Genomic DNA, 49526 nt, shown 5'->3' with positions numbered 1-49526 from the left:
CCGAGTTCCGAGTTCCGAGTGGGAAAAGAGTGCTTGAGTAGAGAATTGCTGTTGCTTTAGCTTCTGCGTTAGCAGTTGTGCTGAGTGGGTTCAATAGTGCTGAGAGATATGTAGAACAATAGATTTACTCTCCTTCCCAATTCTCCTTCTTCCCTCTTCCCCAACTCCTAACTCCCACTCCCAATTCCCCTCTTCCCCAACTCCCAACTCCCAACTCCCAATTCCCCTCTTCCCCTATGCTCTGCTGCATCAATCCTGAGTGTCCAAATCCTGTTAATCCAGAGGTGAATGCGGTGTGTCAGGCTTGCGGGACGCCGATGGGGTTGTTGCGGGGGCATTATCGGGTGAAGCAACTGCTGTCGAATCAAGGGGGATTTGGACGGACTTATTTAGCTGAAGATATTGACAAATTAAATGAATTATGCGTTATTAAGCAGTTAGCGCCAAAGGTTCAGGGAACATGGGCGTTACAGAAAGCGAAAGAACTGTTTGAACTTGAAGCGCGGCAGTTACAGCAGCTTGGCGAACATCCGCAAATTCCCACGCTGTACGCCTACTTTGAAGAACAAAAACAGCTTTACCTCGTTCAGCAGTTTATCCCAGGTCAGACGTTAGATAAAGTCCAAACTCAGGCTTGGAGCGATCGCCAAATCTACGATCTCTTGGTCAGTTTACTCCCGGTTTTGCAATTTATCCACGATCGCCAAGTCATCCATCGCGACTTAAAACCCGCCAATATTATGCAACGGACTGCAATAGAGGCGCAGTATGTCTTAATTGACTTTGGGGCTTCTAAGCAGTTAGCGTTTACGACTGGGGGAACGCAGATCGGGACGTTGGGTTATGCACCCCTCGAACAAATGCAACAAGGAGAAGCTTATCCCGCCAGCGACTTGTATAGTTTAGGGGTGACTTGTTTTCGCCTGCTGACACAGGTCGATCCGCACCATCTGTTTTTAGATCAAGGCTACGAATGGGTGAAAACCTGGAAAAATCACCTCCGCCAGCCGATCGGTTCTGAGATCGTGCAGGTTTTAGACCGCCTGTTGCAAAAGGATCGCGATCGCCGTTATGCTTCCGCTGAGGCGGTGTTAAAAGATTTGTCGTCTCCTCCCCTTACGCCGGTAGTCTCCACGCTTGGCGTTACCCAGAGGCTTCCGAGTGCTAAACCTCGCCGCTTTCCCATCTGGATCGCAAGCACTATTTTGGTACTGAGTATTGTGGGGGGCTATTCTATCAGTCGGCGGTCAATTCCTACCCTTAGCGAAGGCAATCTGAGTTTAGCAACAACGATCGATCGGTATTTAACAGGAACCATTATTGCTTTAGCGATCGCGCCGGATGGACAAACCCTAGTCAGTGCTACCCAAGATAAAACTATCAAAATCTGGGATTGGCAAGCCCAAGCTTTAAAAGCAAATTTGGTGGATGATGTTTTAGCGATCGCGCTGACTCCCGATGGACAAACGCTTGCTAGCGGGAATACTTACCGGACGGTTAAGCTCTGGGATCTCAGGACAGGTCAACCCAAACGTACCCTAACCGGACATCAAGGAAATGTGTTTGCGGTGGCGTTTAGTCCCGATGGACAAACGCTAGCCAGCGGTAGCAGCGACCAAACCATTAAAATCTGGGATATCGCAACGGGTCAACTCAAAAATACCTTATCTGGACATACCGGATGGGTTCGCACGCTTGCCATTACTCCCGACGGACAAACCCTAGTCAGCGGTAGCGAAGACAGCACCATTAAACTCTGGGATATAGCAACCGGCCAGCTTAAAAATACCCTAACGGGACATCAAGGGGCAATTCGGGCATTGGCGATCGCACCCGATGGCGAAACCCTGCTGAGTGGGAGTAGCGATAACACGATCCGGATCTGGCATTTACCGACAGAACAACTCCAAGATATTTTAACGGCTCATGCCAATTACGTTCTCGCCCTCGCCCTCACGACAGACGGGCAAACCCTAGTCAGTGGCAGCAGCGATGGTACTATCAAACTGTGGGACCTTCCCACTCGTCAAATGAGAGATACGCTCGCCGAGCATAGAGGATCGGTTTGGGCTTTAGCCATCAGTCCCGATCGAAAAACGCTGGTTAGCGGGGGTGAGGATCGAACGATCCGAATTTGGCGCGGTCGCTAGATTACAGACAGACGCTAGTTGACATCCTCACCGACCTAAAGGTGCGGTGATTCCCAAACCTCACGATTTAGGTTTCTGCTTCTTAGCACCTGCCTTCCAAGATTTACTCTCTTCTGGTCTTACGGTCGCTCCACAGACTGACACTGTATGTCCTACAGCCACGGCAGTTGTTCTACTTGGGGAGACCCCAAGACCGCACTGCCTCAAGATATTACCAGCCGCATTTACATCTCGGTCGTGGTGAGTCCCGCACTTTGGACAATCCCACTCCCGGACACTCAACGGCAATCGTTCAACAACGTGACCGCAATTTCCGCAGCATTTAGAACTGGGGAACCATCAGTCAACTTTTACCAAGTCTCGACCATACCACTTGACTTTGTATTCCAGTTGACGAACCATCTCACCCCATCCCGCATCACTGATGGCACGGGCAAGCTTGTGATTCTTGACCAGGTTTTTCACCACCAACGACTCAATGGCAATCGTTTGATTTTCACGAATCAACCGAGTCGTCAGTTTGTGCAAATGGTCTTTTCTGGAATTAGCAATTCCAGCTTGAATCCGGGCAACTTTCAGCCGCGCTTTCTCTCGATTTCGAGAACCCTTCTGTTTGCGGCTCAACGCTTTTTGCGCCTGACGCAGTTGCTGGTAACGCTGATTAAAATGCTTGGGATTAGCAACCTTTTCACCTGTACTCAGCGTGACCAGACTGGTGATTCCAGCATCCAACCCAACTGCTTGATTGACAGGCTTCAACGTCAACTCTCTAGGGTCAACAAATCTCAAGCTGATGTACCACTGTTGGGCCGGATTCAATCTCACTGTAACCGTAGACGGTTCAACGCCTTTCGGCAACTGTCTAGACCATCGAATGTTCAAGGGTTCCAAGCACTTCGCCAAAAACACTTTACCGTTTTTCCACTTAAAAGCTGACTTGGTAAACTCTGCACTGCCCCCATTGCGCTTCTTTTTAAAGTTGGGATATTTTGCCCGACCTGAGAAAAAGTTGGTATAGGCGGTTTGCAGATGTCTCAAGCCTTGCTGCAATGGCACACAGCTCACCTCGTTCAAAAACTGGAGGTCATCTTGCTTTTTCCACCCCGTCAACATCGAAGAGGTTTGGGCGTATCCGATTCTCTCCTGCCTTTCGTACCATGCGGCTGTTCGTTCGGCTAAGGCACGATTGTAGACCAGCCTGACACATCCTAGAGTCTGCCGAAGTAGCGACTCTTGATTCTGTGTGGGGTAGAATCGATAGCTGTAAGCCTTTTCCATGCCTCGCATTCTACCACTTCCAATGTAAAGCCGTCCTAGAAGGACGGGGTTTCAGACCCAAATTTTCGATGAACCCCTAAAATGTAAATCGTCGGGGAATCAGCAAGGTCCTATGTTAAATCCTGCAAAAACTGTCGAAATTTATCAACGCTCTGAGCCGAAAACCTTCGCCGCCGGGGAAACCATTTTTGAGGTAGGTCGGCCAAAAGACTATATGTACGGCGTGCTAGAAGGAGAGGTAGAGTTATGGGTGAATGGGACTCCGATAGAAACGATCCAAGCAGGGGATGTGTTTGGAGAAGGGGCCTTAGTTCATCCTTCCGGTTCTAGAGCTTCAACGGCGATCGCTAAAACCGATTGTAAGTTAGCTTATTTGGATGAAGAACGGTTTCTGTTTGCCATTCAAGAAACTCCCGTGTTTGCGTTGCAAGTGATGCGGAGTTTTTCCGATCGGCTGCGACGCTTAAAAGGGGCCGTCTGAGAACGACAAGTCAGGGCGATCGCTTTTTTAGATGCCCACTTCCTGGTTAAATCGGATCATCTCTAAAGAGCGATCGCCATAAACGCCCTCAATTTGCTCGCGACAACAGTCGATGGCAAAATCATTTAATTCTTCGGGTTCAATGCCATAGAGATCGCCAAATACATCCTGTTGAACCCGACAAAAACGCGGTCTGTCCGCATAAATACTGCATTGGCGGGTATCGTGGTCAAAATGGATGCACCAGCCATCTTCACCCACCAAGCTGAGATAAACGCTCAGTTCCTCTGGATTTAAATAATCTTCTAGATCCGGTCGATCCGTCGGATCGAGATGACAGCAAGCTCCACATTTTTTTACACAGTGCCAATTGGCCATAGTTCTTCTCGAATGCCCCAATTCATTGTAGAGTTTTCCTAGGGCAATGGGATGGCGATCGCTTCTGTAACGGTTTGTAACTTAACTTTTGTTGAGTTTTATAAAAAACCTTAAAAATCAGACGCCCTTGCCCTCTAAAATAAAAAGTTGGATTTTTCCTTAAATCCTTGGGGATCATTTGGGAGGAAATATGGATTTTATTACGAACATCGTAGGCAGCGTTAACTGGGAAGTTATTGCTCAACTCACCATGCTAGCCTTGATCGTGATTGCTGGGCCTGTTGTGATTTTTCTGCTAGCAGCACGCGGCGGCGATCTTTAAGACAGGTTAAGCTTGCCATTTTAACATTGGGAGGAAGAGCCGTTCCGGGTTTGCGAATCGTTGGGTTTGCGATCGCGGGCGGCTTCTCTGCATTTAAGGGCGATCGCGCCGTTGCGAGACGATTTTGCCCAAATCCTTCAAAATCCGCAACACTCGATTAACTCATGACTTCAGGCAGACGAGCGCCCACTAACTCTAACTCCACATTCGTATTCCCATTCCAGGTATTCTCGCGCAGTCGGTAGGCGATATCTAAACGCGTTGGCAGGGGATAATATTGACCCCAGCGCCATGCGATCGCATTCAGTATTTTCAACTGTTCGCGCCGATCTTGGGCAAAAGTCACCTTCAGATGATTTTTACCCACCACCTTTTGCTCTAGGATACGCACATCCGGCGTCCAGAACGTGGGAGAATCGTTTTCAATCCCGCAGGGCTGAAGCTTCTCAATCTGCTGGTACAATTGGGCATCAATCGCCGCAAAATCGGCTAACGCATCCACTTTAACCAGCGGTTTCAGGTGTTGGGGTTGCAAGCATTGATGGGCGAACTGACTGAGACGGGTTTGCAAGGCTTCTAAGTTCTCCGCCGGGAGGGAAAAACCACCCGCCGCCTGATGTCCGCCAAATTTACCCAATAAATCGCTACAAAATTGTAACGCCTCGAATACATTAAACTCCGGGATGCTCCGAGCAGAACCGCGAATATGGGTGTCATCCTCGTAGGTACCAATAAACACCGGAACCCCGTAACGTTCCACCAAGCGAGACGCAACAATCCCAATGACTCCATGATGCCATCCCGGTTGCACTACTACTAACACCCGTTCGGCCTGCAAATCGAGTAAACTTTCTTCAACCCAGGCGATCGCGTGTTGTTCGATTTCCTCGCACAGTTGCTGGCGATGTTTATTAATTTGTTCGCACTGCATCGCCCGTTCTAACGCCACTCCGGGGTTATCCGTCGTTAGCAATTCTATGACAATTTGCGGATCGGCCAGTCTCCCCACCGCATTGATCCGAGGCCCCAAGCGGAAGCCAATATCGTCCGGTTTCAGCGCTTTTTGGGTATCGCTTACCCCCGACACCTGAATTAATGCCTGTATTCCTGCTAGTTGAGATTGGGGTAATTTAGCTAAACCGCGTTTTAACCAGCGTCGGTTCACCCCTTTCAACGGTGCAAGATCGGCAATCGTTCCCAGGGTAAACAGTTCCAAGCACGATCGCAAGATTAACCCATCCTTGCGGAGTTGTTGGGCTAGCGTCACCGCCAGTACATAAGCCATCCCCACCCCGGCTAACCCCCAGTAGGGAGAAGATTGAGGAAGAAGTTTGGGGTTTAAAATGGCATTGGCGGGCGGTAGGTTCGGTGGTAAATCGTGGTGATCGGTAACAATGACCTTTAAGCCCAATTCCCTCGCCCTTGCAATTGGTTCGTAAGCCGCAATCCCATTATCCACCGTCAGGATCAGCTTCACCCCTTCAGCGTGGAACTCTTCGACGATCCGCACGTTAATTCCATAGCCCTCATGCATTCGGCTAGGGATAGCATAATTAATGTTTGCCCCTAATGCCCCTAATGCCCGCCAAAGTAGGGCGGTACTCGTCATTCCGTCGGCGTCATAGTCGCCACAAATGGCAATTTTTTCGCCGGATGCGATCGCGCTCTCTAATAACTCTATACTGAACGCTAGATCTAGAAATTCCTCCAACGGATGCGGCAAATCTAGCAATTCCGGGTTGAGATAATCTCGCGCCTTAGCTAAACTATCTGCCCCGCGATTAATGGCAACTTGGGCAATCAAAGGCGAAAGTTGATGAGTGTTAGCAATAGATTGGGCGAGGGTTGGGTTAGCCGAATACATTTGCCAGCGTTGGTTGGGAAGACGCGGTTCAGTATAGCGGCGAGCATCAGCATACATGGGCAATGGCAGATAATTTAGAACACGCGGACTCGACCATCATTTTCAATGTAAAGCGTGCGATCGCCTGGAGGAGGCCCCCCCGGACGCAATTCCACTCGCAGGGTATTATCATCCAACTTCAGGATATCCGCCTTTAAAGACAGAGCGGTTTCATCCCAGAAGACGATAGATAAATTTGGCGTTGTCCCACTCCATCCTCTCACCTCTAGGAGTTGTCCGGGTCGCAAAGGCACGGTACCCGTTTCCTGGGGGCGTTGGATTAATACTAAACTGGCAGTCCGGTTAATCACCTGAAAATTAATAACCTGTCCGGGGATAAACTGAATTGGACGCGGCCCGCAATTGGAGGCGCAGGTTTGAGCCATACTGCTAACAGGCGCGATCGGAATTCCCAGAATACACAACAGGCTGCCGAATGTCACCCACCCAAGTTTGTTCATTTCTCACCTAAAGTAAGCGAAGTTGAGTTGCTTCATCCTCTAAACTATCCTCTAGATCCGCCTCCGTCGATTGCCAAGATTCCCCCATTAACAGACCTTCCGCCGCGTCTAGGAGTTCGGTGCGAATATCGGTTAAATCTTCGCGATTTTCTAAATAGGTTTTGAGGGCTTCTAGCGGATCGATTCCTTGTCCAACTCCCAATTCCGGTAAGCGGGGACGGGCGAGTTGGCTGACTAACTCAGCTTGAATGGTATAGCTATGGGCAAGGTTTAAAGATTGATGCAAGGCTGCGGTATCGATCAGATCGAGTTGATCGGATCGCAGTTGATATATCACGCGCACAACGGCTTCGGTTAAGTCTTTTTTGGCTAAGGCTGCGAGTAGGGTAGCTTGCGGATCGTCTGATTGGGATAGATCCACTTGTAGCGTATAAAAGTTGCGAACGGGTAAGGGGCAAAATTCAAACTGGGTTTGCCCTTTTGCTAGATGCACTAAGATATAGCCTTTGGCTTCCTTCTCTTCGCTAAAATCGACCCGTTCGATACTACCGGGATAGACGACTGGCGGGTTCTCGCACAATACCTGATGCTTGTGAACGTGGCCCAAGGCGACATAATCAAAGCAGGGACGCGCCAATAAAGACAAGGGGAGGGTAAAGCCTTTCCCCACTGCCAGAAACCGTTCTGCCCCATAGCGGGCGTTATCTGCCATCAGATGGGCGAGGAGGATGGTGGGGACTTGCGGATCGAGGCGGCGAACTTCGCTTTCGAGAACGACCTTTAAGCGGTCAATTAACAGGTGATTGACTTCGGCGAGGGAAAGGTTCTCGGTTTCGGGACGCGACAATAGGGCGGATCGGGTTAACCAGGGGAGGGTCATCACCTGAACGGGGCCGTTATGGGTTTGGAAGCGGTGGGTTTCAATGCGATCGCCCACAACAAATCCCGGTACCCCTAAAGTCCGATAGATACATAATGAGGCCCCGCCTTGTCCTTGGGCGTGTTGATCGTGATTTCCAACGAGTAAAACGGTGGGAATTTCGGCATCGACGAGGCGGCGAAACTGGCTGGCGAAGGCTTCTTGAACGTAGGGCGGTGGCGTGGCGTCAGGGAAAGCATCGCCCCCAAATAACACCAGATCCACGGGTTCTTCAATAGCGCGATCGATACAGCGCGATAGGGTTTGAATAAAGTCTTCTAAGCGCGTATTTAACCCGGTTTCGGGATTAATGCGACCGTGGGAAAACCCACTGCCCATGTGAATATCGGAGAGGTGAAGAATCTTCAACATGGCAAAATAGCTAAAAAACCAGGAAAAAAGGCGGACAATGACGCAACAGTGGGGAAAGGTTTATCTCGTCGGGGCAGGGTTGGGTAAGGTTGATTATCTCACCCTGCGAGCTTCTCAATTATTAGCGCAGGCGGAGGTTTTAGTCTACGATGCGCTAGTGGATTCCCAATTGTTGCAGCTTGTCCCTCCCTCTTGTCTGAAGTTTGATGTGGGGAAACGCGGGGGAAAACCCAGTACGCCGCAAGCGGAAATTAATCGGCTGTTGGTGGAATATGGCCAACTGGGGAAACAGGTGGTGCGCTTAAAAAGTGGCGATCCGCTGATTTTTGGTCGGACTCATGCCGAGATTTCTTCCCTGGTGGCGGCGGGATGTCCCTATGAGATTGTACCGGGAATTTCTTCAGCCCTGGCAGCCCCGTTACTGGCGGGAATTCCCCTAACCGATCCGGTGTATAGCCGCTGCTTTGCGGTGGTGACGGGACACGATCTAGAGGCGTTAGATTGGCCGACGCTGGCGCGGTTGGATACGCTGGCGATCTTAATGGCGGGTTCTCAGCTATCGGGGGTGGTGAGTTCGCTGATGCAGGCAGGGCGATCGCCTTCAACGCCCATTGCCATTATCCGCTGGGCTGGAACGCCCAAACAACAAATCTGGACGGCCGAGTTAGATAATATTGTGGAGCAAACGCGGCAGTTCTCGGAAGATTCGCTTTCGCCTGCGGTGATGGTGATTGGGGATGTGGTACGGCGTCGAGGAGAATGGGGAATGAGTCAGCAAAATTTAGGGATTGAAACGCACAACCCCACGTTACCGCTAGCTGGTAAAACGATACTGATTACGCGGGCGTCGGGACAACAGGGGGAGTTTGCCCAATTGCTGCAAACTCAAGGTGCAACAACGTTAGAAATGCCGACGTTAGAAATAGGGCCGCCTTCGAGTTGGGAAGCGCTAGATTTGGCGATCGCTCAAATCGATCGGTTTGATTGGTTAATCTTAACTTCTAGTAATGGTGTGGATGCTTTCTTTGAACGTCTTGCCAAGCATCACCTCGATTTTCAGGCAATATTGGGGTTAAAAATTGCGGTGGTGGGTCAAAAAACAGCCGCTAGCCTAAGTCAGCGAGGCATCCAAGCCGATTTTATCCCGCCTGATTTTGTTGCTGATTCCCTAGTCGCCCATTTTCCAGAGTCGTTAAGCGGCTTGCAGGTGTTGTTTCCCCGCGTTGAAACGGGGGGACGAGAGGTGTTAGTCCAAGAATTTACGCAGCAAGGGGCGATGGTGACAGAAGTCCCCGCCTATGAGTCGCGCTGTCCGGATCGGATCTCCGGGGAAGTTCTAGGGGCGTTGCAAGACCAAGCCATTGATATCATTACGTTTGCTAGTTCCAAAACGGTGAGAAATTTTTGCCAGTTAATCCAAAATCAGGATAATATCTCCCTAGAAAAGGTCTGTTTTGCCTCCATTGGGCCGCAAACCTCCAAAACCTGCCATCAATTACTAGGGCGGGTGGAGATTGAAGCCCAAGAATATACGCTTTTGGGATTAACTCAAGCATTGGTAGCTTGGATTAAGGTGGGTAAACGCGAATGAATCCCGCGCCCTAAAAACTCTACCGTGCATACATCAGTCTTCTAGTATTGTTCTCCAAGGTTTTGATCCCCCCCTTACCAAAGGGGGGAACCGGAGTTAAAGTCCCCCTTTTTAAGGGCGCAGCGGCGCGTCAGCGCGGGGATTTAGGGGGATCTCTGCTAGATTTGGGATTCTTACACTAGATGTGTATGCACGGTAGCCTTACAAAGGGGGGAACCCGAACTAAAGTCCTTCAATATAGCGGGAACTAGAGGTATAGCTGTACTCAGTAAGGTTAAGACAGATTGAACCGTTTAGACTCACTCGGTTTTAACACCGCTGCGCGGAAGCAAGCTACAGCACTCAGCACTTTGCTATAGCTGAATTGCGCTTCAATTCCTTCAATAGACCGATGCTGTTATCAATCGACTTTGGTCACGCTTGAAAAGCAGGATCAAAACGAGAAACTTTAAGTTTGATATGAAGGAATTTGATTACTCTTTAGATTACAAAGCAATTGACTTTCGACAACACCCAGAACTTTATTGTATTGGTCGGGGCGAGCAGGGCGTTTTGCTGGTTGAACCTTATAAAAGTGAAATTTTGCCCTACTGGAAATTTAAAACCCCAGAGATTGCCCGTCACTCTGCTGACCAGATTTATAGCTTATTTCTGACCTATAAGGCAGAAGGCGACTTTGTGGGTATGGATATGGCGCGAAAATTTTTGCAAATGGGTTATACTCGCTCTCGCCGCTATGCCAATCACAAATCAGGGCGAAAATATCAACCCGGTTCTAAGACTGTGTTGCCGATTGAAGAAGACCCCATCAAAGCGGAATCTGCCAAAATTTTCTATCAAAAGTGGCAATTCGCTAAGGCTGACCCAGATTATATCAAATTAGCCGCTCGCCACCGCCAGCAATACGAGCAAAGTCCGGAAAAGCACGCTTCTCACCGATCGTAACCTCATAGGGCGTTTTTTGATTGGATGAGAAACGGCACGATCCCCCTTAGTAAGGGGGACTTTGAAGAAAGTGTACTTCACGAACCTGAAAAATGCTGTATTACTGACTCCGACTACCCAATCCGATAGAACGGTTTTGGTTTACAGGGGAGGCTTAACGGGAACCTGGGAAAGGGGGGTCAGCTATTAACGCGAGGTTAATGTAACAATAAATACTCATTAATCTGAATTTTGAGGGGGGTATCGCTGCTGAGAACTAGCAAGTTCAAAGAGATTTGAACAATTTAACCAACTGGAGAATCTTCGCTTACCTTTAGAAGAAGTGGACTAGCAAGCCAATTGGGAGCAATGCAGCTCAGAATACAATGGATTGTTGAAATTTTCTGCTTCTCGTCAAGGGCAATTTGACCTATGAACAGCGATCGCCTGTTGTCACAGCGACTCATCGGAAATGTCATTTTGGTCTATGCCCTGGCTAGTAGCTTTTGGATTGCTGCGACCGATCGCTTGCTAGAGTGGACAGTACAAGATATGCAGGTCTTGCTCCAGTTCCAAACGATTAAAGGCTGGGTCTTTGTTTTCGTGAGCTGCCTTTTATTTTATTACCTGCTCAACTACAGTTTCCGAAAGCTGAAGTCTCAATCGGATCTCCTCGAAACCTTGCTGGAAGGCACCAGCGACTTAATTTTTATTAAAGATTCTCAAGGGCGTTATCTTCTCGTCAACTCTGCTCTGGCAAAGCGCCTCAACCTCAGTCCTGAAGAAATAATCGGCAAACGCGATACTGATTTATTTTCCCCAGAAGTAGTTCAAGCCTTAAGAGAAAATGATTTACAAGTCATTGATACGGGTCAAGCAATTTGCTATGAAGAAGAAATTTATATTGCAGGGAAGCGATACTTTGACCTCGCTACCAAATCAGCCTATCGCAACCTGAAAGGGCAAGTTATCGGAGTCATTGGCATTGTCCACGATATTACCGAACGCCAGCAAATTAAGCAAACCCTAATTGAACGAGAGCGATTTTTATCAACTTTAGTGAATAACTTTCCGGGCATGGTTTATCGCTGCCAGTCGGAGAGCAACTTAACCTTAGAATTTGCCAGTATTGGCTGTTACGAACTTACGGGTTATTCCCCAGAAGATTTTGCACTCCTAGGAGCGATCGCCTTACTCGATATTATCCATCCCGACGATCGCGTTTTCCGCCAAGCTGCGGTTGCAGCCGCCATCCAAACGCGATCGCCCTTTACCCTCACCTATCGGATCGTCACCGCCCAAGGTGAAGAAAAGTGGGTCTGGGATCGCGGCGTTGGCGTCTATAACTCGGATGAACTTGCGGGTATCGAAGGCTTTATGACCGATATTAGCGATCGCCATCACTTGCTAGAAGCCCTCACTCGCGAAAAAGAAGACCTCGCCGCCCTCAGCCACGTCACCGCCAACACGATTGGCATCCTGGATCTTGAAGAACTCCTAAGAACCTTACTCGAACGCACCCTTGAAGTGATGAAGGCCGATCGTGCTGTCATTTTACTCAAAGAAGGAGACGAATTATCGATCCGAGACAGCGTAGGTTTTACCGAAGAAATGCCTAAAAGCTTCCGCTTGCCCATCGGACAAGGCTTTTCGGGAACCATTGCGGCGACAGGACAACCCCTATATCTGGCAGATGCTCAAGCCTCATCTTTAGTGCAAAGTCCCTTCATTAAACGCAGCGGGATTCGGACGATGCTTGGCGTTCCCCTGCAACAACACGATTCGCGAAGCGATCCCTGCGGGAATCGCTTAGTGGGCGTCTTGCATGTGGACTGGTTCAGCCTCCATCCCCAGAGCGATCGCGAATTGCACCTGTTGCAAGTCACCGCCGAACGCTGCACCACCGCCATCCTCAACGCCCAACTTTACGAACAAACCAAACACCTGCAAGAACTGTTCCAACTGCAATTTAACTGTATGCCAGCAATGTGCGTTCTCCGCAACGAGCAAATGCAAGTGATTGATTGGAACCCCACCGCCGCCCAAGTCTTTGGTTACTCTAAAGAAGAAGTGATGGGGCGTACCTCAGACTTTTATATCTTTCCCGATGCGCGCGATCGCGTCAACAACCTCTTGCAGCGCGTCATCGAACAAGGCGAAACCCTCCACAGCATTAATCAAAACCTGACCAAAAGCGGTCAAACCATCATTGCGAGTGGATCAACACCCCTCTGAAAACCCCCGATGGTCGAGTTATGGGTATGGTTTCGATGGGACAAGATATTACCCAGCGCGTGCAAACCGAAGCCCTACTGCGCGAGAGTGAAGAACGACTGCGAACCGTCTTGCAGAATATGCCCGTGATGATGAGTGCCTTTGACAATCAAGGTACGCTCATTGTCTGGAACCGAGAATGCGAGCGAGTCACCGGATACTTAGCTTCAGAGATTGTGGGCAACCCCAACGCCTTAGAATTGCTCTATCCCAATCCAGAGTATCGCGCCGAAATTGTAGCGCAATGGCAAAACAGCAACCATCATTACCGCGATTGGGAATGCCAAATTACCTGTAAAGATGGCAACCTGAAGATTGTCGCTTGGTCAAGTATTGCTAGCGATTTTCCCATCCCCAATTGGGCGTTTTGGGATATTGGCGTTGATGTCACCCATCGCAAGCAGATAGAAGATCAACTGCGTTACTCAGCTTACTACGATGCACTGACGGGTTTACCCAACCGCACCTTTTTCCTCGAACAACTCCAACACGCCATTAACAAGCAACAGACTGAAGAGCGGGAGTTGTTTGCAGTGCTATTTTTAGATTTAGACCGCTTTGAGATGGTGAAGTATACCTTTGGTCATGCGATCGCCAATCAACTGTTACGCCTCGCCACCGAACGCTTAAGAGAGTGTCTATCGCCAACCGATATCTTAAGCCGCGTGGGAACCGATCAGTTTGCTATCCTGTTGAACCCCGTTGAAAATACGGCTGAAGTTACCCACAGAACAGAATGCATTCATCAAGCCATTTCTTTACCCTTCCATCTCAATAATCAAGATATTTTTTCGTCGGTGAGTATTGGCATTGCTTTAAGTTCTACAGGTTATACGCATCCAGAAGACTATTTACAAGCAGCAGATTCTGCGATGCACCAAGCCAAAACCTCTTACTCCACTCGTCATGTCCTCTTCGATCCTAAGATTCACGAAATATTACTCGCCCGCTTGCAGATGGAAACTGAATTGCGGCGTGCTATCGAACAGGATGCCTTTGAAGTGTATTATCAGCCCATCGTTTGCTTGCAAGCGGGTATTATTAGCGGTTTTGAAGCCTTAGTCCGCTGGAACCATCCGACGTGGGGAAGGGTGTCTCCTGTTGAGTTTATCCCGGTTGCAGAGGAGGCTCGGTTAATCAGTTTAATCGATCGTTGGGTGTTGCAAGCCGCCTGTCACCAACTCCGAAAATGGCAGCAGGACTTTCCGCACCTCGATTATTTAACTATGAGCGTGAATATTTCCGGCCAGCAACTGATGCAACTGGGACTTTTAGAACGACTCGACGGGGTTTTGCAAGAAACGGGAATTTCGGGAAATCAACTGAAATTAGAGATTACAGAAAGCGTAATTATGGAGAATACGGCTTCAGAAACCGTTTTACTCAATCAGTTGCGGACGTTAGGCATTCAGCTATCGATTGATGATTTTGGGACGGGATACTCTTCGTTAGGACGCCTGCATCAGTTACCCATTGATACGCTAAAAATTGACCGCTCGTTTGTCAATCGTATGGAAACCGATAGTGAGGGTTATGAGATTGTTCGAGCTATTTTAACGCTTGCTCATAGCTTGGAAATGGATGCGATCGCAGAAGGGATAGAAACCTCTCAACAGCTAGTCCAATTGCGCGAACTCGGCTGTAATTACGGTCAGGGCTATTTCTTCTCTCCTCCCATGAATAGCACGGAAGCGGCCGCTTTACTTGCAGCTAATCGCCGATGGTAATCTCCTGCTGTAGGATGCTCCTAATTGGGGAAAATTGCACCATAATGCCTTGAGGCTAGCCGTGTTGATTGCGTTGCGAGGATTGTTCTGCCGATGGATCGATTGAATTTTAGCGGATTCCAGCAGTTTTGGACAATTGCCAAATCCTACTGGTTGGGGGATGAGAAATGGCAAGCTAGGGGGTTGCTACTGGGGGTTGTCCTCTGTTTGCTTGCCTATACGGGGTTGAGTGTTGTCCTCAATAATAAGCGCGGCGTGTTGATTTCATCGCTTTCGGCGCAGGATGAACCGCGTTTTTGGCAAACCGTGATTATTTTTATCAGCGTGCTAGTGGTGTATGCGCCCCTGTTGGCGGGGTATACTTATTTGCGCGATCGCCTCAGCTTGCAATGGCGGAAATGGCTAACGCATCGGTTTGTCGATAACTATTTTGCCAACCGCGCTTACTATAATCTGCAAATCTCCGGGACTGAGATTGATAACCCAGATCAACGCATAGCCGAGGATGTTCGCAGTTTTACCCAAGAATCTCTCACCTTTTTGCTGGTTTCGGTAGAGTCTGTCCTCTCAGTGATTGCATTTAGCAGCGTTCTGTGGGGAATTTCTCGGCCGCTTGTGTTCTTTTTGGTGCTGTATGCGCTAGTCGGAACGCTGGTAACAGCCGTTATCTTTGGGAAACCCTTAGTACGGTTGAATTTTGAACAACTCAAACGCGAGGCGAACCTGCGGTTTAGCTTAGTGCGAATTCGGGAAAACGCAGAGGCGATCGCATTCTATCGCGGCGAAGACCGGGAATCTAACCAAGTCAAGCATCGGTTTGGGGATGTGTTTGAAAACGTCAAGCGCCTGCTGGTGTGGGAGTTGAACTTAAATATTCTCACCAACGCCTACGAGTTTATCCCGTTTATTTTGCCTGCTTTAGTGGTTGCGCCTGCCATTTTCGCCGGAGAGATGGAAGTCGGGAAGGTATCAGAAGCGCAAGGTGCATTTGTGAGAGTGTTTTTCTCGTTGAATGTTGTGGTGGCGCGGTTCCAGCAGTTAACCACCTTTGGCGCGGGAATTAACCGTCTCTATACCTTTGCAGCGTTTTTAGAACAATCTTCTACCGACGACGCGCAGCCAAAAATTCAAACCGTGGTAGCAGAACGCCTCGCAGTGGAACAGCTTAACCTGCAAACTCCCAACCATCAGCGCACCTTAATTGCAGATTTATCAGTCGAGTTACCCCCAGGAGAAAGTCTACTGGTAATGGGGCCTAGCGGTTGCGGGAAGAGTTCCCTGTTGAGAGCGATCGCGGGTTTATGGGATTCTGGTACAGGAACCATCCACCGCCCTGCATCCGAACAAGTCCTATTTTTACCCCAACGTCCCTACATGGTACTGGGAACCCTGCGCGATCAGTTACTCTATCCCAACACGCACTTAGAGGTAGATGACGAACGCCTAAACCAAGTCTTGGAACAGGTGAATTTAGCCGGGTTAGCCGAACGCTTTGACGGTTTTGACGCCGAGGAAGATTGGGCGGATGTCCTCTCTTTGGGCGAACAGCAGCGGTTAACCTTCGCCCGGTTGTTGTTGAACCAACCCCCCTACGCCATCCTCGATGAAGCCACCAGCGCCTTAGATACAAGCAATGAGGAACGCTTGTATCAACATTGCAAGCAATGGGAACCACTTTCTTAAGCGTAGGACATCGGGCAACGTTAGCCAATTATCACCACTCTTTGTTAGAACTCTCCCAAGATCAAACCTGGAAAATCAAACAACCCCTAACGCTGAAAGAGAAGGAACCCGATTTATTTGAGCTTCCCTCAACCCCATAAATCTTTTCATTTAATTCAGGACGAGCCATGCAAGACATTCAACCTGTGAAAACGCAAATTCCCGTTGATTACGAAAAAATCATTGAGTTTTGTCAGCGTTGGCAGATCGCAGAGTTGGCTTTATTTGGCTCTGTCCTCAGAGAGGATTTTCAACCCGATAGTAGTGATATTGATGTGCTGGTTGTTTTTGCTGATGAGGTGAAAAATACAATTGAAGATTTATTAGATATGGAAGATGAATTAAAAACAATATTTGGTCGAGATGTGGATTTAGTTGAGCGCCGAGTCATCGAGCAAAGTCGCAATTATCTACGCCGTCAAGCAATTTTAAACTCAGCAAAAGCGATCTATGCAACTCAAGAACTGGCGATCGCTCGCCTAAGTCGGGTTGAAGTTTTGCCACTAGAAGTTGCTCTCAAACAGCCTGTACAAGAAAATCCGTGGACAGCGTTTATTGGAATGTTTGAGGGGGATGCTGAGTTTGCCCAGATGGCAGCACAGTGGCAGGCGGAACGCAATCAGGATGCAGATGATGCGATATGAATCTAAAAATGCGATCGCTCACGCCTCAATTTCCTAGTCCTCAATCTGCAACCCCTCAACCCGCTCAAACTCTCGTGTATTATGTGTCACCAGCGTCAGATTATTGGTCAAGGCGGTAGATCAAGCATTCCTAGTCGAAGGCTCCAGTAAGGTCATCATCAAGAGCTTCTGAAATTCCTTCATCGTCAAGAATAATCGGATCGTCCGCACAGATACCATAGAGAGATTCTAAGGGTTCAATGGTCGTTAACGAGGGAACAGACTGATAAATCACCATAACTTCCACATCCTGCTCTCTTAGCCCGACGGGAATCTCAAGATGGAGAATCCCATCTTGTCCAATATGTTGCCGTACCTTAATGCTCTCCATCGTTGTTGGCTCCATGCCGATCCGATCGAACCTAATACACCGAAACATAGGGATAATCCCTTACCTTCATCTACTATTACACCAAATGCAACTGCTATCGTCTGAAGCAACTACTGCCTTAACAGTGACAGTCTTGGCGATCGCCTCCACGCAATTGAGTAAAATGTCTGTCAGGATTCTAACGCTTCAATGTCTTGAACTCAGACCCTCTCCCTCAAAATTAGTCCAGTAATTGACGAGCCAGTTGATTGTGTTTTTCTACCAAGGTTTCTAACTCAATTGTTGTCAAACGTCCCTTATCAACGACCTTGCGACCGTTAATAAAGCTATAATCAACCCGATTCACCTGACAGAAAATTAGAGCAGCAACTGGATCGTGTTGCGCCCCGGCAAATTCAGGGCGATCTAAATTAATTGCAATCAAATCTGCCGACATTCCCGGCGCTAAATAACCAATATCATCTCGCCCCAACACCTGCGCCCCGCCTCGCGTTCCCAACTCCAACGCCTCCCGCGCCGTCATCGCTTCTGCATCGAGTTCTCGCACCCGCGCCATCAAAAATGCAGTGCGTGCCTCATTCAACAGATTAGAGGTATCGTTGGAAGCCGAACCATCCACCCCCAAACCGACGGGCACCCGATGCTTGAGCATCTTGCGGATGGGAGCCATACCGCTAGCTAAACGCATATTACTACAAGGGCAATGCGCCACCCCCGTACCCGTTTTACCAAAATTTTGAATCGCGCGATCGTCCAACTGCACGCAATGGGCGTGCCAGACATCATTTCCCACCCAACCCACAGACTCTGCATAATCTCCCGGCGTCATGCCAAACGTGGCAAGGCTATACTCAATATCCGATTTGTTCTCCGCCAGATGGGTATGCAACCGAATACCGGGATGCGATCGCGCTAAGGCAGCAGATTCCCGCATCAAATCCTGGGAAACTGAAAAGGGGGAACAGGGCGCTAAGGTAATTCGTAACATCGCGTGGCGGCTGTTGTCATGATATTGTTCAATTAAGCGCTGGCTATCTTTTAAGATATCGGCTTCCTTTTCCACTACTGCATCGGGTGGCAAACCGCCCTGGCTTTCCCCAACGCTCATGCTACCGCGACTGGCATGAAACCGCAGCCCAATTGCCTGAATCGCCTGAATTTCATCATCCAGGGTGCTACCGTTGGGATAGATATATAGATGATCGCTCGCCGTGGTGCAACCCGACAGCATTAACTCCGCCGCTGCCATTTGAGCGCTAATGAACACGGCTTCTGGAGTCAGGTTTGCCCAAATTGGATAGAGCGTTTGCAACCAATTGAACAGATCGCAGTTTTGCGCCGCCGGAATTACTCGCGTTAGGGTTTGGTAGAAGTGGTGGTGGGTATTCACCAAACCGGGCAGCACGACATAGCGGTTCTGTAAATCTAGCACTTCATCGGCAGTTTCCGGTAAGGTGGCTGTTGGGCCAACTTGTTCGATAGTGCGATCGCGTACAAATATCGCACCATCCTGGATTTCCCGTCGGGCACCATCCATCGTCACCAAAGTATGAATATGCTTAATCAGGAGAGTCGCCATTGGATTTTCAACCTCAAGAGATGCTTTGGATGTACAGCAACTCGCTCCCTTCCTGATGTAGTAAAAATCACCGTTCAATGGCAAGCTTTCTCAGAATTTCCGCCCCATCCCTACCAAGGCAAAACTTCCCCGTTGGCGTGCCAAAACGTGCCTGTATTTTTCAGGGTTAACTCATCAATGCGCTGCAATAACCCCTTCACCGATTCCTCTGGCGTGATGCCACCTGCTGTAAAATCGGTCATGCGCGTTTGCACCAAACCCGGATGCAGGATCGCCACCGCAATACCGCGCGATTTGAGATCGAGGGAAAGCGATTTTCCTGCCATTGACAGCGCCACCTTTGACATTCGGTAGCCGTAGGAACTGCCCGACGTATTATCCTCAATCGAACCCATGCGACTCGTCATTAGCACAATCTTAGAGCCATTGTTCAACAGAGGTAAGAGGGCATGAGTCACCCGTAAAGGTCCTAGCGCATTCACCTCAAACTGCTCTCGAATGCGATCAAAATCTAAATCTGCCAGTGTCACCCGCTCAAGGATACCCGCATTATTAATCAACACATCAATCGGTGTATCGCCCAAACGTGCCTTTAACTCTGCAACCGAAGCATCCGAAGTAATATCAATTCCTGCTTCGACTTGCACCCCCAGTTGCTGCAAATCTTCCGAAGCCGTGCGACAAACGGCAATCACTCGCTCTCCCCGCGCTTGCAGTTGGCGACAATATTCGTAACCAATGCCTCGATTTGTTCCTGTAATCAGATAGGTTGCCATAGCCATTTTTCGGTAAAATCCCTTCTAATCTAGCGCCCTCTCTAACCACTCCCGTGCCTTCTGGCTATCCACGGGGCGCGAAAACCAGTAACCTTGACCAAACTCGCATCCTAATTCCCGGAGTCTGTGCAAATCTGCATCGGTTTCTATGCCTTCGGCTACCACATCCATTTCTAAGCTATGCGCCAAGGTAATAATCATCCGCACCGTTTCGCTCTGATGGGTTCTTAAATGTTGGACAAAAGAGCGGTCTACCTTTAGGGTGTCAATGGGAAATTCGTGCAAGCGACTTAGAGAAGAATAGCCAATTCCAAAATCATCAATACATAAGCGTATCCCCAAATCCTTAAGCTGCTTCAGGCGTTGAGCCTCGGAGGTAAAGGTTTCTAAAATGCAACTTTCAGTAATTTCTAACTTTAGGCCATGCCTGGGAATTCCTGTGGCTTGCAAAATGGTTTCTAACTGGTCTAGCAATTCGACTTGTTTAAGCTGAATCACCGAAAGATTGACATTCATCACCAAAGAAGAAAGCTGAGGAAACTCGCGCAACCACTGGCTGAGTTGTTGACAGGCTTCTTGCAGCACCCACGCACCGAGGGGAATAATTAATCGGGTTTCTTCTGCGACGGGAATAAACTCAATGGGCGAAATCATGCCCCGCTGCGGATGATTCCAACGCACGAGGGCTTCAAACCCCCGCAAACGTCCGGTTGATAGGGAAATAATCGGTTGATAGTGCAGGCAAAACTCTTGAGCATCAAGGGCGCGGCGCAAGTCTCCTTCTAGCTGAAGCCTAGCCGTTACCTGGGTTTGCATGACTGGGTTGAAGACGGCGTAGCAGTTTCTCCCCTGAGATTTGGCGGAATACATGGCTGTATCGGCATCCCTCAAAACATGGGAGGCTTGTTGATAGGGGATGGCACTCCAAGCAATGCCAATGCTGACGGCGGTGAAGATTTCGTAACCTTCCACCTGAAAGGGTAAGGTGAATTGAGCGTGGATGCGCCTAGCTACCTCAATGGCTTCTTCGACTTGTTGCAATTCTTCGAGCAGAATGGCAAATTCGTCTCCTCCAAAGCGGGCGAGGGTATCGGAGGCGCGCACGCATTCTTGCAGCCGTTGAGCCACGCATTTGAGCAATTCATCCCCTAGGGAATGCCCTAAACCATCATTGATCATTTTGAAGCGATCGAGGTCGATAAAGAAGACAGCGTAGAAGCTATTGGGATGGCGTTGATTTAACTGAATGGTATGTTCGAGAAGCTGGATGAATAGGGCGCGGTTGGGCAAGTTTGTCAGCGCATCGTGAAAGGCGTCGTGCTGAAGTTTCTCGGTAGCTTGCATTAGTTTGGTTTGGGTTTGTTGCAAGGCTTCGAGAGATTGCTGCAAAGATTGATTGGATGCTTGCAGGTTATTGTATAGCGTGGCGTTTTCAAAGGAAATGGCGGCTTGAGCGCACAGCACGTTTAAAACGCGGATGCGATTGCTTGTAAAGGCTCCCGTTGTGAGATTATTTTCGAGATAGAGGACGCCAATGGGTTGTTTGGTCTTAATCAGCGGCAAGCATAAGACGGAGGTGGGTTGGTGTTGAATAATGTAAGGATCGGCTGCAAATTGCGTTTCGGCTTTGAGGTCGTCGATTGCCAAGCTCTCTGCTGTACGGAAAACGTAGCGTACAATTGAGATGGGTAAGTTTGTACTCTCTTCTAGGGGTACAGATTCTAGCTGGCAGGTTTGACCGCTCGCGCAATGGGCAACCCGGACTAAGCGATCGCCCTTGAGTAAGATTAAACAGCCGCAGTCTGCACCGGCATTCTCTAGCACCACCTGCATTAGGGTGACGATCAGTTGCTCCGGTAGCAGTTCTCCGGATATGGCTTGGGAAGCTTTAATGACTGCGGCTAAGTCTAGGGATTCGCTGGAACCGCTGGAACTGCTGGTAATGTGCGCTCTAGAGATGCTGTTTTGCGGGGTGCGTTCTGGCGCGAGAATGGGTTGAAGCAATTGAGGATAGCGCTGTTCTAATTCGGCGATTTTCGCTTTGGCACCCCAACGGGCATAGCCATAATAGGCTTCTTGGAGATAACCGGCAGCAACTTTTTGTTTTCCCCACTGGAGGTAAAACTGGGCGGCGAGTTGGTAGGCGAGGGCGGCTTCTTGGAAATAGCGATCGCTCCGAGCGTTTTCAAGGGCAAGATCGTACAATTCAATGGCGTCTTTGTATTCTCCCAACACTCGATACCGTTCTGCTTCTACCAATTGCCACTTGTGCAAATGATTCATGGGGGCGCAGGTTGCCCAATGCTGTAATTGGGTTTGGTTGGCTGTCACCTGCTGCCATTGCAATGCCTCGCTGTTGGGATCGCTTAAGCTTGCTAGGATAGCCAGGGAATCGTAAAAATAAAACGCAGGCTCAACAACAGTACCCACGCAGGCGCTTAAATGCTGTCGAGTTGTCGCCGCATTCTGTTGCGCTTGGGCAATTTCTCCCAACCAGAAATGCAAGATAAAACGGTGCAGGTAGAAGATACACAGCCGAAACCCATCGTTAGACGCTTGCACCTCTGCGAGTAAGGTTTCCTCGTAACTGGGTTGGCGCAAGTCAATTTCTGCTTCAGATTCGCCCAGCAGTAGCCGCGCGGTTTCCCAGTAAATGTGGTAGTGTTTGCCTTGAGTGTCTCGGTTGAGTTCTTCTAACTGCTGATGATAGGCCCGAATTTGCGGTTCGAGTTCGTTGAGGGGTAAACCCGACCAAAAGGCGTTTAAGGAAAAAACTTGCACCACATAAACAATAAACTGCAAGTCCCCTGTTTCCAAGGCCGCTTGATAGGCTTCGTGAAAAATCGGTAAGGTTTCCCGCAGGTGGGCGGTGCAGTGATAGATATAGCCTGCAAAGACATTAAAGGTGGCAGCGCGGATATTTTTGGCTTCCGGTTCCCGCGCCAGTTGATAGGCGAGTTGTCCAAATTGTTGGGCGAGGGTTAATTCTTGCCAAAGGACGTGCAATTGAAAGGCGTAGCTGACATAGCCGACGGGAGAAAATAGGCTATTGCCAAATTGAATGGAAAGTTTCACCTCCAACATGACGACAAACGGATATAGGGGCGATCCGCTCATGTAGCAGGCAGGCATAATACTATCGGCAATCTGCATAATGGCGATCGCGTGCGGGTCGCTCATTTTGGGCAAATCGACTAAGCTGGCAATGGAGCGATCGCCAATCGCAGAGCTAATCTCCTGACGGGCTTGTTGAATGTCTTCTGGGGTGGGAGTTTGGGGAAAATCGACGCCAAGCTGTTGCAACACCTGCGTGCCGATCGCGATCGCCTCCACAAATTGATTGCGGGCATTAAGCGATTGAAGTTGTACCTGATACACTTGCATCCGATCGAGGGGCGTTTGTGCCTGCTCGATAACCGTTGCAATCCATCGATCCATTTGGGTAAAATCGCCGCACAGCCAAGCCACTTCTGCGGCTAAGTTATGCAACTCTAGGGCGATCGCATAATCGGTTTGCCAACAGGTTTCGCCCAATAAAATTAACCCCGATGCGGCATAGTCGCGGGCGGCTTGATAGGCAGTGGCGGATCTAGCTTTGCGGGCTGCACTGAGGTTGAGTTGAGCGAGTTCGTAGCGCTTGGCTGGCTCTGCAATTAGGTCAATTCCGGCATTTAACTGATTGACTAACTCAAAAATGCGCTCTTCTCTAGCTGCCGGGGAGAGGCGTTCTAGCAGGAGTTGTCCGATCTGGTAATGGGCGATCGCGCGATCGCTTTGGGGAATCAGCGAATAAGCCGCTTGCTGAACGCGATCGTGCAAAAAGCGATACGTCACCGCCTGCATCGCCGCTTGAGTCAACCCCTCTGTGGCTCCCAAATAGAACTTATAAACCTGGGTTTGGGGTAAAATTAATCCCTCCTGCAAGGCTTCCCAGAGGGCTGCGGCTGCTGTTGCTTCGGATTCCTCCGAAATCATCGTCAGCGTGGCTAAATCGAACGGGTCGCCCACACAGGCCGCTAATTTCAATAGGGTTTGGGTGGCAATCGGCAATTTCTGTAACTGTTGTGCCATCAACTCCACCACATCTTCAGTCAAGGCAGCCTCGCGCACGGGGGTAATGTCGCATTGCCAATAACCCACTTGGCGATCGAAGGTAATAAAACCCTCTTGATACAAGGTTTTAAGAAATTGAGTGGTAAAAAAAGGGTTGCCTTGGGTTTTCTGATACACCAACTCCGTTAGGGGTTGGGCGGCGGCGGGCGAACAGGTGAGGGTATCGGCTACCAGTTGATTGATACTGGCGCGATCGAGGGGAGCCAGCGAAATGGTACTGTAGCTAGGGATGTCCGCCAGCATCCGCATTAACGGGTGAGTGGGCGAGACTTCGTTATCTCGGTAGGCTCCCAAAATTAATAAATAGCCTTGCTGAGATTCCGCCATCAGAAACCCAATCAGCTTTAACGAGGCGGAGTCTGCCCACTGCAAATCATCTAAAAAGAGGACGAGGGGATGGTTGGCGGTGGTGAAAACTTGGATAAATTTCCGAAATAAGAGATTAAATCGATTTTGCGCCGCACTTCCCGCGAGTTCCAAAACGGGGGGCTGTTTGCCAATAATCCGTTCGAGATCGGGAATGGCTTCAATCATCACCTGAGCGTTTTCTCCCAGGGCTTGCAAAATCTTGGTTCGCCATTGCGCCAGTTGGGTATCGGGTTCGCCTAGAAGTTGTCCCATGAGTTCGCGAAAGGCTTGGACAAAAGCCCAAAAGGGAATATTACGATTGAATTGGTTGAATTTCCCTTTGATGAAGTAACCGCGCTGGCGGACAATAGGTTTATGGACTTCGTTGATAACGGCAGTTTTGCCAATTCCCGAAAATCCTTTGACCAGGAGTAGTTCCGATTGACCTTGGGCGGTGCGTTCAAAGGCGTCTAGGAGGGTTTGGACTTCGGCGGTGCGACCATAGAGTTTTTCGGGGATGAGAAAGCGATCGCTCACATCTTGTCTAGCAATCTCAAACTCTTCGATGCGTCCCGTTTCCCGCAGTTGCAAGCGACAGGTTTCTAAATCGCGAATTAGCCCTAACGCGCTCTGATAGCGGTCTTCAGCATTCTTCGCCATCAGTTTACTGACGATGGCGGACAAAACGGTAGGGACTTCGGGGTTAACTTGATGGGCGAGGGGTGCAGCTTTGGCGAGGTGAGCGTGAACTAATTCGATCGGATCGTCTAATTCAAAGGGTAATTGTCCGGTGAGCAGTTCGTAAAAGGTTGCCCCTAGCGAGTAAAAGTCCGTGCGATAGTCAATTCCTCGATTCATCCGTCCGGTTTGCTCTGGGGAGATATAGGCGAGGGTTCCTTCTAAGATGTTGAGGTTCTGAATGGTTTGGGTTTCGCGCGGAAGCAGGGAGGCGAGGCTAAAATCAATCAGCTTGACTTGCTGGGTTTGGGGGTTAATCAGGATATTGGTGGGTTTAATATCTTTGTGAATTACCCGATGCTGATAGAGTTGTTCCAGCACTTGCGCCAGTTGAATGGCAATATTGAGAAAGTCGGCGATGGAACGGGCGCTTTGAGCGTCAATCCATTGTTTGAGAGAAATTCCGCCAAAGTCCTCCATCACTAGGGCATAGCCGTTCCGGTAGGGTTCTAGGCGATAGAGTTGAATAATATTGGGAAGGTTCAGCGATGACGCGATCGCATATTGGTTGCGAAACTGCACTAACTCGCTGAAACTGGGATATTCATCCTGTAACAGTTTGATGATAACGGGTTGAGCGTCTGATGCTCCCTGGCAACGATAAACCAATGTTTTAGTGCTGGCATAGAGTTGTTCCAGGATTTGATATCCGATCGGTTCCACCATAGAGGTACTCTGCTCGCACATTAACGATTCATGAGATTATTATTGCCTTTCTCAAGAGGCTTGTTTATTGAGCGATCCATCGATTCCATTGATATAGCTTAGTCTTGAATTTGTTTAGGAGGTTGATGGCTCGTAAATGCAGTAACGATTGCGCCCTAATGATTTAGCTTGGTATAGCGCGCGATCGGCTTGAGTAATTAGCATCTCCCAAGACGTATCCGAGCGAGGAATCAGACTGGAAATCCCAATACTCAAGGTAATATAAGGAACCAGGCGCGATCGCTCGTAGGGCAGTTGCCGATCTTGCGTGAGATTCCCAACGCGTTTAGCCACTTGAACGGCTCCCCGCACGTCTGTATTGGGTAAAATGATGGCAAACTCTTCGCCGCCATATCGCGCCAGCAAATCGTCTAAGCGTTGGATCGCTTGGCTTAAAAGTTGGGCAACTTGCTTTAAGCATTCATCTCCGGCTTGGTGTCCGTAGTAATCGTTATAGCCTTTAAAGTAATCGATATCGCATAAGAGCAGCCCTAGGGGAAGTTGAGCCAACAGCAGCCGCTGCCATTGCTCTTTTAAATAGGTATCAAAATGCCGCCGATTGGACACTAACGTTAAACCATCTAACGTTACCATTCGATAGAGTTCGCGGTTAACTGCTTCTAATTCGTTGGTGCGTTCGGCTACCTTCATTTCCAATTGATAGGAATAATTTCGCAACTGTTCGTAGAGGCGAGCGTTTTCTAAGGAAATGGCCGCTTGGCAGCAAAGAAAGTTAAGAATTTCGATGCGATCTGTGGTAAAGGCAGCCGCCATCCGATGATTTTCTAAATATAAAATGCCAATCAGCTTTCCCTGATTCAAAATTGGGGTACATAACAAACTTTTGGGTTGCTGTCGTCCGATATAGGCATCCGCTAGTAAGGTAGCTTCTTGCGCGACGCGATCCACGACGAAGGTTTTTAAGTTCCGCTTGACTTTGTAAATGAGGCTAATCGGAACTTCTGTACTTTCATCAACGGGGATGGCTTGCAAAATCTTCGGTTCTTGTCCGAGTTGAGTGACGGCTTCAACGCGCAGACTATCCTCCCAATGTAAGAGCAACACGCATTTGGTAGCCCCGGCTGTGGCGATCGCAATATTGAGTAAGTTCGTCAGTAATTGATTGAGGTGAATTTCGCTAGAAAGAGTTTGCAAGGTTTTGAAAATTGCCCCGCAATCTAAGGCAGCTAAGGCGGGAAGCCCTGGCGAAGCGAGGGGTTGGGTGGTGGGGTGCAAAGGACAAATGGGTTTAGCCAAAAAGTTCGCCGCCCCCGCATTGAGTTGTCTGTGTTGCAGGATGGGTAAAAGGTATTGCGGATATTGACGTTCTAAGCAGTCGGTTTTGGCTTTTGCCCCCCAACGGGCATAGGTGTAATAGGCATCGAGGAGATAATTTTGAGCAATTCTGGGTTTATGCCACTGAAGATAAAATTGGGCGGCGAGTTCGTTGGCGAGGGCGGCTTCTTGAATATAACCGTTGGCGATCGCATTTTGAATGGCGCGATCGTAAGCCTCAATTGCTGCGGTAACTTCTCCTAAAACCCGATGGCGTTCGGCAGCTACCAAGTCATATTTATGCTGAAAGTTCATGGGGGCATGGTGCGCCCAATGGTGGAGTTTAGTTTGGTTGGCGGCAACTTTTTCGAGAATTGACGCTTGGCGATCGCCATTGGCATCAACCGCCAGTTGCACGAGGGAATCGTAGAAATAAAATAACGCGCCAATATACTGACCATTGCTACCATCTAGACAAGGTTCGGTTAATTGGGCATAGCGCAGCGCTTGGGAAGAGTCGCCGAACAGATAGGCAAGCAGCAGTTTATTGAAATAGAGATAGTACAGGGCGGTACGGGCATTTTTTTCCAGAAACAGGGGCAGCATCTGCTGTTCGTTGCAGGCTCTCCCCGTTAACTCGCAGGGGTTTTGGGTTTCGCCCAATAAGTTTAAAACGCCTTGCCAATGAATTTGGTGAGTGCAGAGGGCAACATCTTGGTTAAGGTGTCGCATCTGTTCGGCATAAAATTCCATCTCTTCGGCGAGTTGCACCAACCCCTCACCCGCATAATAGGCGTGATAGCAGTATTTTTCCGCTGCAAGCGCCCCGTGCAACAAATCCCCCGTTTCTAGCCCGATCCCATAGGCTTCCTGAAGCGATTTTAAGGTGTGCCGCAGGGGTTCTTGCCAATGGCGAATCATGAAATTGACTAAAAAAGAAGTCCGTGCGTAAAGCTCTTGGGCAGATAACCTCTCTAAAACGCTGAGGGCTAATTGTCCAAATTCATATCCTGTATTTAAATCTCCCAACCCAGAACATAAAATTAAGCCATAGTTGGCGTAGGCTTTTGCCGATCCGGGTAGATTGCCATAAACCAGGGAGAGATTCACTTCCTTGCAGATGGTTAAAGGCAGCAATTCCGGAAAACAGAGATAGGTGGGTGCATCGATGCTGAGGAGGATGCGGAGGGCAGCTTGGCTGTGGGGATCTTGCATTAACGGCAGATCGATGGCGCTGGCGACGCGGGTTTCGCCTAAATTCTGCGTCACTTCTGCGATCGCGCTTTCCCAGTCTGCGGGGGTGGGAGATTCGGGAAAATCAATCCCCAACTGGTGGAGAACCGATAAAGCAATGGCGATCGCATCTTGCAATTGGTTTTGCGCCACGCACGCCATTATCTGCACTTCATAGGTTTTTACCCGATCGAGAATATCAACGCTTTGAGAGAGCAGCGTTTCTCGCCAAGCATCCATCTGCTGAAAGTTGCCGCACAGATAAGCCGCTTCAATGGCTTCTTCATAAAAAGCGAGGGTTAAACGATAGTGAGTTTGCCAAGCGCGATCGCCGAGCAAGCTCATCCCCACCCTAAAATACTCTAACGCGGCTGCATAGGCGGTTGTTGCCTTGGCTTTGCGTCCCGCCATCAGATTCAGTTGCATTAACTGTTCTCGCTGTTCGGGTTGCGTCAGCAGTTCAACGCCGTAGTTCAAACGGGTGACAATATCAAAAATTTTCTCATCTCGTTCGCCTTCAGCCAGCTTGTCTAAAAGCAGTTGGCTAATTTTCAGGTGATTTTCCTGTCTTTCGCCTTCGGGAATCAGGGCGTAAACGGCTTGTTGCACCCGGTCGTGCAAAAATCGGTAATGGGAAGATAAAGCGGGTTGGGCTAACTCGCTAGAGTCAAGCGCTTCTGGGGAAGCATCCCGACGGGCATCAAACTGATAAACTTCATCGAGGGGAAGAATTAACTCTTCTTGCAAGGCTTCCCGGAGGGCGGCGGAGATTGCGGGGGGTGAGTGTTGGGCAATTCCTGTTAGGGTTTCTAGATCGAACTGGTTCCCCACGCAGGCGGCGATCTTCAAGACTTCTTGGGTGGCGGCGGAGAGTTTCTGCAAGCGCCACCCCAGAAACTCCACAATATTATCGGTTAGGACTTTGGCTTTAATCTGCGTGACGTTACATTGCCAAGATCCGCGATCGCGATCGAAGGTAATAAACCCCTCTCGATGCAAAACTTTGAGAAATTGGATGCTAAAGAAGGGATTACCGTGGGTTTTTTGGTAAACCAGTTGAGTAAGGGGTAGCGCTGTCTCTAGCGAACAACTGAGGGTATCTGCAATCAGTTGATTGAGGTGGGTTGCGCCCAAGTCAGACAAAATCAGAGTATTGAAGTTTACTCCAGCGCTTTGCAAACCAGAGAGCGATCGCATTAACGGATGTGCCGGAAACACCTCGTTATCTCGATAGGCACCCATCAGAAATAAGTAGCGCGTTTCGCCACCCCCTAGCAAGATTTGCATAAGCTGAAGGGAGGCGGCATCCGCCCACTGTAAATCATCGACAAACACCGTTAAAGGATGTTCGGAAGTCGCAAAAACTTGAATAAATTTTTGGAAGAGTCGGTTAAATCGATTTTGGAGGGCACTCCCCGATAATTCAGGTGCGGGCGGTTGTACGCCAATAATTTGTTCGAGTTCTGGAATGATTTCAACCATGACTTGAGCATGTTCGCCCAAAGCAGCAAGCAGCTTATTTTTCCATTGGTTTAATTGAGTGTCGTTTTCGCCGAGTAATTGTCCGATCAAGTCTCGGAAAGCTTGTACAAATCCAGAAAAGGGAATATTACGGTGAAATTGGTCAAATTTGCCTTGAATAAAATAACCGTGCTGGCGGACAATGGGTTTATGAATTTCAGAGATAACGGCAGTTTTGCCAATGCCAGAATATCCCACGACGAGGATCATCTGGGTACTGCCAATGCTAACTAAATCAAAGGCGGTCATCAAGGCTTGAACTTCAACTTCTCGCCCATACAATTTTTCGGGAATGAGAAAGCGATCGCACCGATCTTGTTTTCCGAGTTCAAAGGGTTCAAGGGTTCCCGTTGTTCTGAGTTGCTCTAAGCATTGTTCTAAATCCTGTTTGAGTCCTAAAGCACTCTGATAGCGATCTTCGGCATTTTTTGCCATCAGTTTCAAGACAATTTCAGAGACAATGGGGGGAATTTGGGAGTTCGCGAGATGCGGTGCTGGTGGCTGTTGCGCGAGATGAGCGTGAACTAATTCCATTGGATCTTGCGATTGAAAGGGCAATCGATCCGTGAGGAGTTCGTAAAGCGTGACTCCCAAGGAATAGAGATCGGTGCGATAGTCAACTCCTCGGTTCATGCGCCCGGTTTGTTCTGGCGAAAGATACGCTAGGGTTTCTCCCCAAATATTGGGATTTTGAATTTCTTGAATTTCTTTAGGCAGTTGTGAAGCGATGGCAAAGTCAGTCAGTTTAATGTGGTGCGTTTCTGGATGAATTAAAATATTAGAAGGTTGAATATTTTTGTGAATGACGCGATATCGATAGAGGGCATTCAGAATTTCAGCAAGTTGAATGGCAATCTCCAATCCTGCGGCTACAGAAATGGAATTTGCTTGTCGATACTGCTGGAGCGAAATTCCTCCAAAGTCTTCCATACTTAGGACATATCCCTTTCGGTATGGCTCTAGGCGATAGACTTGTAAGATACCCGGATGATCTAAGGCTTTGGCGATCGCAAACTGGTTGCGGAACTGGAGCAAATCGCTAAACGTGCTGCATTCCCACTTGAGTAATTTAATAATGACCTGACATCCATCCGCCTCGCGCAAAGCACGGTAAACGCATGTTTTAGACGTAGAATGCAGTTGCTCTCGCAAACGGTATCCTGGAATTCGATCGCAAAGGTTTTCTAAAGCATTCGTAGAACCTGTCGATGCATCCATTGCAGTTGGGGCCGGTTATTGAGTTTGCATGAATAGGCACAATTGAAAAATCAAGATCTTCATCAATCTTGAAGGCCTACTGAAGACTTCTCTTTAGATTCCTCACTCACAGGGAACAGTTTATCGAAAAATACAAACTGTAATTCCTAGGATAACCGCCTGTAAAGATAGATACTAGCAATTATTAAGTTTTGTAGTAGATTAGGGAAGAAAAGATTAAGACAGACTGCGACGCCCCCATCTTTTCTTCCCAGAGAAGCCAGTTGATCGAGCGAAAGTGCGATAGTCTAACGCGAGATAGGTTCGCTTTCGCTCAAAGCCGTCCCGACCCAATCGAACAAAGTTGGAATATATTGATTAAACCGCTCTCCCTGCACGTACATCGCATCGATCGTGCAACTCCCGCAACTTTGCGCGGACATCATCGCGGAAATTCGCTGCCAGTCTACTCCCACCCACGGAAAGTGACCGACTGGAGCCTCCGGGGAAGAATTCAACTCGGTCTCAATTAACCAATCATGGGCGATAAAAGTAGGATCGGGTTGGTTTTGGGTTCTCGTCCAGCCCACGCGATCTCCAAAGGCTTTGACGGCGGCGGCTGAATCGGTAGGATGTTGAGAGCGAACCTCAGCCCAAATGCGTTGCTGTACGCTAAAACCAAACTGTCCGTTACTCGCCTCCACCCAGAGTCGATCGAGAGACTGCAAAACCGTGGGGGGAATGTTGGTGGGTGCGGGCGGACTTAAAAAGTCACCCTGTTGATGAATCCAAGGATCTAAAATGCGCCGAGTTTCTGCATCCGCAGCCTGCCAATTTTTGGCTTGCAGGTGCGATCTGAGGACGCTAAAATCTTCTTGGGTCTGCGTTGGGGGAGCGGGTTGGTTAAGAGAAACAACTCTCATGACGGCAACGGTTAGCGATCCGGTGACAATTGCGCTAACAATCAAACCCCATCCTAAAATCTTTAATCTGTGCATAGCGATCTAAGAGTCAAGATAAAAGTCAGCCTCTTCAAAGCGATTTCAGCGATCCCAGAGAGCGTTCTACCGGGTATTTCCGAAACTTTTTGAGGTTAAACCTATGCTGTCTGAGATTTAGGCAGAGTTGCGAAGAGTTTCAAGAACTGAAACGTCCTATCTTTTCCTCAAAGAACAATTTAAACTCCACAGAGGGTTGAAGCCGCGTCATCCTTGAGTTCTCTAGATCGGCGATCGCTCTATCCCTCAAACTTAACCTGAAATCCATGCAACAGATTTGTAGTTAAGCGCCAACTCTAAGGTTAATCTAGCATCCCAATGAACCCGCAATTCTCTCAAAAAATTCAGGCAGATTTTGACCAGATTGCCCAACTACAAACTCTTCGATGGGATCATAATAGTCACTATCACCCTTTTTTACTCAAACAGTTACCTGCTAACTGTCCAAACGTTTTAGAAGTGGGTTGTGGTGGGGGTGAGTTTTCACGCTTGTTGGCTCAACGTGCTGAATCTGTAACCGCAATCGATCTATCGCCTACAATGATAGAAAGAGCAAAACAGAATAGCCTCACCTATCCCCATCTTCACTTTCAGGTGGCTGATATTTTGGAGTGGGAAATACCTGACGAACAGTTTGATGCGATCGCATCCATCGCCACCGTTCACCATATCCCCCTAGAAACCCTTCTCCCCCGCCTGAAAGCTGCATTGAAACCCGGAGGGAAACTGTTAATTCTCGATCTGGTGGAAAACGCCCAATTACAAGACTTTTTACTCGATTTTGTAGCCGTTCCCCTCAACTGGATCTTACAGTTTTGGTACAACCGACGGTTTCGTCCGACTCCAGAGGCGATCGCGCTTTGGCGAGAACACATCCGCACCGATGAGTACCTCACCCTATCCCAAGCGAAACAACTTTACAGCCAATACTTAGAAGGTGCGATCGTTCGCAGACATCTATTTTGGCGCTATTCAATGGTTTGGCAAAAGCCATCTTAAGCCTTGAGCGATCGCGTTTTGGATGGCTTGGTCTAAAGCGGCTGTAGTTCCACTCATTTGCCAAATCCATTGAAGCCTGAGCTAGACTCAAGACGAATACTTAGATAATTTTGATACTATGGCAAACGAGCCGGATCGGACTCAATCTAATGCTGCGATCAATGCAGCAGCAACGACAAAGGTTCATCACGCTCAACTCAGCGATCTACCTCCAAATGTAGAGCGTAGATTATACCAAGGTGGACTTCGACCCGGTGACGCTACAAGGTCTGGAACCGAGGCCCAACAGATGTTAGATAAAATTCCCCCAGGTCAACGAGTGGGGACTAACAGCGAATCTGCGGGAGCAAATACTCAAAACTATCTCAAGGATAAACACGCTAGCCATATTCAACCCCACAGCAAGGGCGGAGCTAGCAGTCCTGATAATCTCAAATGGGAAGATGCTAAAGCTAATATGGCTCGTGGCGATCGCCCTATGAGCCTCCAAGAGCAAGCCCAATTAAATGCAAAGTGGCATTTTGACAATTTATCAGGGGCGTTTAAAGCAGGCTTGAAAGCGGCTCCTGTTGGGGCTGCAATTGGTGCTGTCACCACTGTACCCTTTTCAATGCTGGACAATGCTCTACGGGTAGTCCGGGGCGAAATATCCACAGAAGAAGCGATTTCTCAAACGCTGAAACAGACGACTATTGGGGGTGCCGTTGGGGGAACAACAGCCTTGACGGTCACGACTGTAGCGGCTGCTTGTCCGCCCATTGCGATCGCACTCACCGCCGCTGCTCCCTTGTTGGCTGTGGTGGGGGCGGCGGGAATGGTGGCTGAGTTTTTCAAAATTCTGGACAATCACAAACAAGCAGTTAGAGCCTATTATCAATCTTTAACCCAGCAGGAACTTAACCGCCTACAGGAGATTGAGGATCAACTAATCGACGATCACCACAAAAATCTAGCATTTCTTGCAAAAGCAAAAGAAGTAAATGAAATGCTGACAAATAGACCCCTTGAGCCAGGAACAGAAGGCACATTGAAGCACTACCTGGAGTCGATCGCGATCGCGCAATCATTAGGGCTAACTTCAGATGATAGCCCTTTGCTTCTCAGTTCCCAGCTACCCTTGCTTCCCTCGGAATAACCCTATGATTTTTATCATCCCTTTGATTTTTGGTGCAATTGGTGCAGCAGTTGGGGCTGTCGCTGGGGCGCTGACTACCCATGCGATAGGAGAGAGCGATCGCCAAAAAGCGAAACACCACCGAACGGTGGCGAATGAACTGACTAATAAGTATTCTGCCCTAGAAAAGCGTTATTACGAGCTAGCAGATGAAAGTAAAAAGCAGATTTTTGACCTCACCCGTCAACGCGCATTAGATGAGATTGAGAAAGGCGGCTTGCGTTTAGCTCTGAGGTTACAACATGATTTAATCGAGCTAATGTACGCGATCGATCGCGAACCCACTGAAGCAGCGCTTAAGCAATTTGTGGCAGCAGTCGAATTAACAAATACTGTATTGCGTCAGCTTCAAGCGGAATCAATCCAGATTCCAAGCGATTATTATGCCCGTGTTTTGATTGCTGCGGAAGTAAGAAGGCTTAAGGGCGATCGCCAAAATCAAGAACTGCTAGAAATAACTAACCTAAATTCAGAGGCTTTACCCGTGAAAAAAGTTTACAAGCAAATGTCGGCTCAAGAATTCCAAGCAACTTATACTCAAACACAAGAGCTAGGGAAACGGCTTTTGCAATACTTGCAAGAAATCAACAAAAGCAGCTTACAGGGTGTTGAAGAGGATTTAAAGAAAGCACTGAGCGCTTTAGAAAAGCAAAAATATCAGGTTGCGGTGATTGCAGCAATGAAAGCTGGTAAAAGTACCTTTCTTAATGCTTTGATTGGTGCTGATGTATTGGCGAGTGAAACCGAGTCTTGTACAGTTTGTCGCACTGAAGTCCGTCCAATTGATTCTAGTCAAAATCCTAAACTTCTAGAACATCAAAAAGGTGAACGCAAACCCGTTGTACTAGCTGAAGGAGAACCTGAAGCCATTCAGCAAGTTTTTCTGGAACGGACTCGCCAAATACGAGCAACTCAAAACCAGAATAATACAGAATACTTTGTTCTAGAGCATCCCATTGAAGCCATTAGCAAACTTTCCGCCTTATCTGGCTTTAGGCTCATCGATACGCCGGGGCCAAATGAATGGGAATCAGCTAATTTTAATACAGTGGCTCTCAAGCAGACAACGTTGGAAGTCTTGAGAACTTGCGATGCTATATTGTTTGTTCTGGATTATACCTCATTTAAGGATAATACGAACGAGGAGCTATTAAAGGTTATCAGCGAATCGGGTCGCGAATCTTTGTTAAAGAGTTCTAGCAAAATGTATTTTATTCTTAACAAGATAGACCGAAAATCTGAGCGCGATCGCCCAATTGAAGAGGTTATTCAAGAATTGAATAAAGCGCTGGTAGGCTTTGGAGTACAAGAGCCTAAAATTTATCCAGTCAGTTCCTTACAAGGATTATTAGCTAAACTCATTCAAGAGAAAAAAGCTAGCGATCAACATAAGTCAGATTTCAAGAAGTTTTTCTTGGGTCGATATATTCAAGAAGATGAGGATGGGGAACTGGTTGTTCCTAAAATGAAAGACATTGCTCCCCAAGCCTTATTAGATAGCGGAATTAAAACAATTGAAGATTCTGTCTTACAAACAATTGTCAAAAATTCAGGATGGAATTTACTTGACGATGTTTTAGCTCAATTCAATAAAGTAGCCCAATCTACTGAAGAAGCCATCGCTACTGAAATCAAAGGGTGGAAGATAGCTGTTGAGGAATTACAACAAAAAGAGCGAGATTATCAAATACGCTCTGAGGAATCACAAAAAAAAGTTAGAGATGTAAAAAAGTCCATCGAAAACCAAAAGGAAAAACTTATGAGTAAGTTCGGTGAAGGAATTAATCAATTTGCTGAAACTGCTAAAACTGAAATCAAACTAGAGATTGATAAAATAGAAAAACTCCAAGAAAATCAACCCAGAACTACTAAAAAAAATCAAAACCTACTTGAAAAATTTTTTGAAGTATTTACAAGTGTTCAAGACTTCCTCCAAAATCGTTTAGAAAGCGAGCCTTATAGAATTAGATTAAGTAATTTAGAAAAAGCTCAGGAAGTTAGTCAAATTATTAATCAATACTGTACTCCTTTAATTCAAGGTTTTTGGCTGAATACTCAAGACCAATTAGTTCAAGAGGGAACAGAAATCCGCGAAACATTAGTCAGAGAAATTCAGAGAGATATTCAAGCCGTTTCTAATGAAATTTCAAGTTATTTGGGCGATAGCCTAGAGGTAAATATACAACCCAGTCCGATCCTGTTTCCTAAATTTGAGTTTGCAGGTATAGATGCTAAGGTTCAGCATCAACAAGAAGTGTTTAGTAGATTTCGGAAAGAAACGAGAACCACAGGTTGCTGTTTGTCAGAAGAAGTGTATAAAGTTGAAGTCCCTTATCAAGAAACAATTTCTTATTATGAAATTGATTTAAGAGAAACTTATCAGGCAATTTGTCGAAAAATTGACGAGCAGGTAGTCAGGAATCGGAGACTTTTAGAGCGAATAGTGTTTAAACAAGTTGATGAAGATTTTAATACAGCAAGAAAGCAAATTGATGAGTATATTGGACGATTTCAACGTCTATTTGATGAGTTGTTGAAAGCACGAGCAAAACAGGAAGTAGAAGCAGAGGCGATCGCACTTTTGGAAAATCACCACCTCCAGTCCCAACAGTATCTGGCTGAAGTCACTGCGGCTCAAGAGCAGCTAGAAACTTATCGACCTGTGGGATAAAGATTGGTAGCGGGAATAGCTAGACTTTTCGAGCAATCTGAAACGCTGAAATATAAGATAGCTTCACTTTCTCGCCGCAAGTGTTTTCTAGTTCCTTTCCCAAGGCTTGAAATAACTCCTGTCGCTGCTGAGGTTCTAAGCCAATATAAGGCGAATAAGTCCCCAGCAGTGCCAGGTAATCCTCAATACTATAGGTGACTTCGCACGGCATTTGCTCCGAAACCAGATCGCCAAACTGACCGGAATTGAGGATAATTTGGGCAAACTTGTCTAAACTTTCCTGCTGCTTTTCCGGTGTTTCGTAACCTGCAAGAGAAGGCGCGTAAGTCTGATACACCGCATCCAACGCCTGATAAACTTCATAAGCAGGTTGCAGGCTCATATTCCACAGCAGAATTAGAAAACCCCGATCTCGCAGTGCAGAGGCTGCTTTAGCATAACCGACTTCTGGGGAAACCCAATGAAAAGAAGTCGCTGCAAGGATCGCATCAAAATACCCAGGTTCTAGCGTCCACTCTTCAAAGGTGGTATTGACAATTTCTACATTGGGATAAGGTTTGCAGTTCTCTCGCGCCAGTTGGTAAGCATCTGGACTGGGTTCCAAACAGACCATTGAAAACCCGAATTGAGCAAATGAGGGGGTAGCCGTTCCAGGACCGCAGCCAACCTCTAGAAGCCTTGCACGGTTCGGGAGTTGCGCTAACTCAATCGCACGCTCAACTAACCCTTGCGGATAACGCGGTCTAACGCGGTTATATGCCTGTGCAACCGCACTATACCAAGTTTTTCGCTCTTCAAGGGGTTGATGATTATACCAGCTTCTTTCGGCTTGGGATTGGCTCATGCGCGATCGCTATTCCTACAAACACAGAGTTTAGTTTTGGAGATTTCGGGGACATTAAACCCCATTGAAATCTTTAGAAAATCAGCGATCGCACTGCCAGATCCTTCAAGGTAATCGTAAAATGGCGTTGTTCGCCAGTGGCAATAAACGAGATCATTTCCTCGCTGGCGACGGCTACCGCTAACAGCACCAAATTCCGTGCTAGGGGATAGTCGCAGACATCATCATTGGCATCGGAAGGAACGCGATAAACGGAATTCCAGATAACTTCAGCATAGTCCGCCGATAAGCCAACATGAAGACAGGGAACGCCAGAACGTTCTGCATAATCTTTCAACACTTGGCGAGAGGGACTGTTATCAAATACATCGACAATAAGCTGACTGTTTTTCAACAGCTTCGCCGCATTGTCTGCGGTTAACTCTTGGGTTTCTGCTTCTACCTTTGTCCCAATGGCACGATAGAGTTGGTTTGCCAAAATCTTCGCTTTGAACGCCCCCACATCCGAGCGATAGTAGGGTTGAGTCGAGAGGTTACGTTCCTCAATGCGATCGCGATCGATAACCTTTAGCTTACCAAAACCCGCCCGCGCCAAGTTTTCCGCCAAATTTGCACCTAGCGCTCCCGCACCGCAAAGCGTTACCGGATAAGCTTTCAGCTTTGTCATCGCGGTATGGCTGCGGTAAAGTTGTTCGTGCAGAAACATACTCACCCCTCCTGTTGTTCCATTACCCCAACTAATGATTGCAGATCGAAATCGCGATCGCGCCCGCTTAAACAAATCCCAGAACTCACCACCGTCAAATCCCCTTTGGCGATCGCGCTGGTATGATGGACTCCATCTGTAGTCACCCAGTCAACTGTCCAGTAGTTGCCGCGATCCTGGAATTGCTGTAACTCTCCTCCCCCTCGCTTCAACGCTTGGCGCAAGCGCCGTTCATCTTGTTGGGGTTGAGCAAACCCTTCCGTTTGTTGCGCCACTAACTCGTAGAGCGATCGCATTTCCGGCGTTATCCCCTTAAACTGCAACTCTTCCACTCCCATTAGTTGCTTGAGCGCCGCCTGCAAGCCCTCTGCAATGCTGGGATCGTCGCGGCGGTCGATTTCGTCAAACCAGCAGAAAGCCCCATTCCAGCGCCCAATAACCTGCTCAAACGCGACCCCTTCCGTCACCAAATGCACCACCACAGGCTTCACCTGCTGAAACCGCTGGCGCATATCCGCCTCATTCACCGGATAGGCTAACCAAGTTTGCTCCTGCAAGCGATAACCTAAACGCAAGCGCAACTTTGGAAAATGTTGCAAATAAGCCGCAATTTGGGGTAACTCCGCCTCCTCGGTTAACTGAGCCAGACTTGAATTCACAGGCTGAAAAATTCCCCACCCCTGAAACTGTCGGGGTTGCGGTACAAACGTATGCACCATCCCTGCTACAGAAGTGCGAATTTTCCCCCCTTTAACGCAGGGTGCGAGAAATTGAGTTGATTGCAATTGTGCTTCAGCGCTGGCAATCTGATTTAAGAGTTGGCGGATATCGGTCATCTCTTTAAAGCCTGTCTTCCTAGGATAAATGGCAATAACTTAGCGATATTTCGAGCATCATCAATTCCCCGGTGGTGGGTTCCTTCCAGTTCAATTCCCGTCATTTCCAACGCTTGCGCCATTCCGTAACGTTTGGATAAACCTTGGGCGCTGCTAAACTGTTGCTTGAGATTCACATGGGGAAAAGCGATCGGAAACGGGAGTTGATGATATTTGCTATCCTGCTGAAGCTGCTTGCGATCGTAATCTCCCCAGGAACCAAAGACAGCATTAGGATAGTTTGAAAGCCATTGTTGCAAATGTGCGATCGCTTCCCCATAACTCCGCCCTCCGTCTACCTGTGCTTGGCTAATAGAAGTCAGAGATTGACAAAACTCTGTCAGCACGGGATAGCGTACAGGCTTAATAAAGGTCTGAAACTCGCTAACAACCTTTAAATCCTTGGCTTCCACCATCACCGCACCAATTTCAATCGTTTCCATCTCATGGCGCTTGATGCTGTCGTTGTTGCAGCAAGTCGCCTCCAGATCCAGCACTAAATAATAATCGTATTGGTTTAAGTTCGCCATCTCTCTCACGTCTTGGGAATAAACGCATAGTCGCGCCAGTCGCAGATGGGGCGGTAGCCAATTTGCTGATAAATATGATTAGAGGTTGGGTTGGCTAAGTCGGTAAACAAAAAACAACTGTGACAACCGCGATCTAAAAACTGCTGACTCAACGCTGCTACACAGGCGGTTGCATACCCCTTGCGCCGATACTCTGGCGGCGTATAAACTGGCCCAATACGCGCCGCCTTGGGTAAAGATTGGCTACCACTCGCCCAGGAAACAGGTTTACCATCTTCCCAAAGGTAAATGCTTTGTCGCTTTAAGCCAGAAGTGACGGAGGCTTCCGCATCTTGCAGGACAATTTCGCCAATTTCTGAGGCAAATGTGGTAAACCAATCTAAGAGCAAAGGGCGATCGCCTTCTGTCGCTAATCTCAGATAACCCCCAACCTTCGCCACAGGTTCCACTTGGGTTAGCTGATGAATCCGCAGATCCATTACCCGCCGAGAGGTTTGCTGAGTAAGAGTTTGCCAAATTTCCCGAAAGGCTTCCACCTCTGGAATTAAGCCGCCTGCGCCCGGAAGTTGCACCGGATCGCCCTGCAAATCTTCAGCAATCAGCCTTAAAGCCTCTAAATCTCGGACTTTGGATAGCACCAGCTTATAAGGAGCCGTGCGAATTGCCACCCCTAGAATATGGTTGTGGCGTTTTGCGATCGCCAAATAAGCTGGATCGGGATACCGTTCTGGATAGTGCAACAAGGCGTGCGATATCCCTAACAACAGGTTATGTTCTGCCTCATTCTCTAGCAAATATCCCTGCGCCTCCTGCCAAAATTCCCCAATATCCTCAAAGCGACATAACTTCATCATCTACTCCCCTGAGTACACTCCTTTCCCTCCATCTCCCCATCCTCTTCCCTACTCGGAACTAACTTCCCCCATCCTCTTCCCTACTCGGAACTCGGAACACCGCTACGCGGAAGCAAGCTACGGAACTTTGCACTCCTTCCCCCACTCAGCACTCAGCACTTTCTACTCAGCACTGTCTTCCCACTCAGCACCCTAAGATACTGGGGTGGAACCTCATCAACAAGCCAAACGCCATTATCCGAACGGTAGAACGAAAACCCAGCTTCCTGCATTGCAACCGTATCAATAGCCAAGATTACAGGCTTACCGTGGCGCATTCCCACCTTTTGGGCAGTTTCGACGTTTTCGGATAAATGGACGTGATGGCGGCTCATTTTCAGCAGTCCAGATTGCAAAATGGTGGGGACAGATTTCTCTCCCGTGCCGTGGTAAAGCAGCTCTGGAGGGGTTCGGGGTTCGAGTTGCAAATCTACAGCCACGCTATGCCCCTGGTTAGCGCGAATGCGGGTTTTGGTTTCGTTAAAGGCGAACCGTTGCTTGTCACTAGTCGTCACCACTGTCTCTAATTCGGCGCGAGAAATGGGGAATTGATGGCTAGCACAGGCGGAGAGTAGCGTCTCAACTTCTACCCAACCGCCAGGTGCTAAGGTGAGTCCTAAGCGTTCTGGCGTATGGCGCAGATGCTTGCTGAGGTATTTGCTGATTTTGACTAAATGCGCGTTTTTGCTTTCATTCATGGCGATCGCTTAAGGTTGCAAAGAGACTGGCGTTTTACGCCCTTTAGAAAGCCGATCCGCCTGACGCGTTGTTTCCGGGAGGCGATATTTCGGCGCGCATTTCAGGACAATCTCAATCGCAGTTTCTAAACTGATACGATGTCCAACTGAGACATACACGGGTTTAACGTTCGCCTGGGTGCGAACAACCGCCCCAACGATCTCCCCTGCATCATAAATCGGTTGCCATGCACCGCGTTCTGCCCCTAGCGGTTCGTGTTTTCCGATATAGGGAGTTTTGGCAACGCCAATAGCGGGTAAACCGCTGACAACCCCTAAATGACAGGCAAACCCGCAGCGACGAGGGTGGATGTAGCCATTCCCATCGCACAGCAGAAGATCCGGGGGGCTTTTCAGGCTAGCCAGTGCTTCTAGGATGATGGGGACTTCCCGAAACGCCAGCAACCCCGGAATATAGGAAAATGGCGTTGGGCGACGGATAACGAGGGATTCTTGCATTTGTAGGGAGGGATACCGCAAAACGGCGATCGCCCCACACGCAATGCGATCGCCTTCTTCAAACCCAACATCTACTCCAGCAACGGTTTGCAGTGGCTTAAAGTCGTCTGCCATTACCACCTGTTTGCGGAGTTCTTGTTGAATGGCGATCGCAGCTTCTGGTGTCGTTGGATTCATCAAAAACCTCTACCAACTCACAGGGGCTTAAGATTGGGGGGCGCTGTAGGAGTCAAACCTACTTCATCCAGATTAAAAGTCCGGTGCATCCTCGTTCTGCCAAACGCCCATCTTTCTTTAGGATAATGCATCGTACTACAAGTGTCAAAGATGTACTACAGAATCTAGCTAGAAAGGGGACGAAAACACCGTGCAAATCGAACAAACAGATATCCTGGTTTCCACACCCGATGGACAAATGCCAGCCTTCCTCTGTCGATCCTCTCAGCACAAACGCCAGCCTGCTGTTGTGTTGTTGATGGAAGCCTTTGGCTTAACCGCACATATCCGAGAAATCGCAACGCGAATAGCCAAACAGGGGTATGTGGTACTCTCGCCGGATCTGTATTACCGCGAATTACCTAACAACAAGTTTGGATATGCCGAAGTGGAGTCAGCAATGGCGACAATGTATCGTCTAGATTTCCACCAAGCCGTAGTCAACGATATTCGCGCCACCCTCGCCTATGTTAAATCGCTTCCCGATGTAGAACCCGATCGGATCGGCGTCACGGGTTTCTGTTTGGGAGGCGGATTAACATTTATGTGCGCTTGCCAGTTTTCCAATGAAATTGCTGCGGCTGCACCTTTTTATGGGATGGTTTTGGATGAGTGGATCGAGGCAATGACGGAGATTCAAGTCCCAATGCATTTGTTCTTTGGCGGACGCGATCCGTTTATTCCTCGCGAACGAGTTGAACAAATTGAATCTCGCCTAAAAGCTCTCAATAAAGAATACACCTTGCAGTTTTATCCCGATGCCGATCATGGCTTCTTCTGTCACGAACGCTCCTCTTATAATCCTTCCGCCGCTGAAGATGCGTGGCTAAAGCTGATGCAGTTTTTCCAGCAGCATTTAAAGGAAAAAGGCGATCGCGAAACCTCGGCTTAACCCTTAACAAAGGTAAACGAGCGCTTCACCTGTTCAAATGCCTTTTGATAGGTTGCGTCGTGATTGCCATAATCAATCTTAGAAAACGTTACCGTAACGATCTCAGACCGATCGGGATTAGCAAAGACAAGATGATCATTTTCGTATAAGCCGCTTGATTGAAACGCGATCGCACTTTGTCCAGCCACGGTTGTATCCTGAAAATCGCGAGTAATCGAAAACTGATTGCTCTGTTCTACCCAAGCTCGTAAGGATAAGTTTTGAGGATTCTCAGAAACCGTGATGCTAACATTGGCTGGGTATTCTGCCCCTCCTTCATAAGCACCCGATTTAATTTTTTGGGCATGTTCTTTCGTCCAAATATCCACCGTTGCGAGGGAAGAAGCCGCGCCATTATTAGGTGCAGTCAGCGTCTCATCAATGGTAAATTCATCACTGGGATAACTAAACTGAAAATCAAAGCGATCGCTCTGATAAATCCCGCGTCCATCTGAGATCGAGTTACCGGGAGAATGAACTGGGGGAGTATTAGCAATTGGTTCCTCTGGCTGACAGGCGATCGCACTCGCTGCCACTAAACTGAATAAAAGAAAACGGACTAAACTTTGAGTTTGAGTATTCATTTTAAGATCGAGTCCTCAATCAATGACGATACTGCCGCAATTCTAAATAGCTCAGTTCAGCTCTGGCGTGCTGTTGCGATTTTGGAAACTCAAGATTGAGGAAGAGTTCCAATCCATTGAAACCCACCCTAAAATTCCCGCCTTAACTGTTAGCTTAGAAAAAAGCGTGTATGTTCGTGAATTCAGGATCGTTTGGGGGACCCGATCGCGATCGCAGACTGCTACACTAAACTGTGCAGCAGCATATCTACTCCCTAAACGACGATGCCGCAGACTTACACTGTCCAGATACACGATCGCACCAACGATACTTTCTACACCGTTCAGGTTCCCGAAGACCGCTACATTCTTCATAGCGCCGAAAACCAAGGCGTTGAATTACCCTTCTCTTGTCGTAATGGTGCTTGTACCGCCTGCGCCGTGCGCGTTCTCTCCGGAAAACTCTACCAGCCAGAAGCAATGGGTTTATCGCCCAAACTCCAAGAACAAGGTTACGCCTTACTGTGTGTGAGCTATCCTCGTTCCGACTTAGAAGTTGAAACCCAAGACGAAGACGAAGTTTACGAACTCCAATTTGGTCGTTATTTTGGCAAAGGTAAAGTCAAAGTCGGCTTACCCCTAGATGAAGATTAAACCGATCGGCCATCAGGTGTTCTCCCAGTTACTTGCCTTAATCATCCTCTGCATCGGGTTAGTGGCATGTCAAACCGTAACGCCAGTAGCGGGAACGCCTGTACTGGTTAAACAAGTGGTAAGCGCTCAAACCTTAGAAGTCGTTGATACCAGCCAACCCAACGCCACCCCCAGGCGCGTCAGATTAATTGGCATTGATGCACCTGACTTGCAGCAACTCCCCTGGGGAATAGAGGCACAGAACCAACTGAAAACTTGGATTGGATCTCAACCCATTTTATTAGAATTTGACCAACAAACCCACGATGCCTATCAGCGTCAGTTGGTCTATGTGTGGCAAGATGGAAAATTGCTGAACGAGGAACTGGTGAAAGCGGGATTGGCGATCGCCATTTCGCGTTCTCCCAATACTCAGTATGACCAGCGTCTCGCCGATGCACAAGAATGGGCAAGACTCATGGGTGTAGGAATTTGGAACCCCGAAAACCCCCTACGCTTTACACCTGCTGAATTTCGCCAACGCAACCAATAGAAAACGCTCATCCCGATTTATGGATCGAAATCAATTATTGCAACTTCTGGACATTGCCACCGAAGCCGCCTTAGCCGGAGGAGCCGTTTTACAAAATCATTTGGGAAAATTAGAAGACATTACCGAAAAAGGTCGCCCCGGCGATTTAGTCACCGAAGCAGATAAAGCCGCAGAAGCAACCATCTTAGAAGTGCTGAAGCGTCACGTTCCAGAACACGCCATTCTTGCCGAAGAATCTGGGCAACTGGGCGACTTACACAGCAACCCCTTTCTCTGGGCAATCGATCCCCTCGATGGCACCACCAACTACGCCCATCAATACCCCTTCTTTTCCTGCTCTGTAGGGCTGTTAATTGACGGCGTACCGCAAGTTGGCGTCGTTTTCGATCCCTTCCATAACGAACTCTTTAGAGCCGCTCAGGGCTGCGGTACAACGCGCAATCGCCGTCCCATCAGCGTTTCTCAAACCTCAGAACTCAGTAAAAGCTTATTAGTCACGGGCTTTGCCTACGACCGCCGCGAAACGGCCGATAATAATTACGCCGAATTTTGTTACCTCACTCACCTCACTCAAGGGGTGAGACGCAGCGGATCGGCTTCTATTGACCTAGCTCATGTGGCGTGCGGGCGCTTAGATGGCTATTGGGAGCGCGGTTTATCGCTTTGGGATATCGCCGCCGGAATTGTTCTCGTCAAAGAAGCTGGGGGCAGCGTTACCGCCTACGATGGCGGCCCGATCGAGATCCGTTCGGGAAGAATCTTAGCTACCAATGGTAAAATTCATCAGAGTCTCAGCGATGCGTTAGGAAAAACGCCCGCTCTGTCAACTTGGCCACAATCTCGCTAGAAAAATACGACAACATTTAGGTAGTTCCAGTCAAGCATCGCTAAGTTAAGCGAAGTACACTAGAATCAATCAGCAATAAGAACTTCGGAAGTGGGACGACCTCAAGATGTCATTCCAAATTACACAGGGACTGTTTAGGTTTGATTTTATTGACCATCATGCTGTATTGGGAGTACCCGTAGATGCGGATAGCAAGGAGATCCGCAAGCGGTACATGCTGATTGCAAAAACCCTTCATCCCGATAGCCGCTCTACGGCTAGCGATGAGGATAAACAATTAGCGACTGAAATTCTATCCAAGCTCGTCAATCCAGCTTACGAAAAACTCTCTCAAGATAAAGAACGGGCAGAACACGCGGTATTGCTTCGCTTAAAGGGACAACAGGCTTCGCAGCAGCCCGAAACGATTGAACTCAAAAGCGAACTGTCTCGCACGCTGGCTCATGCACCAGATACTGAAGCAACGTATAAAGAGTCTGTTAAAAAGTTGGCTCAACAACAGTATGAATCGCTCGCTCGAATGCAAGCGATTACGGGCGAATTGAGCGAACTCAATCTGATTTATCTCACCCTGAAGGTGGGGAGAGGCGAAAAACCGACTCAACCGAGAAAGGCACCCTCTGCACCGCCCACGATGACGCGCCCCCCTTCGCCCCCACCCCCTCCCAAGGTGACGCCAGTCGATCAATACTATCGTCGGGCTGAAGAGTTAATGAGTAAAGGGAATTTAGCTCAGGCGATTCTAGAGTTGCGGGATGCACTCAAGCTAGAACCAAGTAATAGCAGTTGCCATAGTTTGCTGGGCGAAATTTACCTCAAACAGAACCAAAGCACGATGGCGAAGGTTCATATTAATCAGGCCTTAAAGCACAATCCCAAAGATCCCAAAGCGCTTGAAGTCCAGAAGAAGATGGAAATTGCCGCCCAAAAAGCCGCGTCAAAAGCAGCAAATTCTGGCAAGTCTGGTGGAAAGTCGAACAAAAAAGGCGATGATGGTGGCATTACCATTTTTGGCATTAAGATTGGCGGCAAGAAAAAGTAATGGTCTATCAATCCCCCGTCGGGGCAAGAGATTTACTACCGTTGGATGTTGCCCAAAAACGCTGGATTGAAAAGCGCTTACAACAGGTTTTTCACCAGTGGGGCTACCACCGGATTATTACTTCGACCCTCGAACGACTAGACACCCTGATGGCAGGTGGAGCGATTGAACGTTCCACGGTTATCCAACTTATTGATACTGAGGATGAACTTTTGGGCTTGCGCCCGGAGGTGACGGCTTCCATTGCGCGAGCGGCAATTATGCATCTCAACGATGCGTCCTACCCGCGACGGCTGTATTACAATGCCAATGTGTTTCGGCGATCGCAGCGCGGCGTTCACGGTCGCCAGCAAGAGTTTTACCAAGCGGGTGTAGAACTGCTGTGCGGGGCGGGAGTGCTGGCTGATGCAGAAATTTTGCTGTTACTTGGCGAGTGCTTGCGTTTCTGCGGGATCGGCACCTGTCATTTAGTCTTAGGAGAAGCAGGCTTAACGCGATCGCTCCTCAATGATTTTCCCCCCCATCTGCGGGAAACCGTGAGAACAGCGATCGCTCATTTAGACCGCACCACCCTCGAAACCCTTCCCCTAGAACCCCAACTGCGCGAACGAGCCTTACAGTTGTTTGATTTGCGCGGGCTTCCGGCGGATGTGTTGCAAAAAGTCTCCCAGCTTTCTCTCGATCCGGCGCAACAGGAAGCGGTGAACAACCTGAAAACGCTGGTGGATCTGCTCCAAGACTTCCACGCCCGCATCCCCAACCCAGACCTTCAAATTATTCTCGATCTGAGCTTAATTCAAACCTTTGATTACTATACGGGGATTGTATTTGAAGTGGTCAGCGGTAGCGAGGCGCGCGTCTTAGGACAAGGCGGACGTTATGACCAACTGCTCGGAACCTATCATCCCCAAGGCAAAACCTACCCTGGAATTGGCTTTTGTCTCAATATAGAAGACTTGCATTACACGCTCCTCAATAGCGATCGCCTCCCTCAACATCTGCCCATTAGCGACTGCATTGTGGCGGCTCAAACCCCCCAAGCCACCGCCGCCGCCTTTGCTTACGCCCATCAACTCCGCAGCAGCCAACCGGAGAACCGCGTAGAAGTGGAACTTGGCCCCGATCGATCCGCCGAAGAAGTTCGCGCGATCGCCCGTCGCCGCCAAATTGCTCAAATCATTTGGGTAAACGCCCAGGGTGAGACGCAAACCGAGCAGATGGAGTCAGCACCCCGCTCTAAAGAGACGGGGCTTCATGCCTCTCCAATAGAATAGCTGACCAGCCTCAGTCTTAACTAACTCCGTTTTTGAGGTCATGACACCTACAAATGCTTTCCAGTTTGTAGCTCTGTCGTTAACGGTTAAACAGTTGAAGCTGGGATGTAGACAGTGCCGTTAGCCCAACAAGCCTTGAAAACTTTGGCGAGGAACCCATTACCCGTTCTACGGAGAATCCAATGTCCAATTTTGTGTTTGTTCTAGACACCAATAAGCAACGGCTCAATCCGGTACATCCGGGAGAGGCTCGGCGCTTACTCAATCAGGGAAAGGCTGCGGTGTTCCGCCAATATCCTTTCACCATCATTTTGAAGCAGGAGGTAAAAGCCGAAGTCCGACCACTACAGCTAAAAATTGACCCAGGCTCAAGAACCACTGGGCTAGCGATTTTGAATGGCTCACAGGTGATCTGGGCAGCGGAGCTTACCCACCGGGGGCAAGCTATCAAAGATGCATTGCTGGGTCGTCGCCAACTGCGGCGGGCAAGGCGCAATCGCAAGACCCGTTACCGCGCCCCTCGGTTTCTCAACCGCGCTCGTGCCGAAGGATGGTTAGCCCCGTCTCTAATGCATCGGGTCAAAACTACCCTGACCTGGGTTAATCGACTGTGCCGTTATGCACCCATTGCAGGTATCTCACAAGAGTTAGTCCGGTTTGATACCCAAGCAATTCAAAACCCTGAAATCAGTGGCACTGAATATCAGCAGGGTACTCTGGCAGGATACGAGGTGAGAGAATATTTGCTAGAGAAGTGGGGACGCAAGTGTGCTTACTGTAAAGCTAAAAATACACCTTTGCAGATAGAGCATATCCAGCCTCGCTCAAAAGGTGGTTCTGATAGAGTCGCCAATCTGACACTGGCTTGTGAGCCATGCAATGGGGCAAAGAGTAATTTACCTGTCCAAGAGTTTTTGTCAGGTAAGCCCGACCTACTGAAGTGCATCTTGGCACAGGCAAAAGCACCGCTTAAGGATGCAGCAGCGGTCAACTCAACCCGATGGGCATTGTTTAAGGCTTTGAAAGGAACAGAGCTACCTGTCACCACTGGCTCAGGAGGACAGACCAAATACAACCGTACCAACTTGGGATTGCCCAAAACCCATTGGCTTGATGCTGCCTGCGTAGGCAAAGTTGAGCAGTTGCAGATTCTCACAACCCAGCCTCTGCTGATTAGGGCAACTGGGCATGGGAGTAGGCAAATGTGTGGCACCAACAAGTATGGCTTTCCAACTCGCCATCGGTCACGAGTGCAAATTCACAAGGGCTTCCAGACGGGTGACATCGTTGTTGCAACGGTTACGGCAGGCAAAAAAATTGGCTCCTACTTAGGACGGGTTCTTTGTCGTGCCTCTGGTAGTTTCGACATAGCCACCAAGACTGGGAGGGTGGCTGGAATCAGCCACAAATATTGCAAACCCATTCACAAAAAAGATGGTTATGCCTATGCATTTTGAAGACTGTAGGCGGCTAAAGCCGCTCTTTGTCGGTTTTCCTCCCCGCTCTGAAGAGACGGGGCTTCCAACCATCCCAGGATCTCTTACGTGAAGAAGAGGTGGGGGGATGGGGGGATGGGGAGG

At 48.6% G+C, this 49526-nt stretch carries 36 protein-coding genes, 1 tRNA gene and 3 pseudogenes; 19 read left to right on the top strand and 21 right to left on the bottom strand.

Annotation, left to right across the window (positions count from 1 at the left end; translation table 11 throughout):
• Nucleotides 1–236 precede the first annotated feature (236 nt).
• Entirely contained in the window at nt 237–2150 is a 1914-nt protein-coding gene (locus tag QQ055_RS02105; RefSeq protein ID WP_286004157.1) for a serine/threonine-protein kinase, read from the top strand.
• A gap of 60 nt (nt 2151–2210) precedes the next feature.
• On the opposite strand, the pseudogene QQ055_RS02100 reads toward QQ055_RS02105, so the two are convergent.
• A pseudogene (locus QQ055_RS02100) lies at nt 2211–3428 on the bottom strand (RNA-guided endonuclease InsQ/TnpB family protein).
• Between the two features lie 112 nt (nt 3429–3540).
• Here QQ055_RS02100 and QQ055_RS02095 point away from each other — a divergent pair.
• Nucleotides 3541–3909 carry a Crp/Fnr family transcriptional regulator gene (locus tag QQ055_RS02095; protein WP_286004156.1) on the top strand — a complete coding sequence of 123 codons (369 nt, stop codon included), beginning with the start codon at nt 3541–3543 and terminating at the stop codon, nt 3907–3909.
• Between the two features lie 27 nt (nt 3910–3936).
• On the opposite strand, the gene QQ055_RS02090 is transcribed toward QQ055_RS02095, so the two are convergent.
• Nucleotides 3937–4287: a YkgJ family cysteine cluster protein gene (locus QQ055_RS02090; protein ID WP_286004155.1), complete on the bottom strand. Its 351-nt coding sequence runs from the start codon at nt 4285–4287 to the stop codon at nt 3937–3939.
• 190 nt (nt 4288–4477) lie between these two features.
• On the opposite strand from QQ055_RS02090, the gene psb30 reads away from it, so the two are divergent.
• Entirely contained in the window at nt 4478–4609 is a 132-nt protein-coding gene (gene psb30 / locus QQ055_RS02085) for a photosystem II reaction center protein Ycf12/Psb30 (protein ID WP_069969450.1), read from the top strand.
• 157 nt (nt 4610–4766) lie between these two features.
• Here the strand turns inward: psb30 and recJ are convergent, their stop codons facing one another.
• From recJ to sbcD, 3 genes are read right to left on the bottom strand one after another with little or no spacing between them, the layout of a single operon-like run.
• Nucleotides 4767–6530: a single-stranded-DNA-specific exonuclease RecJ gene (gene recJ / locus QQ055_RS02080; RefSeq protein ID WP_286004154.1), complete on the bottom strand. Its 1764-nt coding sequence runs from the start codon at nt 6528–6530 to the stop codon at nt 4767–4769.
• Between the two features lie 17 nt (nt 6531–6547).
• Nucleotides 6548–6973, bottom strand: a complete 426-nt coding sequence (locus QQ055_RS02075) for a hypothetical protein (protein ID WP_283359695.1) — start codon at nt 6971–6973, stop codon at nt 6548–6550.
• Nucleotides 6974–6980: 7 nt separating this feature from the next.
• Entirely contained in the window at nt 6981–8264 is a 1284-nt protein-coding gene (sbcD, locus tag QQ055_RS02070) for an exonuclease subunit SbcD (protein WP_286004153.1), read from the bottom strand.
• Nucleotides 8265–8301: 37 nt separating this feature from the next.
• On the opposite strand from sbcD, the gene cobA reads away from it, so the two are divergent.
• The 6 genes and pseudogenes from cobA (at nt 8302) to QQ055_RS10865 (ending at nt 17146) form a co-directional block, all read left to right on the top strand.
• Nucleotides 8302–9855, top strand: a complete 1554-nt coding sequence (cobA, locus tag QQ055_RS02065) for a uroporphyrinogen-III C-methyltransferase (protein WP_283359693.1) — start codon at nt 8302–8304, stop codon at nt 9853–9855.
• A gap of 459 nt (nt 9856–10314) precedes the next feature.
• Nucleotides 10315–10800 carry a DUF4385 domain-containing protein gene (locus tag QQ055_RS02060; RefSeq protein WP_286004152.1) on the top strand — a complete coding sequence of 162 codons (486 nt, stop codon included), beginning with the start codon at nt 10315–10317 and terminating at the stop codon, nt 10798–10800.
• A 411-nt stretch (nt 10801–11211) separates the two neighbouring features.
• Nucleotides 11212–13014: a PAS domain S-box protein gene (locus QQ055_RS02055; protein ID WP_286004151.1), complete on the top strand. Its 1803-nt coding sequence runs from the start codon at nt 11212–11214 to the stop codon at nt 13012–13014.
• A gap of 20 nt (nt 13015–13034) precedes the next feature.
• The gene (locus tag QQ055_RS02050) at nt 13035–14780 is read left to right on the top strand and encodes a putative bifunctional diguanylate cyclase/phosphodiesterase (RefSeq protein ID WP_286004150.1); all 1746 of its coding nucleotides are present in this window, start codon (nt 13035–13037) and stop codon (nt 14778–14780) included.
• A 93-nt stretch (nt 14781–14873) separates the two neighbouring features.
• Nucleotides 14874–16603, top strand: a pseudogene (locus QQ055_RS02045) (ABC transporter ATP-binding protein/permease).
• 27 nt (nt 16604–16630) lie between these two features.
• Nucleotides 16631–17146: a nucleotidyltransferase family protein gene (locus QQ055_RS10865; RefSeq protein ID WP_432805990.1), complete on the top strand. Its 516-nt coding sequence runs from the start codon at nt 16631–16633 to the stop codon at nt 17144–17146.
• A gap of 33 nt (nt 17147–17179) precedes the next feature.
• Here QQ055_RS10865 and QQ055_RS10770 read toward each other — a convergent pair.
• From QQ055_RS10770 to QQ055_RS02005, 7 genes and pseudogenes are all read right to left on the bottom strand, one after another.
• Nucleotides 17180–17260: pseudogene (locus tag QQ055_RS10770) on the bottom strand (PIN domain-containing protein); the annotation flags it as partial.
• A gap of 16 nt (nt 17261–17276) precedes the next feature.
• Entirely contained in the window at nt 17277–17516 is a 240-nt protein-coding gene (locus tag QQ055_RS02030) for a hypothetical protein (protein ID WP_286004147.1), read from the bottom strand.
• 220 nt (nt 17517–17736) lie between these two features.
• On the bottom strand, nt 17737–19095 hold the full coding sequence (locus tag QQ055_RS02025; protein WP_286004146.1) for an 8-oxoguanine deaminase: 1359 nt from the start codon (nt 19093–19095) through the stop codon (nt 17737–17739).
• A gap of 110 nt (nt 19096–19205) precedes the next feature.
• Nucleotides 19206–19871, bottom strand: coding sequence for an SDR family oxidoreductase (locus QQ055_RS02020; protein ID WP_286004158.1), 666 nt, complete (start codon nt 19869–19871; stop codon nt 19206–19208).
• Between the two features lie 24 nt (nt 19872–19895).
• Entirely contained in the window at nt 19896–25736 is a 5841-nt protein-coding gene (locus QQ055_RS02015; RefSeq protein ID WP_286004145.1) for an EAL domain-containing protein, read from the bottom strand.
• 114 nt (nt 25737–25850) lie between these two features.
• Complete coding sequence (locus QQ055_RS02010) at nt 25851–31022, bottom strand: diguanylate cyclase domain-containing protein (RefSeq protein WP_286004144.1); 5172 nt, start codon at nt 31020–31022, stop codon at nt 25851–25853.
• A 287-nt stretch (nt 31023–31309) separates the two neighbouring features.
• The gene (locus QQ055_RS02005; protein WP_286004143.1) at nt 31310–31999 is read right to left on the bottom strand and encodes a GUN4 domain-containing protein; all 690 of its coding nucleotides are present in this window, start codon (nt 31997–31999) and stop codon (nt 31310–31312) included.
• A gap of 318 nt (nt 32000–32317) precedes the next feature.
• On the opposite strand from QQ055_RS02005, the gene QQ055_RS02000 reads away from it, so the two are divergent.
• The 3 genes from QQ055_RS02000 (at nt 32318) to QQ055_RS01990 (ending at nt 36843) form a co-directional block, all read left to right on the top strand.
• Nucleotides 32318–32998, top strand: coding sequence for a class I SAM-dependent methyltransferase (locus tag QQ055_RS02000; RefSeq protein ID WP_286004142.1), 681 nt, complete (start codon nt 32318–32320; stop codon nt 32996–32998).
• Between the two features lie 118 nt (nt 32999–33116).
• A complete protein-coding gene (locus QQ055_RS01995; protein WP_286004141.1) occupies nt 33117–34133 on the top strand; it encodes a hypothetical protein in 1017 nt (338 codons plus the stop codon).
• Nucleotides 34134–34137: 4 nt separating this feature from the next.
• On the top strand, nt 34138–36843 hold the full coding sequence (locus QQ055_RS01990; RefSeq protein WP_286004140.1) for a dynamin family protein: 2706 nt from the start codon (nt 34138–34140) through the stop codon (nt 36841–36843).
• Nucleotides 36844–36862: 19 nt separating this feature from the next.
• Here the strand turns inward: QQ055_RS01990 and QQ055_RS01985 are convergent, their stop codons facing one another.
• From QQ055_RS01985 to QQ055_RS01950, 8 genes are all read right to left on the bottom strand, one after another.
• Nucleotides 36863–37687, bottom strand: a complete 825-nt coding sequence (locus tag QQ055_RS01985; RefSeq protein WP_286004139.1) for a class I SAM-dependent methyltransferase — start codon at nt 37685–37687, stop codon at nt 36863–36865.
• A gap of 73 nt (nt 37688–37760) precedes the next feature.
• On the bottom strand, nt 37761–38399 hold the full coding sequence (locus tag QQ055_RS01980; RefSeq protein ID WP_286004138.1) for a HesA/MoeB/ThiF family protein: 639 nt from the start codon (nt 38397–38399) through the stop codon (nt 37761–37763).
• Nucleotides 38396–39229 (bottom strand): hypothetical protein, encoded by an 834-nt coding sequence (locus tag QQ055_RS01975; RefSeq protein ID WP_286004137.1) that lies wholly within the window; start codon nt 39227–39229, stop codon nt 38396–38398. Before QQ055_RS01975 ends, QQ055_RS01980 begins: the two co-directional genes overlap by 4 nt.
• The gene (locus QQ055_RS01970; RefSeq protein ID WP_286004136.1) at nt 39226–39798 is read right to left on the bottom strand and encodes a 3'-5' exonuclease; all 573 of its coding nucleotides are present in this window, start codon (nt 39796–39798) and stop codon (nt 39226–39228) included. Before QQ055_RS01970 ends, QQ055_RS01975 begins: the two co-directional genes overlap by 4 nt.
• A 5-nt stretch (nt 39799–39803) precedes the next feature.
• Nucleotides 39804–40652, bottom strand: a complete 849-nt coding sequence (locus QQ055_RS01965; RefSeq protein ID WP_286004135.1) for a GNAT family N-acetyltransferase — start codon at nt 40650–40652, stop codon at nt 39804–39806.
• A 152-nt stretch (nt 40653–40804) separates the two neighbouring features.
• The gene (locus QQ055_RS01960) at nt 40805–41389 is read right to left on the bottom strand and encodes an RNA 2'-phosphotransferase (RefSeq protein ID WP_286004134.1); all 585 of its coding nucleotides are present in this window, start codon (nt 41387–41389) and stop codon (nt 40805–40807) included.
• A 9-nt stretch (nt 41390–41398) separates the two neighbouring features.
• Nucleotides 41399–42064 carry a deoxyribonuclease V gene (gene nfi / locus QQ055_RS01955; RefSeq protein ID WP_286004133.1) on the bottom strand — a complete coding sequence of 222 codons (666 nt, stop codon included), beginning with the start codon at nt 42062–42064 and terminating at the stop codon, nt 41399–41401.
• Nucleotides 42065–42098: 34 nt separating this feature from the next.
• Nucleotides 42099–42173, bottom strand: a tRNA-Lys gene (locus tag QQ055_RS01950).
• An 81-nt stretch (nt 42174–42254) separates the two neighbouring features.
• Here QQ055_RS01950 and QQ055_RS01945 point away from each other — a divergent pair.
• Complete coding sequence (locus tag QQ055_RS01945; RefSeq protein WP_286004132.1) at nt 42255–42995, top strand: dienelactone hydrolase family protein; 741 nt, start codon at nt 42255–42257, stop codon at nt 42993–42995.
• On the opposite strand, the gene QQ055_RS01940 is transcribed toward QQ055_RS01945, so the two are convergent.
• Entirely contained in the window at nt 42992–43618 is a 627-nt protein-coding gene (locus QQ055_RS01940; protein WP_286004131.1) for a hypothetical protein, read from the bottom strand. The genes QQ055_RS01945 and QQ055_RS01940 overlap by 4 nt on opposite strands.
• Nucleotides 43619–43882: 264 nt before the next feature.
• Here QQ055_RS01940 and QQ055_RS01935 point away from each other — a divergent pair, with 264 nt between their 5' ends.
• From QQ055_RS01935 to iscB, 6 genes are all read left to right on the top strand, one after another.
• Complete coding sequence (locus QQ055_RS01935; protein ID WP_069966482.1) at nt 43883–44251, top strand: 2Fe-2S iron-sulfur cluster-binding protein; 369 nt, start codon at nt 43883–43885, stop codon at nt 44249–44251.
• Entirely contained in the window at nt 44241–44783 is a 543-nt protein-coding gene (locus QQ055_RS01930; protein ID WP_286004130.1) for a thermonuclease family protein, read from the top strand. The genes QQ055_RS01935 and QQ055_RS01930 overlap by 11 nt, the downstream gene beginning before the upstream one ends.
• Nucleotides 44784–44802: 19 nt before the next feature.
• On the top strand, nt 44803–45630 hold the full coding sequence (locus QQ055_RS01925; RefSeq protein ID WP_286004129.1) for an inositol monophosphatase family protein: 828 nt from the start codon (nt 44803–44805) through the stop codon (nt 45628–45630).
• A 106-nt stretch (nt 45631–45736) separates the two neighbouring features.
• The gene (locus QQ055_RS01920; RefSeq protein WP_069966485.1) at nt 45737–46672 is read left to right on the top strand and encodes a J domain-containing protein; all 936 of its coding nucleotides are present in this window, start codon (nt 45737–45739) and stop codon (nt 46670–46672) included.
• Nucleotides 46672–47946, top strand: coding sequence for an ATP phosphoribosyltransferase regulatory subunit (locus QQ055_RS01915; RefSeq protein WP_286004128.1), 1275 nt, complete (start codon nt 46672–46674; stop codon nt 47944–47946). Before QQ055_RS01920 ends, QQ055_RS01915 begins: the two co-directional genes overlap by 1 nt.
• Before the next feature lie 182 nt (nt 47947–48128).
• Nucleotides 48129–49403 (top strand): RNA-guided endonuclease IscB, encoded by a 1275-nt coding sequence (iscB, locus tag QQ055_RS01910; protein ID WP_286004127.1) that lies wholly within the window; start codon nt 48129–48131, stop codon nt 49401–49403.
• The last annotated feature ends 123 nt before the right edge of the window (nt 49404–49526 follow it).

The organism is Geitlerinema calcuttense NRMC-F 0142, assembly GCF_030285425.1.
This window is presented reverse-complemented; position numbering and strand designations above follow the sequence as displayed.

Bases quoted from the DNA above. Each gene is read 5' to 3' on its own strand.
- QQ055_RS02105 (WP_286004157.1), top strand. From the start codon at position 237: ATGCTCTGCTGCATCAATCCTGAGTGTCCAAATCCTGTTAATCCAGAG.
- QQ055_RS02095 (WP_286004156.1), top strand. From the start codon at position 3,541: ATGTTAAATCCTGCAAAAACTGTCGAAATTTATCAACGCTCTGAGCCG.
- QQ055_RS02090 (WP_286004155.1), bottom strand. From the start codon at position 4,287: ATGGCCAATTGGCACTGTGTAAAAAAATGTGGAGCTTGCTGTCATCTC.
- psb30 (WP_069969450.1), top strand. From the start codon at position 4,478: ATGGATTTTATTACGAACATCGTAGGCAGCGTTAACTGGGAAGTTATT.
- recJ (WP_286004154.1), bottom strand. From the start codon at position 6,530: ATGTATGCTGATGCTCGCCGCTATACTGAACCGCGTCTTCCCAACCAA.
- QQ055_RS02075 (WP_283359695.1), bottom strand. From the start codon at position 6,973: ATGAACAAACTTGGGTGGGTGACATTCGGCAGCCTGTTGTGTATTCTG.
- sbcD (WP_286004153.1), bottom strand. From the start codon at position 8,264: ATGTTGAAGATTCTTCACCTCTCCGATATTCACATGGGCAGTGGGTTT.
- cobA (WP_283359693.1), top strand. From the start codon at position 8,302: ATGACGCAACAGTGGGGAAAGGTTTATCTCGTCGGGGCAGGGTTGGGT.
- QQ055_RS02060 (WP_286004152.1), top strand. From the start codon at position 10,315: ATGAAGGAATTTGATTACTCTTTAGATTACAAAGCAATTGACTTTCGA.
- QQ055_RS02055 (WP_286004151.1), top strand. From the start codon at position 11,212: ATGAACAGCGATCGCCTGTTGTCACAGCGACTCATCGGAAATGTCATT.
- QQ055_RS02050 (WP_286004150.1), top strand. From the start codon at position 13,035: ATGGGTATGGTTTCGATGGGACAAGATATTACCCAGCGCGTGCAAACC.
- QQ055_RS10865 (WP_432805990.1), top strand. From the start codon at position 16,631: ATGCAAGACATTCAACCTGTGAAAACGCAAATTCCCGTTGATTACGAA.
- QQ055_RS02030 (WP_286004147.1), bottom strand. From the start codon at position 17,516: ATGGAGAGCATTAAGGTACGGCAACATATTGGACAAGATGGGATTCTC.
- QQ055_RS02025 (WP_286004146.1), bottom strand. From the start codon at position 19,095: ATGGCGACTCTCCTGATTAAGCATATTCATACTTTGGTGACGATGGAT.
- QQ055_RS02020 (WP_286004158.1), bottom strand. From the start codon at position 19,871: ATGGCAACCTATCTGATTACAGGAACAAATCGAGGCATTGGTTACGAA.
- QQ055_RS02015 (WP_286004145.1), bottom strand. From the start codon at position 25,736: ATGGTGGAACCGATCGGATATCAAATCCTGGAACAACTCTATGCCAGC.
- QQ055_RS02010 (WP_286004144.1), bottom strand. From the start codon at position 31,022: ATGGATGCATCGACAGGTTCTACGAATGCTTTAGAAAACCTTTGCGAT.
- QQ055_RS02005 (WP_286004143.1), bottom strand. From the start codon at position 31,999: ATGCACAGATTAAAGATTTTAGGATGGGGTTTGATTGTTAGCGCAATT.
- QQ055_RS02000 (WP_286004142.1), top strand. From the start codon at position 32,318: ATGAACCCGCAATTCTCTCAAAAAATTCAGGCAGATTTTGACCAGATT.
- QQ055_RS01995 (WP_286004141.1), top strand. From the start codon at position 33,117: ATGGCAAACGAGCCGGATCGGACTCAATCTAATGCTGCGATCAATGCA.
- QQ055_RS01990 (WP_286004140.1), top strand. From the start codon at position 34,138: ATGATTTTTATCATCCCTTTGATTTTTGGTGCAATTGGTGCAGCAGTT.
- QQ055_RS01985 (WP_286004139.1), bottom strand. From the start codon at position 37,687: ATGAGCCAATCCCAAGCCGAAAGAAGCTGGTATAATCATCAACCCCTT.
- QQ055_RS01975 (WP_286004137.1), bottom strand. From the start codon at position 39,229: ATGACCGATATCCGCCAACTCTTAAATCAGATTGCCAGCGCTGAAGCA.
- QQ055_RS01970 (WP_286004136.1), bottom strand. From the start codon at position 39,798: ATGGCGAACTTAAACCAATACGATTATTATTTAGTGCTGGATCTGGAG.
- QQ055_RS01965 (WP_286004135.1), bottom strand. From the start codon at position 40,652: ATGATGAAGTTATGTCGCTTTGAGGATATTGGGGAATTTTGGCAGGAG.
- QQ055_RS01960 (WP_286004134.1), bottom strand. From the start codon at position 41,389: ATGAATGAAAGCAAAAACGCGCATTTAGTCAAAATCAGCAAATACCTC.
- nfi (WP_286004133.1), bottom strand. From the start codon at position 42,064: ATGAATCCAACGACACCAGAAGCTGCGATCGCCATTCAACAAGAACTC.
- QQ055_RS01940 (WP_286004131.1), bottom strand. From the start codon at position 43,618: ATGAATACTCAAACTCAAAGTTTAGTCCGTTTTCTTTTATTCAGTTTA.
- QQ055_RS01935 (WP_069966482.1), top strand. From the start codon at position 43,883: ATGCCGCAGACTTACACTGTCCAGATACACGATCGCACCAACGATACT.
- QQ055_RS01930 (WP_286004130.1), top strand. From the start codon at position 44,241: ATGAAGATTAAACCGATCGGCCATCAGGTGTTCTCCCAGTTACTTGCC.
- QQ055_RS01925 (WP_286004129.1), top strand. From the start codon at position 44,803: ATGGATCGAAATCAATTATTGCAACTTCTGGACATTGCCACCGAAGCC.
- QQ055_RS01920 (WP_069966485.1), top strand. From the start codon at position 45,737: ATGTCATTCCAAATTACACAGGGACTGTTTAGGTTTGATTTTATTGAC.
- QQ055_RS01915 (WP_286004128.1), top strand. From the start codon at position 46,672: ATGGTCTATCAATCCCCCGTCGGGGCAAGAGATTTACTACCGTTGGAT.
- iscB (WP_286004127.1), top strand. From the start codon at position 48,129: ATGTCCAATTTTGTGTTTGTTCTAGACACCAATAAGCAACGGCTCAAT.